This window comes from Frigidibacter sp. RF13, assembly GCF_026626305.1.
In the GTDB taxonomy this organism is placed as follows: domain Bacteria; phylum Pseudomonadota; class Alphaproteobacteria; order Rhodobacterales; family Rhodobacteraceae; genus TMP-24.
The window spans coordinates 168,165-223,262 of sequence record NZ_JAPNUE010000004.1 but is presented as its reverse complement, the minus strand read 5'-3'; the positions used below and the strand labels follow the sequence as shown (position 1 = coordinate 223,262).

Below are 55,098 nucleotides of genomic sequence, written 5' to 3'. Positions count from 1 at the left end.
AAGACCGACGCGGCGATGAAGAAACTCTTCCCCGATAACCAGCACCTCCACCGCTGGCTCGACATGGCGCGCGAGCGCATCGCCTTCCAGGGCTTGCCCGCCCGGATCTGCTGGATCGGTTTGGGCGACCGCCACCGAGCAGGACTGATGTTCAACGAGATGGTGGCCAAGGGAGAACTCAAAGCCCCTGTCGTCATCGGCCGCGACCATCTGGATTCAGGCTCGGTTGCCTCACCCAACCGCGAGACGGAAAGCATGAAGGACGGCTCCGACGCCGTGTCCGACTGGCCGCTCCTCAACGCCCTCGTGAACACCGCATCGGGTGCCACCTGGGTCTCGCTCCACCACGGCGGCGGGGTCGGCATGGGCTTCTCGCAGCATTCCGGCGTGGTCATTGTCGCCGACGGGACCCCGGAGGCAGCCAAGCGGCTCGAACGCGTGCTCTGGAACGATCCGGCCTCGGGCGTCTGGCGCCATGCGGATGCGGGCTATGATATCGCGGTCAGACATGCGCGCGACATGGGGCTGCGGCTGCCGACAATCCTCGGGAACTGAAGGGGCGCCTCCTCGTCGCATTTCATGCGCTCGTCGGTCGTTTGAAGGGGCGCCTCCTCGTCGCATTTCATGCGCTCGTCGGCGGGGCACGACGAGACGCGAAGCGCCCGAGGAGGCCCAGACCTACTTGTCGAAATCGGCCGACGAATGACGCTCGGGCAGCCGCATCTCGGCATCGCCCCAGTCGCGGTTCACCATCCGGCCGCGTTTCACCGCGGGGCGGGCGTCGATCGCCTCGGCCCAGCGCATCACATGTTTGTAGGACGCGGTGTCGAGGAAGACATTGGCGTCGCCATAGGCGCGGCCAAGCGCCAGATTGCCGTACCAGGGCCAGATCGCCATGTCGGCGATGGAATAATCCTCGCCCGCGATGAAGGGCCGCTCGGCCAGCTGGCGGTCCAGAACGTCATACTGGCGCTTCACTTCCATGGCATAGCGGTTGATCGGATATTCATACTTTTCAGGCGCATAGACGTAGAAATGCCCAAACCCGCCCCCAAGGAACGGCGCGCTGCCCATCTGCCAGAAGAGCCAGTTCATAACCTCGGTCCGCGACGGGCCGTCCTTCGGCAGGAAGGCACCGAACTTTTCTGCGAGATAGACGAGGATCGAGCCGCTTTCGAAGATGCGGACCGGTTTCTCGCCCGACCGGTCGAGAAGGGCCGGGATCTTCGAATTGGGGTTCACCTCGACGAAGCCCGAGCCAAACTGGTCGCCCTTGCCGATGTCGATGAGCCAGGCGTCGTACTCAGCGCCCTTGTGCCCGGCCTCCAGAAGCTCTTCGAGCATCACAGTCACCTTCACGCCATTGGGCGTGGCGAGCGAATAGAGCTGCAGCGTGTGATTGCCGACCGGCAGGTCACGGTCATGCGTCGGACCGGCGACGGGGCGGTTGGTCGAGGCGAACGTGCCGCCGGAGGGCTGGTCCCATGTCCAGACTTTGGGGGGCTGATAGGTCATGTTGGGGTCCTTGGCTCTTGGAGTGACCTTCAAGCTATGCCGTTCGGCCCTCTCTGCAACAGGCAGGGCCACACAGGCTGATGTGCAGCCCTGCTCAGACGTCCTGACGGCTGAGCCAGTCCATCACGGCGGGGCGCAGATTGTCGGCCCCGCTGGCCCGCGCGCTCTCCATCAACGCCTTCAGTTCGCCAAGATCGACGCGGCGGATCAGATGCTTCACAGGCCCGATAGAGGCAGGCCGCATCGACAGCATGCGGAAACCGATCGCCGCCAGACAAAGCGCCTCGACCGGGCGGCCGGCGTCCTCGCCGCAGAACGAAAGCGGCGTGCCCGCACGGTCGCAGCGCGCAACGATCTTTTCTAGGAAGGTCACGAAACTGGTGTTCAGCATATCATAGCGTTTGCGGACACGTTCATTCTCGCGGTCGGCGGCGAAGAAGAACTGCTTGAGATCGTTGCCGCCGATCGAGATGAAATCGGCCATCTCGAAGAAGGCGTCGGGCGCGAAGGCGAGCGACGGGGTTTCGAGCATCGCCCCCACCTCGAGGATCGAGGGCAGTTTGTGGCCAAGGCTGCGCTCGCTCTCGATCTCGTCGAGAAGCTTCTGCCGCGCCTCGGTGAATTCGGACATTTCGGCGACGAAGGGGAACATCACGGTCAGGGGCCGCCCCGCCGCCGCGCGGATCAGCGCCTGCAACTGCATGCGCATCACGCCGGGCTTGTCTAGCCCGACGCGGATCGCGCGCCAGCCCATCGCCGGGTTCGGTTCCTCGACCCGTTTCATATAGGGCAGGACCTTGTCGGACCCGATGTCGAGCGTGCGGAAGACCACGCGCTTGCCGTGGGCGGCCTCCATCACCCGGGCATAGAGCGCCGCAAGCTCGCCGCGCTTCGGCACATGGCTCCGGATCAGGAACTGCAGTTCGGTGCGGAAAAGCCCGACACCCTCGGCCCCCGATCCGGCGAGCGAGGGCAGATCGGCCATCAGGCCCGCGTTCATGTGAAGTGCTACGGTCGTGCCGGCCTTGTCGGTCGCAGGCTGGTCGCGGAGGCTCGCATAGCGGCTTTGCGCCGCCGCCTGCATGGCGATCTTCTCGCGGAAATGCCGGGCGACGGTTTCGTCGGGCCGCAGATGCACCATGCCCTGATCGCCATCGACAAGGATATGATCGCCGTTCAGCGCCTCGGTCGTGATCTTTTCGGCATGGATGACCAACGGGATCGCCAGCGCGCGGGCGACGACCGCCGCGTGACTGCCGACGGACCCTTCCTCCAGCACCACGCCCTTCAGCTTGCGGCCATAGTCCAGCAGTTCCGCCGGGCCGATGTTTCGCGCGACCAGGATCGGATTGTCGGGCATCTCGGCGCCGGTGTCCTGCCCCTGCCCGGTCAGGATGCGCAGAAGCCGGTTCGAGAGATCGTCGAGATCATGCAGCCGGTCGCGCAAGTAAGGGTCGGGCACGGTTTCGAGCCGCGCGCGCGCCTGGGACTGTTCCTTCTCGACCGCTGCCTCGGCTGAGAGGCCGCGCGCGATATCCTCCTCCATCCGCCGCATCCAGCCGCGGGAATTGGCAAACATCCGGTAGGCTTCCAGGATCTGCGCCTGCTCGGCATCGCCATTGTCGGAGGTGGTGATCATCGCATCGACCGAGAGGCGCAGATCGGCCACGGCCTTGTTCAGCCGCTCCATTTCCTTGACCGGATCGTCACCCACCGGGTTGATGATTACCACGCGCGGCTCGTGCAGCCAGACGCGACCCTCGGCGGCGCCTTCCTGCCCGGTGCCGCCCCGGAACATCACCGCATGCTTGTGCGGCGCCGCCAGCGCGTCTCCCTCACCGATGAAGGCGCCCAGTTCGCTCATTTCAGCGACCACCATGGCCACGACTTCAAGCGCGTAGATCTCGTCGTCGGAGAAGCTGCGCGCCTCTTTCGACTGCACGACCAGCACGCCGAGCTTCTCGCCCAGCCGCTGGATCGGCACGCCGAGGAAGGAGGAATAGATCTCCTCCCCTGTCTCGGGCATGTAGCGGAAGCCCTTTTCTGCGGGCGCATTCGCGGTATTCACCGGCGACGAGGACTTGGCCACGCGCCCGACCAGACCCTCGCCGAGCTTCATCCGGGTCTTGTGGACGGATTCGCGTTTCAGACCTTCGGTCGCGCAGAGTTCCAGCGTCTCATCGTCGCGGAAGAGATAGACCGAGCAGACCTCGGTCCCCATCGAGGAGGCGATCAGCCGCACGATCCGGTCCAGCCGTTCCTGACCGGCGCCGGGCTCTGCCAGCGTGTCGCGCAAGCGCCGGAGCAGCCTGCGACTGTCGCTTTCGGTGCGTTCGGTCATGATCTGTCCCGTGTGCCTCGCCCCTCTATAGGCGATGCGCTTTGCAAAAGGGAGTGGGAAGGCAGCCAATCTCGGGCGGTTTTTTGCGCGTTGCGCGCGGCGTTTGCGGCTTCTCGATCCGAATGCCCTCGCAGGGTCAGTCTGGAAATCGCGCCGCTTGCCCTTCCCGCGCGCCTGCCGGATTGCTACAGCTAGCCGGTCAGCGATGGAGGACCCGATGCGCCGCAAGCTAGCTGCCGGAAACTGGAAGATGAACGGCACCCGTGCGAGCCTTGAGGAGATCGGCCGCATTGCCGCCGACCACAGCACGGCGGCCTGCGAAATCCTGATCTGCCCGCCCGCAACGCTGATCGTCCCGGCGGTCGCGGCGGCGGGCGCGGGATCGGTCCGGATCGGCGGTCAGGATTGCCATGCGAAAGCGTCCGGCGCCCATACCGGCGACATCGCGGCGGGCCAGTTGGCGGATGCGGGCGCGAGCCATGTGATCCTCGGCCATTCCGAACGCCGCGCCGATCATGGCGAGAGTGATGCCGATGTGGCGGCCAAGACGCTCGCCGCCTGGGCGGCGGGGCTCGTCGCCGTGGTGTGCGTGGGCGAGACCGAAGCTGAACGCGACCGGGGCGAGACGCTTGTGGTGATCGGCCGCCAGCTGGCCGGGTCGGTGCCAGAGGGGGCGACCGCGACCAATCTCGTCCTCGCCTATGAACCGGTCTGGGCCATCGGCACCGGCCGGACGCCGACGCTTGACCAGATCGCCGAGGTCCATGATTTCCTCAGGGCGGAACTGACGGCACGTCTCGGCGATGCGGCAACCGGCATCCGGCTCCTCTACGGCGGGTCGGTCAAACCGTCGAACGCCGCCGAAATCTTCGCCGTCTCCAATGTCGACGGCGCGCTCGTCGGCGGGGCGAGCCTGAAGGCCGCCGATTTCGGCCAGATCATCGCAGCCCTTTCGGCGGCCTGACCCATGACACTGGTGCGGCTCAGCCCGGATCATCGGCAGGGTGTGCTCGGCGCCAACCTTCTGTGCATGGCCTCGATGTTCATCTGGGCGGCGGGGCTGCCGGCGGCCGACGTACTTATCCCGCTTCTGCCGCCACTTGCACTGGCCGCCGCGCGGATGGCGCTTGCGGCGGCCGTGCTGCTGCCGATCTGGCTGATCCTTGATCCGCGCGAGGCGCTGCAAGCCAACTGGCCGATGGGGATCGCGGTCGGCGGGCTTCTGGGCGTGGGCGCGGCCCTGCTCGTCGTCGGTCAGGGCATGACGAGCGCGGTGACGGTCGCCATCATCTCCACCACCATGCCCATCGTCGCCGCACTGATCGAGGCGGTGCTGGACCGCCGCCGACCCTCGGGCGCGCTTCTTGCAGGGATCGCGCTCAGCCTTGCGGGCGGCTACGTGGCGCTCGATCCGGCGGCGGGCGGGCCCGACTTCGGCCTCGGCGCGCTGATCATGCTCGCCTCGGTCATCACCTATGCGCTGGCTTCGCGGCTGACGGTCAGCGCCTTTCCCGTGCTGTCTCCATTGGGCCGCACCACGATCACCCTGACGACCGCCGCGCTTGTCACCGCACTCGCCGCTCTCCTTTTCGGGGCGGAGCGCGCGGATTGGACGCGGCTTGATGCCCATGCCTGGGGCGCGCTCGCGCTCTTCGCGGTCGGAGGGCTCGCGCTCAGCCAGCTTTTATGGATCCGCGCGCTCGGGCGGCTCGGGCTGGCGCAATCCTCGCTCCACCTCAATGCCACACCCTTCTATGTGATGCTCATCCTCTTCGCGCTTGGCGGCGGCTGGGCCTGGCGCGAGGCGGCGGGCGCGGCCCTCGTCGGCGCGGGGGTGCTTGTCGCGCAGAATATCCTGACCTTCCGGAAGACCTGACATGCAGACCCTTGCCCAATCCCCGACCGATCCCGGTTTCGTGCAGGACCCCTACCCGTTCTACGAACGCGCCCGCGCTACCGGGCCTCTGTTCGTCTGGGAGGACTACGGGATGATCTGCACCACCTCGGCCGCCGTCACCGGCGCGATCTTCCGCGACAGGCGCTTCGGGCGCGAAGTGCCGCCCGAGAAGCAACGCCCGATCCCCGAGCATCTGAAACCCTTCTACGCGGTCGAAGCCCATTCGATGCTGGAACTGGAGCCGCCGCGCCACACGCGGCTTCGTGGCCTTGTGCTCCGCGCCTTTACCTCGCGCCGGATCGCCGCGCTCGCGCCCGAGATCGCGGAGGTCACTCACGGGCTGATAGACCGGTTCCCGTCAGGCGAATTCGACCTACTGAAGGCTTTCGCCACCCACCTGCCCGTCATCATCATCTGCCGCCTTCTTGGCGTGCCGGAGGATCGGGGCGACGACCTGCTCGCCTGGTCGAACGCCATGGTCGGCATGTATCAGGCCCGCCGCACCCGCGAGACCGAAGAGGCGGCGGTGGCGGCGACCGAGGCCTTCGTCGCCTTCATGCGTTCTTACGTCGAGGAGCGGCGCCATGCCCCCGCCGACGATCTGATCACCAGCCTCATCGCCGCCGAGATGGAAGGCGAGAGACTGTCGACCGAAGAGTTGATCACCACATGCATCCTGCTTCTCAATGCAGGCCACGAAGCAACGGTCCATACGCTAGGAAACGGCGTCAAGGCCTTGCTGGAGAACGGTTTCGGGACAGAGGTGCTTGGCCCTGAGACAGTCGAGGGAACGGTCGAGGAGATCCTCCGCCACGACCCGCCGCTCCATATGTTCACCCGGCACGCCTATGAGGATGTCGAGATCGGCGGTCATCTCTTCCACCGCGGCGACGAGGTGGGCCTTCTCCTCGGCGCGGCCAACCGCGACCCCAATGTCTGGGACGACCCTCAGCGCTTCGACCCGTCCCGCCCGGTGAAGCCCAACCACGCTTTCGGCGCGGGTCTCCACTTCTGCGTCGGCGCCCCGCTTGCGCGCATGGAAATGCAGATCGCGCTTCCGCTCCTCTTCGAGCGCTGCCCGACCCTCCGCCTCACCGAGGCGCCGCGTTACGCCAATCTCTATCACTTCCACGGGCTCGAACGCCTGACCGTCCGCCGCTGACCTCTTTCGTTTGCAAATATCCCGGGAGGGTCCGGGAGGGCAGAGCCCTCCCGGCGGATCGGCCCCGCAGGGGCCGAAAGACCCGTTCACAAAGGCAATAACGTGGTCGACTTGATCTCTTCCATCGAAAGAAGCGCCGTGACGTTGTAGATCTTCACCTCGGAAATCAGCGCCTGATAGAATGTGTCATAGGCGCGGGCGTTCTTCACGCGGACCTTCAGGATATAGTCGATATCGCCGGCGAGGCGATGGGCCTCCAGAACTTCGGGCCGTTCCTTCAGGGTCTTCAGGAACTTCTTCTGCCATTCCGCCTCATGCTCCGATGTGCGGATCAGCACGAAGAAACAGGCCTCGAGCCCCAAAGCCTCGGGATCGAGGATCGCCGTCTGGCGGCCGATCACGCCCGCCTCCTTCATCTTGCGGATTCGGTTCCACACGGGTGTCTTCGACGAGCCGACCTTGCGAGCGATCTCGTCCAGTGACTGGCTCGCATCCTCCTGAAGTTCAGCAAGGATTTTCCGGTCGACCTCATCCAGACGGACTGACATTCGCTTTTCCTGCGCTTTCCGAAACACGGGTTCTTTCGGGGCGTTGATACGAAACGAACGTCCTTATCTGCAAGGGGTATCTGGCGGAAATGTGGGAAAATTTCCTATATTGGGCACAGAAATATCACAGTGGATTCCGCCATGGCCCGCGCCTTCACACCGAAAGTCGTCACAGCGAACGCCCTTCTCGAAGGCGATGTCATCTATCTGACCGCCGATGGCCGCTGGACCCGCGATCACCACGAGGCAGAGCTGATCGAGGACGAGGCGCATGCGCAGCTTCGCCTCCTCAAGGCCGAAGCGCAACGCCTGACCGTCGTCGGCGCCTATCTGGCGGATGCCAAGCCCGGCCCAAACGGGCCCGAGCCCGTGCATTTCCGCGAAATCTTCCGTACCCGCGGCCCGTCGAACTATGCGCACGGCAAGCAGGAGACCTCTCATGTATAACTATTCCGACTTCGATGAGAGCTTCGTCCGCACCCGTGCCGCGCAGTTCCGCGGTCAGGTGGAACGCCGCATCTCCGGCGCGCTGACCGAAGATGAATTCCGCCCGCTCCGTCTGATGAACGGGCTCTATCTGCAACTGCACGCCTATATGCTGCGCGTGGCTATTCCCTATGGCACGCTGTCGTCCGCGCAGATGCGCCAGCTCGCGCTGATCGCCGACCGCTGGGACAAGGGCTACGGCCATTTCACCACGCGGCAGAACATCCAGTACAACTGGCCGAAGCTGCCCGATGTACCCGACATGATCGACGCGCTGGCCGACGTGCAGATGCATGCGATCCAGACCTCCGGCAACACGATCCGCAATGTCACCGCCGACCATTTCGCCGGTGCGGCGGCGGACGAGATCGAAGACCCGCGCCCGATTGCCGAACTGATCCGCCAATGGTCGACCGACCATCCGGAATTCCAGTTCCTGCCGCGCAAGTTCAAGATCGGCGTCACCGGCAGCCCCAATGACCGCGCGGTGGTGAAGGCCCATGACATCGGGCTCCGCGCCGTGCGCGGCGGGTCGGGGCAGATCGGATATGAGGTGATCGTGGGCGGCGGCCTTGGCCGGACGCCGATGATCGGCCAGGTGATCCGCCCCTTCGTGAAAAAGGAAGACCTGCTGCCCTATCTCGAAGCCATCGTCTCGGTCTACAATCTCTGGGGCCGCCGCGACAACAAATACAAGGCGCGCATCAAGATCACCGTGTTCGAAAACGGCATGGAAGCCTTCCGCGATGCCGTCGAGGAACGGTTCCGCGCTATCCGGCCCGAATTCACCGGCATCGACCAGGTGCTTCTGAAGGAGATCGAGGCCGCCTTCGCACCCCCGGCCTTCCGCAATGCGCCGGAAGACGGCTTCGAGGCCGCCCGCGCCAAGGACCCGGTCTTCCGGTCCTGGACCGACACCAGCCTCGCCGCCCACCGGGCGCCGGGCTATGCGATCGTCACCGTCTCGCTGAAGGCCCATGGCGCCACCCCGGGCGATGCCTCATCGGCGCAGATGCGGCTTCTGGCCGACCTTGCCGAGAAGTACGGCCATGGCGAACTGCGCATCAGCCATGAACAGAACGTCGTGCTGCCGCATGTCCACAAGTCTGACCTGCCCGCCCTTCATGCGGCATTGAAGACCGAAGGGCTGGCCACCGCGAACATCGGCCTTGTCTCTGACATCATCGCCTGCCCCGGCATGGATTATTGCGCGCTCGCCACCGCCCGCTCGATCCCGGTCGCGCAGGAGATCGCCACCCATTTCAAGGCCATCGGCCTTGAGGAAGAAATCGGCCAGCTGAAGATCAAGATCTCCGGCTGCATCAATGCCTGCGGGCATCATCACGTCGGCCATATCGGCATCCTTGGCCTCGATCGGGCGGGGGTGGAAAACTACCAGATCACGCTTGGCGGCGATGCGACCGAAAAGGCCGAGATCGGCGACAAGGTCGGCCCCGGCTTTGCCTATGATCAGGTTGTCCCCGCGATCGAACGGCTTTTGCGCGCCTATCTCGATATCCGCGCCGACCGCGCCGAGACTTTCATCGAGACCTTCCGGCGCCTCGGGCCGGAGCCGTTCAAGGCCGCGCTCTATCCGGCCGAGGCGGAACGCGATGCCGCTTGATCTCAGCGATCTCGACGCGCGGGTTGCCTCGCTCAACGACCGCTATCGTCATCATTCGGCGACGGCGGTCTTGGAGCGTGCGCTGCATGACCCCGAGGTCGGGCAACTGGCGCTCGTCTCCTCCTTCGGGGCGGAATCGGTCGTGCTTCTGCATCTCGTCTCGGTGATCGCGCCGCAGACGCCGGTCCTTTTCATCGATACGCAGATGCTGTTCCCCGAAACCCTCGCCTATCAGCGGGAACTGGCAGACAAGCTGAACCTGACCGACATCCGCACCATCCGCGCCGACCGGCGGGACACGGATTTCGAAGATCCCGACGGCACGCTTCACCAGTTCTCGACTGATGCCTGCTGCCATATCCGCAAGGTAGTGCCGCTGGAACGCGCGCTCAGGGGCTTCGATGGCTGGATCACGGGGCGCAAGCGTTTTCAGGCCTCGACCCGCGCCGCGCTTGATTTCTTCGAAAACGAGGAAGGCAAGCGGCTGAAGGTCAATCCGCTTGCCCATTGGGGACGCGAGGATCTGCAGGATTATATCGTCAACAACCGCCTGCCCCGCCATCCGCTGGTCGCCAAAGGCTATCCGTCCATCGGCTGCGCCCCCTGCACCTCGCCGGTGGCCGAGGGCGAGGATCCGCGCGCGGGCCGCTGGCGCGGCCAGGGCAAGGTCGAATGCGGAATTCATATCGTCGACGGCAAGGTCGTGCGCGGGCCGCTGCCTGCTGCCGAGGCCGAGGCTGCTGCGCTGAAGGAGAATGTTGCATGAGTGTTATCGTGCGCGACGACGGCTTTCACGCCGAGGATTACGCGGGCGACCGCAGTGTCGAGATCGCCTCGGACACCCTGCCCGAGGCGCTGCCGGACCTGACGGGCGCCGATCTTGTCCGCGTGGCTTTTCCGGCCTTCTCGGACGGGCGCGGCTTCACGCTTGCCCGCCATATCCGCGCGGCGGGCTATTCCGGGAGGCTGCGTGCAGCAGGCCATGTGATTGCCGACCAATATGCGATGGCGCGGCGGTCGGGCTTCGACGAGGTCGAGATAAGTAACGATCTGGCCAGCCGCCAGCCTGCCGACCAGTGGCTCTACCGGGCCGACTGGCGCGCGCATGACTATCGCGCCCGCCTGCGCGCCTGAGCCGCCTTTCACCTGACCGCATTTCCGTGTACAAGCGGGGCGACGGCCCCGCGTTCGTTTCTGCACAAACAAATATCCGAGGCTCCCCCGTGAACGATCTCGCCGCAACCAGCACGTCCTCCCCCGCCGCGAAACACTTGCCCGACGCCCAGACCGTGACGTCGGTCAAGCATTGGACGGACCGGCTGTTTTCCTTCCGGGTGACGCGGCCCCAGTCGCTGCGCTTCCGCTCGGGCGAGTTCGTGATGATCGGGCTTCTGGGCGAGAACGGCAAACCGCTTCTCCGCGCCTATTCGATCGCTTCTCCCTCCTGGGACGAGGAGCTGGAATTCTATTCGATCAAGGTGCCGGACGGGCCCCTGACATCGAAGCTCCAGCACATCCAGCCGGGCGACGAGATCATCCTCAGGCCGAAACCGGTGGGGACGCTCGTCCATGATGCGCTGCTGCCGGGCAAGAGGCTGTGGTTCCTGGCCACCGGCACCGGCATCGCCCCCTTCGCGAGCCTCATGCGCGAGCCGGAGACCTATGAGAAATATGAAGAAATTTACATGCTTCATACCTGCCGGACGCTCGCGGAGCTGGAGTATGGACGGGAGCTGGTCGAAAGCCTGAAGGACGATCCGCTGATCGGCGAGATGATCGGCGACAAGCTGCGCTATTACCCCACGACCACGCGGGAAGAGAGCCCGCTGATGGGCCGGATCACCGACAATCTGGAAAGCGGCAGGATTTTCGACCATTACGGCATCGCGCCGATGAACCCGGCGACCGACCGCGCGATGGTCTGTGGGTCGCTGGCCTTCAACGTCGATGTGAAAGAAGTGCTCGAAGCCTTCGGACTGCGCGAAGGCGCAAATTCCGACCCGAAGGAATATGTGGTCGAGAAGGCTTTCGTCGGCGACGGGATCTGACCGCGACGCCGGGCCGGGCAAAATTTTTTCAGGAAAAAATTTGCCAAAATCCTTTGAAAGGATTTTGGCGCCAGAGGTCCGAAAAGAGAAAACCGCGCCGGTCACCCGGCGCGGTTTTGCATGTCTGACGGCGATTACTGACCGAGCGCGGCCTTGACCTGATCGACCGCGGCCTGCACCAGCGCCGGATTGGCACGGGCGGCTTCGACGGCGGCTTTCAGCGTTGCCTTGGTCGCATCGTCAAGCGACGAGCCATCGATCGAGGCGATCAGCGCATCGGCGTCGAAGGGCGCGGCCTCGGCGGCAGCGGCAGCGGCCGCAGCAGCCTCTTCGGCGGCCTTGGCGGCGGCCTCTTCGGCAGCCTTCGCGGCGGCAGCAGCCTCTTCGGCGGCCTTGGCGGCGGCTTCTTCCTCGGCCTTCTTGGCGGCGGCGGCAGCCTCTTCAGCGGCTTTCGCGGCGGCTGCCGCTTCTTCCGCAGCGCGCTGCTGACCAGTGTAGTACCAGTAGCCGCCACCGGCGAGGATGGCGATGATCAGCGCGATGATGACGTTTCTGTTCATGATAATCCTTCCCAAAGTCGCGCGCTTTTCTGTCTGTCCCGCGCGCTGCGGGCCCGCTATGACAGAAAATCGCCTGTTTGGAAAGGGAATTGCCCCGAAGCGCACCCTCGGAATCCGGGTTGAAAGCGGCGGCGCGCGCGTCTATTTTCCGCGCACTTTACCGGCAACAAAAGAAGGAACGCCGCCATAGCCCGCAGACCGCACAACGCCCCGCCGCAACGAGATACCGGCCCCCGCGTGAACGACCGTATCCGCGCCCCGGAAATCCGCCTCATCGGCGCGGATGGCGAGAATGTCGGGGTCGTGACCCCGTTCAAGGCGATGCAACTGGCCGAGGAGGCCGGGCTCGATCTTGTCGAGATTTCGCCCAATGCCGAGCCGCCGGTCTGCAAGATCATGGATTTCGGCAAGTACAAATACGAGACGCAGAAGCGCGAGGCCGAAGCGCGCAAGAAGCAGAAGATCATCGAGATCAAGGAAATCAAGTTCCGCCCCGGCACTGATACGCATGACTATGACGTCAAGATGCGCTCGGTGCAGAAGTTCCTCGGCGAAGGCGACAAGGTGAAGATCACGCTCCGCTTCCGCGGCCGCGAAATGGCGCACCAGGAACTGGGGCTTGAGCTTCTGAACCGCGTGGCGGCCGATGTGGCCGAGACCGGAAAGATCGAGCAGATGCCGAAGCTCGAAGGCCGCCAGATGGTGATGATGATCGCGCCGAAGTAAGACCTTTCGGCAGACGGACGCAAAGGGCCCCCTATCGGGGCCCTTTCTGTTTTCGCGCGCCAGCCACAGGGGCGCAAATCCCTTTCCAAATTGCGGGAAACATGGAACTCTGCGGCTGATCCTATCTCAGGTCCAGCCGTGCGCCCCGCTCTGTCCGACACGCTTCCCAGCTATAGTCTCGCGACCTTCCGGGCCGATCTTTTCGCCGGTCTCACGGTGGCGATGGTGGCGCTGCCGCTCAGCCTCGCGATTGCCATTGCCTCGGGGGCGACGCCTGCGGACGGGCTGATCACGGCGATCATCGCGGGCTTCCTCATATCGGCGCTCGGCGGCAGCCGGGTGCAGATCGGCGGGCCGACCGGCGCGTTCATCGTCGTGGTCTTTTCGGTCATAGCCGAACATGGCTATGGCGGGCTGGTGACGGCCACTTTCATGGCGGGCCTGATCCTTCTTTGCGCCGGTTATCTCAGGGCCGGAAACCTGATCCAATATATCCCCGAGCCGGTGGTCAACGGTTTCACTATTGGTATCGCGCTGATCATCGCCACCAGCCAGATCGCCGATTTCCTCGGGCTGAGCCTCGGCCATATGCCCGCCGACTTCCTGGAAAAGCTGCCGGTGCTCTGGGCGGCGCGCGGCGCGGTCAATCCCTGGGCGCTCGGCATCGGCCTTTCCACCCTCGGGCTGATCATCCTCCTCAGGCGCCTCTTCCCGCGCTGGCCTGGCCTGATCGTTGCGGTCGGCCTTACCTCGGCCCTTGTCTGGGCCTTCGCCCTGCCGGTCGAGACGCTGGAAGGCCGCTTCGGCGCCCTGCCGGACCGGCTGCCGATGCCGGGGCTGCCAGACCTGTCGCCCGGACGTCTGGTCGCGCTTTTCCCGTCGGCCCTGATCATCGCCTTCCTGGCGGGCGTGGAATCGCTTCTCTCCGCGATGGTCGCCGACCGGATGCTTCAAAGCCGCCATCGCCCGAACGCGGAACTCCTGGCGCAGGGCTGGGCGAACCTTGCCTCGTCTCTGGTGGCAGGGTTGCCCGCGACCGGCGCGATCGCACGGACGGCCACGAATGTCCGTGCGGGCGCCCAGACGCCGGTGGCCGGGATGATTCATGCAATTGTGCTGCTCGCCTGCCTTCTGGTCGCCGGGCCGCTCGTCGGTCACATGGCCCTGCCCGCGCTTGCCGCCCTTCTGATGCTGACCGCCTGGAACATGAGCGAGCCGCATCACTGGCCGCACTATCTGCGGCTCAGGACATCCGACAAGGTCTTGCTGGTCATGACCATGCTCCTCACCCTTCTCGTTGACCTCACGGTCGCGATCGGCGTCGGCGTGGCGCTTGGGCTTGCCATTCGCCTCAGACGGCGCAATGTGCCCCCCGCCGACTGGGAAGCGCCGGACCGCTGACCCCGGGGCCGAGACCGCCGGAGGGACGATGCTTTCCTATCAACATGCCTATCACGCCGGGAACATGGCCGATGTGCAGAAGCACGCGCTGCTTGCCGTGATGCTCGACTATCTGGGCAAGAAGGACAAACCTTTCAGCTATATCGAGACCCATGCCGGACGCGGCCTTTACGATCTGGGCAGCGCCGAGGCCGCGAAGACCGGCGAGGCGGCGGTGGGGATCGACTTGGCCGAGGCGAAGGGCTGGTTTCCGAAGGATCACCCCTATGCGCGCGTGCTGACGGCCGTGCGACGCGACCACGGGCCGCGCGCCTATCCCGGCTCGCCGCTGGTCGCCGCCCATCTCCTAAGGCCCGACGACCGGGCAACGGTCTGCGAACTGCACCCGCAGGAATATGAGGCGCTTCTGGCCGTGATGCTGCCCTGGCCGGTGGCTTGCCGGAAGGCCGACGGGATGGATATGGCGCTTGCCCTCACCCCGCCCGAGCCGCGCCGGGGGCTGATGCTGATCGACCCGTCCTGGGAGGTGAAGGCCGATTACGAGATGATCCCCAAACGCATCGCCGCGATCCACCGCAAATGGAACGTCGGCACCATCGCGCTCTGGTATCCGATCCTTACTGACGGGCGGCACAGGCCGATGACAGCGGCCCTCGCCGCCATGAACTTCCCAAAAGTCCTGCAGCACGAACTGCGCTTTCCCCCCGCCCGCGATGGGCACGGGATGGTGGGATCGGGCATGTTCATCGTCAACACACCTTTCGGGACAGAAGTCGAGGCAGCGCGGCTGGACCGGCTGGTTGGAAACCGTCGGTGATCCTTTCATTCATCTAAATGGTTGACTGAATGTGTTGCGAAGAGTAATTCCACCATATGGTTGAGCGAACAGACGATTCGCTGACGGAGATCCTGAAGGCGGCGTCCGACCCGACGCGGCGCGCGATCCTGACCTTTCTGGCGCAGGAAGGCGCGCTCAGGGTAACGGATATCGCCAGGCGCTTCGACATGAGCCTTAATGCCGTGTCCAAGCATATCAAGGTCCTGGAAGCCGCCGGTCTCGTTCACCGCCGCACCGTCTGGCGCGAGCATCTGATCGAGATCGACCTCGAACCGGTCCGGGAGATTGATCGCTGGTTCGCCCGGCTGCGCTCTGTCTGGTCGCTCACGCTCGATGCCCTGAACGAGGTTCTGACCGAGGAGGCACAAGATGAGCGACCTCAGACTGACCGTCAGCCGCACGATCGCGGCCCCGGCGAGAAAAGTGTATGACGCCTGGCTGAACGCCGAGACGCTCGCGCGGTTCATGCTGCCCGCCGAAGGCGTCACCGTCACCGACTGCACGACCGATCCAAGGGTGGGCGGGAGGTTTTCGATGATCATGCGGGTGGGCGAGCGCGATATTCCCCACGCGGGCACCTATCACGAGCTGACCCCGCACAGCCGCATCCGCTTCGGCTGGGAATCGCCCTTCTCCGCCGACGACAGCGAAGTGACGATCGACCTCGCGCCCGAGGCGACTGGAACGAAAGTGACGCTGACCCATGTGCGCTTCCCAAGCGACGAATCGCGCGACAATCACGAGGCGGGTTGGGGACGGATCCTCGACGTGCTCGGCAAGCTCGCAGCCTGAGGAGAGGACATGGAGACCGGCATCAACTGGCCTGCGGTTCTTCTGGGCACCGCCGCCGCCTTCGCACTTGGCATGGTCTGGTTCGGCCCGCTTTTCGGTCGGATCTGGGCGGCGGGCAGCCACAATATCTCGCCGCCCGCGCGCCCGCCCGTCGCCGCCATGCTGGCGCAGCTTGCGGGCACCTTCTTCCTTGCGTTTGTGGTGGGGCTGACGGCGGTCCGGAATGATCTCTGGACGGCCCTCGCCGCGATCCTCGCGGTAGGCGTCCTGCAGTTCGCGGGCAGACTCTTCAGCCAGAAAACCATGGGCGCCGCATTGGTCGACGGGACCTATCCGCTGGCAATGGGCGCGCTGATGATCGCGGCGCAAGGGATCTTGTGAGAAAGGCGCTGCGGGCACTTAGGCCCGCAGCGAAGGATTCAGACAGGCGGAAGGGAGGGAGCCTGTCCGGGACCGGGCGATCAACGGCTACCGCGAAGCGGTGAAGGGAGAGATCGCCCTGCCCCTTCAGTCTAGCCGATTCCCCGCGGCCACCTCTTGATCTATGTCAATCACGCCGGCGTATGCGCAATTGGAAGCAATTGTTACGGGCCGAACGGACATCGACATAGGCGACATCCGGATCGGCCAGCAGCACCTCGGCATAGGCGCTGACCTCGGCACGCGGCACGACCTTGCCGGTCCCGTAGAAGATCCTGTGGTTCGCGCGGTAGCCTTTGAGGAGATAGTCTTCCGACATGGTCAGCATCGGTGGCACGCCCTCCCCCTCCCAGGCCGGGCAATCGTCGGCACAAAGGAAAATCGGCCCGCATTCGGCATAAGGCTGCAGGTCAGGGAAGGGTCGGTGGGCGAGGATCAAGAATTCTCGGCCCGTCGGCACTTGGCTCAGGCAATGGCGGCAGGGCTCGCCCCGCCCTTCGGAGATGAAGCCGCGCTCGGCGGGCATGCCGTTGGCGTCAGGTCCACCGGCGCGGATCGCGCGGACTTGGGCGGTTGGGATCGGTTCGAAATGTAGGCTCATGGATGGCTCCTTTCACCGGACCACCCTGCCACCGGGACCGCACGCGGGCGACCCGAAGCTTGCGCATAAGAAGAGCGGCCCCCAAAGGGGCCGCCCGGCCGCGCCAAGAGGGATGATCAGCGCAGAAGCGAGGTGATCCGGCGGACGCTCGCACGGCGGTTGGCGCGTTCGTCGCCCTGGCTCTGGACCTTCAGGAAGGATTCGCCATAGCCCTGCACCACCATATTCTCCGGCGGGACGCCGAAATATTCCGTGAGCGCCAGCGCGACCGATTCCGCCCGGCGGTCGGACAGGGCGAGATTGTAGGCGGCACCGCCGACCGCATCGGTATGGCCCTCGATCAGGAACACTTCGGACGGGTCCTTGCGGATATAGGCCTGGATCAGCTTGCCCAAGCCCGCCAGCGCCTTGGCCTGATCGGGCCGGATCGCAGCGGAACCCGTTTCGAACGTGATCGTGTCAAGGTCGATGACCGGCACCAGCGAGCGCACTTCCCAGATGTTGCGGACCTGCGAGAGGCTGAAGCGGCGGCCCGCGTCGCTTTGGGTTGCCAGCGCCACGCGCAGGGCGTCTTCGTCGGCCGTCGTCACCTCGATGGGCGACGGGCGGCTCTTCGGCAGCGTGCTGACCACGACAGGCTCATAGGTCGCGAGATCGTCGATCAGTCGCGTCTCCGTGCCGTCTTCGGCGATATGGACGCGGCGCAGAACGCGCTGTTCGGCATCGCGGATCGTGACGATGCGCGTCCCGTCGGTCCGGGTCACGGTCGTACGGGTCGAGCCGTCACGGAAGGTTTCGGTGCGCACTTTCGCGCCCGGCTGGCGCAGAAGGGCGTCATCGTCCTTCAGCACCGAATACTGACCGTCACGGCTGACGATCACCCGGTCGCCCGAGTTCATCTCGACCTTGCGGTTGTTCGACAAGATCGCACCGACCACGAGCGCCCCGGCGCCAAGAAGCAGCAGCTTCTCGGTATCCGAGAGGCCCTTCTTGCGTTCCACCACCTGAGGCTGGGCGACATTTGCAGCCGCGGCAGCGCCGGCGACCTCATTCACCTTGTTGGCAAAATCCTCGGACGAGGAACGGGCGGTAGCCTCCGTTACCTCTTCTTCGGTGATCTGGGTGACGGACTCGGCCGGAACCTCGGCGGTGGCCGACGCGGCTGCTTCGCCGCCAGCGGCCTCGGTCAGGATCTGCGCCGCTTCGGCAACCGGGGCTTCACCGCTTTCCGCATCGGGTTGGACCGGCAACTCCGGCACGACCTCGGCAGAGGGAAGATTGCCCTCGGCCGCCAGTTCCTCGGCGATATCTGCGGTGGCCGAATTCACCACGGGCAGGTCTGCCGGCTCGGTCGGCGTCTCGGCGGCCTGCTCGGCCGTGCTGTCGGGTGCCGCCTCGGGTACGGGTTCGGCTGCCGCCTCTGGTGCGGGCTCGCCTTCCGCGCCGTTCAGCTCTTCGCTCAGCGCCTTCTCGAGATCGTCGGCGGTCGGCGCCTCTGCACCTTCGGGTGCGGCGGGCGCTTCGGCTTCGGGCGCGACAGGTTCCTCGGCCGATGGCACGTCCTGGGCTGGCGCGGCGGGCTGCTCGGCCGGCATCTCTGTCGCCGTCGGCGGCGCCTCTGCCGTAGGCTGTTCCTCCGCAGGTACGGGATCGACAACCGGCTCGGCCGGCGCGGGGTCTGTCGATGTGCCCTCGTCGATAGCGGGAGGCTCCTCGGTGGCGGGGCTCTCTGTCACCGCTTCCGGGGCCGGTTCGACGGTTTCGGGCGCAGGCTCTGCGGCCTCTGGGGCAGGTTCAACAGCCTCGGGCGCAGGTTCTGCGGCCTCGGGGGACGCTTCAGGTGCAGGCTCCGGAACCGGTTCGGCGGCGGGCTCGGGCGTGACATCGGGCGCCGCCTCGGGCGCCGGATCGACAGCCGCTTCCGGCATCGGTTCGCCGACGGGCGCCGGGATCGCCTCGACACCCTCGGCACAGGGCAATTCCGCGCCGTCGGCGCAGACCAGTGCGGCGATCTCCTGTACGCCTTCCGCACACGGAAGCGCGGCGCCGTCGGCGCAGATCATGGCGGCAATAGGCTCAACCCCGTCCGCACAAGGCAGCTGAGACCCGTCGGCACAGATCATCGCCGGGCTCATGTCCGGCGTACTTTCTTGCGCGAAGACGGCACCATTCGGCACCACGATCGAGAGGCTCGCAACCAGAGCCGTGGAGGACTTGAACATACGAAGCATGGATTTCCCCTTGGAACTGCATTCGACCCAACGTCGGAAGAGAACGCCCGTTAGGCAATAACGGTTCCGCTGAGGTCCCGTGCTGAGCGGCGAACCGCCGTCGCGCGGCCCAACCTTTCGGGCTCATGCGTCGTCGGCGTCCTCGGAGTCTGAAGACCGCGGGTGATAGGGGATCGGCGCCAGCGTCGGGTCGATTCCGTGCTTCTTCAAGAGCTGGCCGATGATCGAGCGCGGTTTCGGGATACCGTCGAATTTCTCGACCAGCCGCCGCCGCATCCGGCGGCCGTAGAAATGGATCGAATAGGTGTCCTGCGTCACATGATCAGCCATGGGAACGCCAGGACGGGTGAGGAGGATGCGGTCCTTGAAGCCGATCGGATAGAGCGCGACGCGCGGCAGCGCGTGGCGGATCTCGCCCGTCGCTTTCAGGAAATGGCTGAGTGCATGCGGCCCCCAGACGCCCCAGGGCTGATCGCCGACATGAACGGGGTTGCTCGCATCGCGCGCGGCCTCCAGTTCTTTGCGGTAGCTCTCGCCATACCAGACCGGGATTGCGAACTCGTCCCGCGTGAACTCCAGAAGCTGGCCCAGCGCCTCGCTGTCCGGCGGCAGGCCGAGCACGCCGCCATTCACGTCCTTGTCGCTCTCCCAAGCAAAGAAATGCCCGGTCGCGGTCGCGAACCGCTTCACGCAATAGGCATCCGTGTCGGCCCAGATTGTGCGGTCGACTTTCTTCAAGAGGTGATAGCGGAAGAGGTCGGAATGCAGCGCCGGGCTTGAGGTGCGGGCATGGCGCAGGAAATCGGTCTGCGGCAGGATCTCGTTCGCATCAGCATGTTCGATCCCTTCGGGCGCGTTGCCGATCGGTTCGTAGGAATAGAGCCTCAGATGGTGGCCGACATCGAGGAAGGATTTCAGGCAAAGCTGCTCAAGGTAGCTGAGATCGCCGCCGATCCAGAGCGCAGCGATCTGATAGTCCTGCCCCATCACTCGTCCCTTCCCGTTTCCACGAGCTATCTATCACTGGCCTTCGCCAGTTTGCCAAGATATGGGCATAGAGTTTATGTCAGAGAGAATTAGTAAGGATTGACAGGCTGCCGCACGGGACGTATCGAGACGATGAAATCCCGACTAAAGGAATCAACAATGCGCGCGACCGTTATTCTCCCCCTGCTCATCGCGACCGCCGCCGGTCAGGCAGCGGCCGAGGAGGTGAATGTCTATTCTCACCGCCAGCCCGAACTGGTGCAGCCCCTGTTCGACGCTTTCACCGCGGAAACCGGGATCGCGGTGAATGTCGCGACCATTGACAAGGGCATGGTCGAGCGTCTGGTGGCCGAGGGCGACCGCAGCCCGGCCGATCTGGTGATGACGGTCGATATCGCGCGGCTGCAGCAGGTGGTGGATGCGGGCGTCACGCAGGCGGTCACCTCCGACGTGCTGAACGCGAATATCCCGGCCGAATATCGCGACCCGGCGGGCCAGTGGTTCGGCCTCACCTCGCGCGCACGGATCGTCTATGCCTCGAAAGACCGGGTGCAGGATGGCGAGGTGACGACTTACGAAGATCTGGCCGACCCGAAATGGAAGGGCCGCATCTGTACACGCCCGGGCACCCATGATTACAACCTCGCCCTGATGGCGGCGATGATCGGCCATCACGACGAGGCCTATGCCAAGGAATGGGCGGCGGCGGTGCGCGCCAACCTCGCCCACAAGCCCGAAGGCAGCGACCGCGATCAGGTCAAATCGATCTGGGCGGGCGAATGCGACATCTCGCTCGGCAATACTTATTACATGGGCGCGATGCTCGCGGACCCCGAACAGACCGAATGGGCCAATTCGGTCAGGATCGTCTATCCGACCTTCGAAGGCGGCGGCACGCATGTGAATGTCTCGGGCGTGGCGATGACCAAGGCCGCGCCGAACAAGGACGCGGCGCTGAAGCTGATGGAGTTCCTGTCGTCCGATGAAGCGCAGAAGATCTATGCCGAGATCAACAATGAATTCCCGGTGAAGCCGGGCGTGGAGCAGTCGGAGTTGGTGAAAAGCTGGGGCGCGTTCACGCCTGACAGTCTGAACCTGTCGGAGATCGCCAAGCTGCGCCCCACCGCGCTGAAGCTGATGGAAGAAGTGGGTTTCGACGGCTGATCGCCCCCCCTTGAAACAAGAACGCCCGGCAGGACCTGCCGGGCGTTTTCATTTGTGTTGAGGTTATCCCCTATTCGGCGGCAAGCGCCGTTTGTGTGGCACCATGCACGATGGCGTGATGATCTTGTTGCAGCGAGGCGAGATCGGCGACATAGCGCCCGCGCAGATCCGAGAGCGCGAGCGCAGAGAAGCCGTAGTCCGGCACGATCTGCGGCTGGCGCGCATGGAAGGCGATCAGCCGGTCGCGCTGGCCGGGCTGCAGGCGGGTCCCCTGCGCAAGGCAGCGCTGGACCATCGCGACCGCGCTCGGGGTCACGCGCGGCTTGGCCTGCGGTTCCACCGGCTGGCGCAGCCTGAGGCCGGGCACCAGATCGGCGACGAACCGGGCGGGTGTCACGGGTGCTGTCTGCACCACCAGCTCCTTCACCTGCAGTTCCTCGACGAGGATAGAGCCCAGATCAGCCCAGCCGCCCCGGAAAGCGGCCAGCACACCGGCATAATCGGCGAAAGCGTCGATCCGGCGGTCGAGCGCGAGGCGCATCCAGGCGGCGTGGAACAGCACCTCATAGGGCTGCACCACCATCACCAGACGTTCGACCGGCTGGCCGAGCGCACGCGCCAGCGTCCGCGCCCGGATGCGGGCGGCACTGTGGAACCGGCCAAGCAGCAGTTCGGGCATCGGACCGGCGAGGTCGGGCATGGAGAGGACGAAGCCCTCTTCCCCCGCCTTGCGGTCGGGGGCAAGCCGCCGGGCGAGCCGCGCGGCCGCATCCGTGATCGCGGCCTCGTCGGCGGCCGGGCCCGGCATCAGGTCAGAAAGCCCGTCGACCTCGCCGCCGATCACGTCGAAACAGTGAAGCCCATAGCCTGCGCGCCGCAGCCCGGCGCGGTTGGCGGCCAGATAGACCACGAGGTCTTCGGCACCGGTGGTCGTCCCGCCCACATGCAGGAAGACCGGCTGGTCATGTTCGCCCATGTCTCAACCCTGTCCCCGAGAGTTAAGAAACCATTACCTGCGATTGTGGCGGCCTTTTGGCGCTCCTGCGGCACTGGACTTTCCCTCGGTCTTCTTGTCACTGTGCCGGTTGGAATTCGTCACGAAAAGGCAGGTATTCATGGCCCCGGCGCGGAAAATCATCATCGACACCGACCCCGGACAGGACGACGCGGTGGCGATTCTGCTGGCGCTCGCCTCGCCGGAACTGGAGGTTCTGGGGATCACGGCGGTCGCGGGCAACGTGCCCTTGGCCCTGACCCAGAAGAATGCCCGCGTCGTGTGCGAGTTGGCGGGGCGGACTGACATAAGGGTCTTCGCGGGTTGCGACCGGCCGCTGAAGCGCACGCTCGTCACCGCCGAACATGTGCATGGCAAGACCGGGCTCGACGGGATCGCGCTGCCCGATCCGACCATGCCGCTTGAGGCGGCGCACGCGGTCGAGTTCCTCATCGAGACCCTGCGCCGCGAACCCGCTGGCTCGGTCACGCTTTGCCCGCTCGGGCCCCTCACGAACATTGCCACCGCCTTCGAAAAGGCCCCCGATATCGTCGCGCGCGTGGCCGAGATCGTGCTGATGGGCGGCGGCTATTTCGAGGGCGGCAACATCACCCCCGCCGCCGAATTCAACATCTATGTCGACCCCGAGGCCGCCGATATCATCTTCCGCGCGGGCGTGCCCTTGGTCGTCATGCCGCTTGACGTGACGCACAAGGCGCTGACCTCTCGCGAGTGGGTCGAGGGGATGCGCGGCCTCGGCACCGAGGTCGGCCGCGCGGTGGCAAGCTGGACCGACTTTTTCGAGCGTTTCGACACGGCGAAATACGGCTCGCAGGGCGCGCCGCTGCATGATCCCTGCGTCATCGCCTATCTGATCGAACCGGACCTTTTCACCGGCCGCCATGTCCATGTGGCAATCGAGCTTGAGGGCACCCATACGCTCGGGATGACCGTGGCCGACTGGTGGCGGGTGACGAAGCACGAACCGAATGCGATGTTCATGGGCGGGATCGACCGCGACCGGTTCTTCGCGCTTCTGACCGAGCGGATCGGGCGGATCTGAGGCACAGGGTCGCGGCCTGGCGGGCAAGAGTTTTCGAAAACTCTTGCCAAAAATCTTCGAAGATTTTTGGCCCTACAGCTCGATCTGGCCGTCAGGATTCTCGATCTCGGCCGGGGTCTTGCGGCGGATGATGATATCGCCGTTCGGCAGGACCTCTGGCGGGTGGTAATTGCGGAAATCGTCGATCTTCAGGAGCAGGTCTTTGAGGGCAGGACCCATCTCGGCCAGCGCCTCATCAAGGCCCTTCTGCAGCTCTTCCATCTTCGGCTGCACGTCATCGAGCAGCGCGCGCAGGATGATCTTGATGCCCTCGTCAATCAGGCTCATGCCCTCCTCGGCTGAGGGATCGGCAGGAGCTGTCGTCTCGGCCGCGAGCGGCGCGGCGGACAGGCTGAGCAGCAGGGAGACCATCAAGATGCGCATGGGGCGAATATAGGACGCCGGACCGCGCCTGTTAAGGGCGGCCGGATCAGATCGGCAGATCGATGCTGACCGGGAAATGGTCGGACGCCATCAGAAGCGCCTCGCGCAGCTCCGGCACCTGATAGCAGTCCGGATCGTCGAACGGATGCCAGATGCGCCATGCAGGCTTCAGCGCGCGCAGGTCGGGCGAGACCATGATATAGTCGAGCAGCGCCGAGAAATAGCGCTTCTCCGTGTCCAGATAGAAGCGTGCCGTCATCGGCGTGACGCCGGTCTTCTTCGAATAGGCGATGCGGGCATGGGGATCGTAAAGCCGCGTTTCGCGCGGCTCGTCCCAGCCCAGCACAATCTCCACCCCCGACCGCCCGAAGAGCTTTTCATATTCGTCCAAACCGGGGCCGTCATTCAGGTCGCCCATCACCAGAAGGCTGTCGCCTGCCTTGAGATGCTCCATCACCCGCGACCTGAGCCAGATACATTCCGCCAGCTGCTTGCGGCGGTTGGCAATGGCGATCCTTTGCGCTTGCTCCGGAGTCGTCGCTCCATGCGGGGCCTTGGTCTTCAGATGCGCGCCGATAAGGCGAAGGCGCTTACCGTCGCGGGTCTCGGCCTGCACCTCAAGCGGCGGCTTGGAAAAGACCACGCGGTCGGCGGTGCCGTCCACGTCGAGGTCGATGAGATAGGACTGGTCGAAACGCGGCGTCTCGCCCTCGCCACCTCCCTTCGGATCATGGTGAACCGACAGCACATCGGGGTCATACAGCAGCGCGATTTCCTGCTGCGTGTCATTCTCGAAGCCCAGAAGCGCGCGCCTGCAGCGCAGATCGAAGCGCGCGGCGAACCGTTCGAGCATCGGCACCGTCTGGCGGCGACGGTTGTTGTCGGGCGCCTCGATGATCATCACCGCATCCGGGTCGATCGCAGTCAGCACGATGGCGATGCTCTCGATCTGCTGGCGGCGGGTGACCTTGTAGCGCGAGGACCAGTCCTCGTCCTCCAGAAGCCGCCCACGCGCGTCGAAGAGGTTGGTGAACCATTCGACGTTCCAGGTGACAATCCGCATCATCTAGCCTCAGGCCGGGACTTTGCGGTTGATCTCTTCCCAGGCGCGGTTCACGTCGCGCAGGCGGTCCTCGGCCAGGCGGACCGCCTCTTCCGGCAGGCCGCGGGCCGCCAGCAGGTCGGGATGGCTTTCCTTGACCGCCTGCCGCCAAGCAGAGCGCGCCGCCTCGACCGAGGCGCCGGGCTCCAGCCCCAGCACATCGAACGGATCGCGCGGCGCGCCCGGCACATGGCGGGCGTGCATGGTGCGGAAACAGCGGTCACCCACGCCGAAAATGTCGGCGACGGCCCTGAGAAACTGCTCCTCCGCATCATGAAACTCGCCGTTCGCCACGGCAATGTGAAAGAGACCGTCCATCAGGTCGATCAGCACCGGATCGCCCGGTCCGAACATGCCCGCGATGCGGCGGGCGTAAAGGTCGAACCCCGCCACGTCCTGCCGCGCGAGGTTGAAGACGCGCGCCGCATCGCGTTCGTCCTCAGGCGCGATCTCGAAGACCGAGCGAAAGGCGCGGACCTCGTCGCGCGTCACCTGCCCGTCCGCCTTTGCCATCTTGGCGCCAAGCGCGATCACCGCAATGGTGAAGGCCACCGACTTCTCAGGCGGCGTGCGCAGTTTCTCGAAGACGGCGGCCAGCCCCTCGCCCTGGGCAAGGGCCGCCAAAGCCTCGGTTATGCGGGTCCAGATCGACATGGGCGGGAGAATAGCGACTGAGGCCGGGAAGGCCAGACGGTCAAAGAAATTTCATCATCAGCACGAGGTCGAGCCAGCGGCCGAACTTACGCCCGGCCTCGGGGATCACGGCGACATTCCGGAAGCCCACTTTTTCATGGAATGCGATGCCTGCGGCATTCTCGCCCGAGACGCCGGCGAAGAGCGTGTGGCCGCCCGCCGCCCGGGCATGGTCTTCAAGAGTTTGCATCAGTGCCCGGCCTGCCCCCCGGCCCCAGGCGGCGGGATCAAGGATGATCGAATGTTCAAGCGCATGGGCATAGCCGTTCCCGGCACGGAACTGGGCATAGGTGGCAAAGCCGAGAAGCCTGCCCTCTTCGACCGCCACGAAGAATTCGTGGCCGCCAGCACGGCGGGAAGCGATGATCTCGGCCGCCTTCGCCTCGTCACGTTCCTCGGAATGGAAAATGATCGTCGTGTCGCGGATCACAGGGTTCCAGAGCGCCACGATGGCGGCAAGGTCGCCGTCCCCGGCCGGGCGGATGATCATTCGAGCCGTCTCCTGCCCCCGGGCGTATCGAACGTGGCGCGGAGGGCGGGCGCGCCGGGGACGATTTCTATCCGCGCGTCGGAGAGGCGCAAGAGGGGGCGGAGCCGGTCGGCCTCGGGGTGGGCCACTTCGAGGCGGGTGAGGCGGCAGCCGCTGTCGGCAAGCCGGTCTGGGGGTTTGAGGCCACCCTGCCAGGACAGAAGTGCGGGGAAGCAATCGTCGAACGGCAATCGGCCATCCTCCGGAACCGCCATGTTCCAGCGGAAATCACCGCGCGCGAGCGCCGTCGGCAGACCCGCCCCGGCAGGGGCGGCACTCAATGCAGCGTCAAGGTCGGGCACCCGGCAGATCCAGTTCGTCAGGCGCGCGCCGGCGGAAGGCTCGTTCAGCCGGAACCAGCGCGGCCAAGCCGGCTCCGGCGCCTCGGGGTCGATCGCGATGGCTTCGAGATAGTCCGAGGGGCCAAGGCCCACCAGCCGGTTATGCGTACCCATGTGGCTGTGGTGCCCGATGGGGCCCAGCGCCACACCGAGCGCCGCCGCCACGTGATCTGCCGCCTCCGTCAGCGTCGGTGCGGTCACAGCCAGATGATCAAGCTCCCACATAATTGGCTTTGCTACCTTTCCTTCCACCACACTTGATCCTAGAAGCGTGAAAAGCGTCCGCAAGGGGACTTTTCGCCACCCGCGCGGTTGATATCCCGGCATTCGGCCCCATGTCAGGCCGGACCAGCCCGAGGAAAGGAGCCCCATGAAGTCTGTCGCCGCGATCGCCCGCTTGTTCCGCCACGATGCCGCCCCCGGGGTTCTTCTGATGCTGGCGGCAGCCTTTGCGCTTTTCACCGCCAATTCGACGATGAGCGCCGGCTATTATGCGGGGCTGGAAAAGACTTTCGCGATCCTACTCGACGGCGAGGGCCTATCGAAACCGCTGATCCTGTGGATCAACGACGGGCTGATGGCAGTCTTCTTCTTCCTGATCGGGCTGGAACTGAAGCGCGAGATGCTGGAAGGCAAACTGAAGAACCCGCGCGACGTGATGATGCCGGGCGCTGCGGCGCTTGGCGGGATGGTCGTGCCCGCGCTCATCTTCCTGATCTTCAACTGGTCGGACCCGGTGACGCGCGGCGGCTGGGCGATCCCCGCCGCGACCGACATCGCCTTTGCCGTGGGCGTACTGGCGCTGGTCGGAAAACGCGCGCCCACGAGCCTGAAGATATTCCTCCTCACGCTCGCCATCCTCGACGATCTCGGCGCGATCCTGATCATCGCGCTTTTCTATACGAACGATCTACATCTCAATTACATCGCCCTCGCGCTTCTGCCGCTCGGCGGCCTGCTGGCGCTGAACCTGATGGGCGCGCACAGGATTGCACCGCTGATCCTTCTGGGCACGATACTTTGGGTGCTGGTGCTGAAATCTGGCGTCCACGCGACGCTCGCAGGTGTTGTAACCGCCTTCTTCATCCCCCTGAAGGACCGGTTCGGCAAATCGCCGCTCCATGCACTAGAACATGCGCTGACGCCTTATGTGAACTTCCTGATCGTGCCGATCTTTGCCTTCGCGAATGCGGGCGTGCTTTTGCAAGGGCTGACGATCAGCGATCTGTTCGCCCCGCTGCCGCTTGGCATCGCGGCGGGCCTGATCGTCGGCAAGCAGCTTGGCGTCTGCGGTACGGTCTGGCTGATGGTGCGTTTGGGTCTCGCGCGGCTGCCGCATGGCGCAAGCTGGCTGCATATGTACGGGATCGCCTGCCTTGCGGGCATCGGCTTCACCATGTCGCTTTTCATCGGGGGCTTAAGCTTCAGCGATATCGCCCATATGAACGCGGTCCGGATCGGCGTGCTGACCGCCTCGGCAATCTCGGCGGTGCTCGGCTATGCGGTACTGGTCATGGCGCGGCCGGTCGACATCGAGACAGCCGACGGGACACCGGCCGGGACAGAGGCCCGACCGGCAGAGGCATAGGGCTCAAGCCGCGCGCGCGGCGCGGATCAGAGACAGGATGTCGGTCGCGGCGGCCGGGATATTGGTGCCCGGCCCGAAGATCGCTTTCACGCCTGCCTTCTTCAGGTAATCGTAATCCTGCTGCGGGATCACGCCGCCGCAGATGACGATGATGTCGCCCGCGCCCTTTTCTTTCAGCGCCTCGATCAGCTGCGGCGCCAGCGTCTTGTGACCTGCCGCCTGCGACGAGACGCCTACCACATGCACGTCATTGTCGATCGCATCCTGCGCCGCTTCGTCCGGCGTCTGGAACAGCGGACCGACATCTACATCGAAGCCGATGTCGGCGAAGGCGGTGGCGATGACCTTCGCCCCCCGGTCGTGACCGTCCTGCCCCATCTTGACCACCAGCATGCGCGGGCGGCGCCCCTCTTCCTCGGCGAAGGCCTCGACCTCCTTCTGGATCTGGGCAAAGCCCTCGTCGCCCTCATAGGCAGAGCCATAGACGCCCGCGAGGGTCTTAACCTCGGCCCGGTGACGGCCGAACACCTTTTCCATCGCCATCGAAATCTCTCCCACGCTCGCCCGCGCCCGCGCCGCCGCGACCGCCGCTTCCAGAAGATTGCCGCCCTCGCGCGCGCGGCGTTCCAGTTCTGCCAGCGCCGCATCGCAGGCGCCCGCGTCGCGCGTCGCGCGGATGTTTGTCAGCCGCGCCACTTGCGCGTCGCGCACTGCCATATTGTCGACGTCGAGGATCTCGACCGGGTCCTCGCGCGTGGGCTTGTATTTGTTCACGCCCACCACGACCTCTTCGCCCCGGTCGATCATCGCCTGGCGCTTGGCGGCCGATTCCTCGATCCGCAACTTCGGCATGCCCGAGGCGACGGCCTTGGTCATGCCGCCCATCGCCTCGACCTCCTCGATCAGCGCCCAGGCCTTTTCGGCCAGTTCCGCCGTCAGGCTTTCGACGTAATAGGACCCCGCCAGCGGATCGACGACCTTAGTGACGCCGGTTTCTTCTTGCAGGATCAACTGCGTATTCCGCGCAATTCGCGCAGAGAACTCGGTCGGCAGCGCCATCGCCTCGTCAAGCGCGTTGGTGTGCAAGGACTGCGTGCCGCCCAAAACCGCGCTCATCGCCTCATAGGCGGTGCGGACGACGTTGTTGTAGGGGTCCTTTTCCTGCAAGGACACGCCCGAGGTCTGGCAATGGGTGCGGAGCATGAGGCTTGAGGGTTTCTTCGCGCCGAACTCGGTCATGATCCGGTGCCAGAGCATCCGCGCGGCCCTGAGTTTCGCCGCCTCCATGAAGAAGTTCATGCCGATGGCGAAGAAGAAGGACAGCCGCCCCGCGAAATCGTCCACATCCATGCCGCGCGCGATGGCGGTGCGGACATATTCGCGCCCGTCGGCGAGCGTATAGCCCAGCTCCTGCACGAGGTTCGCGCCCGCCTCCTGCATGTGGTAGCCCGAGATCGAGATCGAATTGAACTTCGGCATCTCTTTCGCCGTATACTCAATGATATCGGCGACGATCCTCATGCTTGGCTCGGGCGGATAGACGTAAGTATTCCGCACCATGAACTCTTTCAGGATGTCGTTCTGGATGGTGCCCGAGAGAAGCGCGCGGTCCACCCCCTGCTCCTCGCCTGCGACGATGAAGGAGGCCAGAACCGGAATGACAGCGCCGTTCATCGTCATCGAGACCGAGACCTGATCGAGCGGGATGCCGTCGAAGAGGATCTTCATATCCTCGACAGAATCGATGGCGACGCCCGCCTTGCCGACATCGCCCACCACGCGCGGATGGTCGCTGTCATAGCCCCGGTGGGTGGCAAGGTCGAAGGCGACCGACACGCCCTGCTGCCCGGCGGCGAGGTTCTTGCGATAGAAGGCGTTACTCTCCTCGGCGGTCGAGAAGCCCGCGTATTGCCGGATCGTCCAGGGACGCCCCGCATACATTGTGGCGCGCACCCCGCGCGTGAAGGGTGCCAGTCCGGGCAGAGTACCCATATGCGCCAACCCGTCGCTGTCCGCCCCTGTATAAAGCGGCTTGACCGCGATCCCTTCGAGCGTATCCCAGGTCAGATCTTCGGGCGTGCGGCCCTTCAGTTCCTTGGCCACAAGGCCGCGCCACTCATCCATCCGGTCAGCCATCTTCATCCTCTCATCGCAATTCCGGGGCCACCAGCACGTGGCGCGCCCGCAAAACATCAGTTCAGGTCAGTCAGGACCGCGCCTTCGGGCAATGTCGGGCGCAACTTGTCTATCGCTGCCCTGAGCTCCGGCTCGAAACCCGGATCAGTCGCATAGATCGTCACGAAGGCACCGCCTTCGAGACCTTGTTCGGGCTCCATTGTCAGGCGCACGACGGGGCGCCAGTCGTGACCGATCCCCCCGGCGATCCATTCGTCGTAGATCATCGCGTAGCGCACGCCATGTTCGCGAACGAGGGCACCGGCCCACTCGGTTGAAGGCACACTACCCTTGCCCGGCAACCGCGCCAGCCTTGCCTCGCGCGAGGCAAGACCCCAGAGGTCGAGCACAAGGACATCGCGCTTCCACGAGACTTTGCCGATGTCGTTCACCGCCACCGCCTCGCCGGGCAGAAGATCGGTCAGCCGCGCCATCTGTTCCTGCTCCAGAAGAACGGAGCGCGGGTTCCAGCTGTAGAAGACGGCATTGTACCAGCCATAGCCCAGTGCCCAGATCAGCATCGCGACCTTGAACACCTGCTTGAGGCGATCGGAAAGGTGCGGAAGAGCAATCACCAGAACCGTTCCGATCATCACCATCGCGTAATGTTCGTAGCGGTTGAACCAGAAGGCATTTCCGGCCAGCACCTGGGCAAGTACCGCCATAGTGACAATGCCCAGAATCAGACGCAGGTTCCGGTTCGACCAGACGGTCGGCGTGACGAGCGTCAAAAGAAGCATAGCCACAGCTGAAAAGAAGATACCTGCGCCGGACCCGCCTGCAACCTTGAGGATGTTCAGGAGCGGGCTTAACGAGCGCGTCTCGTCGCCCATCTTGGCCAGGACCGAGCTTGGCAGCGGGTCAAGCCCCTGCCCTAGCAGAAAGAGGCCGAAGAGGGCCGGACCTGCCAGAATAGCAGCGCCAAGCGCCACGCCCGATGCAATCCGGCCTCGCCAGACCAGAGTTGCAGCGGCCAGAAGCGACAGGGCCAACCCTTCGTAGCGCAGAAGCGGTGCGAGTATTGCCGACAGGATCAGTGCGTATCCGATGGTGCCGGTCGTCAGGAAGCGCCAGAGCGCCTGCACAAGCACCGCCACCGCAAGGGCGTGAAGTGTATGCTCCATTCCGAGAGCCGCGACGAACGGCATCGCCAATGCAATCGGGCCAACCGCGGCGCAAAAGAGTGCAAGCCCGTTTGGCAAGCGCGCATCGCGGACGATACGGCCCCACGTGAGGGCAAGCAGGGCGAGCGCGCCGATGTTCCATAGAAGCGGCAGGAAGCGCTGGAATTCGCTGCCCACGAAGGGCAGAAGCAGGACCGGATAGATGATCGATGAAGCCGCCGAGGCAGGCTCGCCCGGGTTGATCCCATAGGTGCCGTTAGCAATGCCTTCCGCCATGGCGAGATGGATGTAGGGGTCATCGAGCGGATATTCGAAAGTTCCTGCCCGCAGGAAAGCCAGCACCTGCCAGGCAAGAAAGCCCGCCATCGCCGAAAGCACGGCCAGAAGAGGCAACCGCGTGGCAGTCGGTGCGGCAGGGGTAGTGGCCATCATTCGAATTCCATGATCACGTCGTCGACCTTGAGGCTTGCACCCGGGGCGGCGTTGATCTTCCTGACCACGCCCTTACGTTCGGCCTTGAGGATGTTTTCCATCTTCATCGCCTCGACGGTCGCCAGCGCCTGGCCTTCCTGCACTTCCTGCCCCTCTTCGACGCTGATCTTCACGATCAGGCCGGGCATCGGGCAGAGCAGGAATTTCGACGTGTCGGGCGGCAGTTTTTGCGGCATCAGTTTCGCCAGTTCCGCCTGACGCGGCGTGCGGACATGGACCTTGAGGTCCGCGCCCCGGTTGCGGATGCGGAAGCCGCCGGGGATCTTGGCTACCTTCAGCACGATCTCGGCTCCATCGACCTGCAACCGGGCGAGCGGCTGGCCGGGCAGCCAGTCCGACGTCACCCGGAGGCTGGACCCGTCAGCCTTGAAGGTGACGGTCGAGCCCTGCCGGTCGGCGGCGATCAGGACCGGGAAATCCTGCCCCTGAAGCGTTACCACCCAGTCGTCGCCGACATGGCGTTCGTGATTTCCAAGGGTGCCGGTGATGCGGGTGCGGCGTATTTCGGCCACGCGGTTCATCGCGGCTGTCGCCGCCGCGATCCGCTTCAGCCGGTCCTCGCCCAGTTCTACGCCGGCAAAGCCCTCAGGATATTCCTCGGCGATGAAGGCGGTGGTGATGTCACCCTTCACGAAGCGCGGATGGTCCATCACCGCCTGGCAGAAGGGCAGGTTGTGTCCGATCCCCTCGACCTCGAACCGGTCAAGCGCAAGGCGCATCCCCTCGATCGCGGCCAGCCTGTCCGGCCCCCAGGTGCACAGCTTGGCGATCATCGGGTCGTAATACATGCTGATCTCGCCGCCTTCATAGACGCCGGTGTCGTTGCGGACGACACCGGTCGCTGTTGCCGCCTCTTCCGGCGGGCGGTAGCGGGTCAGGCGACCGATCGAGGGCAGGAAGTTGCGGTAGGGGTCTTCGGCATAGAGGCGGCTTTCCATCGCCCAGCCGTTGATCTTGAGGTCCTTCTGGGCAAAGGGCAGCTTCTCTCCTGCGGCCACGCGGATCATCTGTTCAACGAGATCGACGCCGGTGATCAGTTCCGTCACCGGATGTTCGACCTGCAAACGTGTATTCATTTCAAGGAAGTAGAAGTTGCGGTTGCCGTCGACGATGAACTCGACCGTGCCCGCGCTGGTGTAGCCCACGGCCTTTGCAAGCGCACAGGCCTGTTCGCCCATCGCCTTGCGTGTGGCCTCGTCCAGGAAGGGCGAAGGCGCCTCTTCGATGACCTTCTGGTTCCGGCGCTGGATCGAACACTCGCGCTCGTGCAGGTAGACGCAGTTGCCATGCTTGTCGGCCAGCACCTGGATTTCGATATGGCGGGGTTGGGTGACGAACTTCTCGATGAAGATGCGGTCGTCGCCAAAGCTCGCCGCCGCCTCGTTCTTCGAGGACTGGAAGCCCTCGGCCGCCTCCTGATCGTTCCAGGCGATGCGCATTCCCTTGCCGCCGCCACCGGCGGAAGCCTTGATCATTACCGGATAGCCGATCTCGCGGGAAATCTTCACCGCCTCATCTGCATCGGCAATCAGACCCATGTAACCCGGTACGGTCGAGACGCCCGCTTCCTTGGCCAGCTTCTTCGAGGTGATCTTGTCGCCCATCGCTTCGATCGCTGGCGACGGCGGGCCGATAAATACGACTCCTTCCTTTTCGAGCGCGGCGGCGAAATCCATCCGCTCAGACAGGAAACCGTAACCCGGATGCACCGCCTCGGCCCCGGTCGCGCGGATCGCGGCCATGATCTTGTCGATCACGATATAGGATTGGGCGGCGGGCGGCGGGCCGATATGGACGGCCTCGTCCGCCATCTGCACATGCAGCGCGTTGCGGTCGGCGTCGGAATAGACCGCCACCGTCTTGATCCCCATCTTCCGGGCCGACTTGATGACGCGGCAGGCGATCTCGCCCCGGTTGGCAATCAGGATCTTCTTGAACATCTCGGCCCTTCCCCTCAGCCCGCGAAATGGAAAAGGCCACCGGAGCGGATGCTCCGATGGCCTGACATCAGTTTGGCGCGGCGCGCGGGCGCCGCGATCAGGTGATTACTGGCAAAGGCCGGTCGCGCCGGCGCCCGCACCGAGCGCACCACCAACGAGGGCGCTTTCGGCGAGGTTGTTATCAGTGATCGCGCCAAGCGCCGCACCTGCGGCCGCGCCGGTGAGCGCGCAATTGGCGTTGATGCCGCCGCCCTGGCCCTGCACGCAGGCCGACAGGCCGACAACGGCGACAAGACCGGCGATGAGTGTGAATTTCGACATTTTGCTCTGCCTCCAGACAAGGTTGTTATGGCGCAGAACCTACAGAACACAGGCCGCCGGTAAAAGGACAAAGCTTGCACGGAACTTACGTCGGCTGAGATTTGCCGATCTTTCGGCAAACGAAGCGACCTGATCCGATACGGATCAGGTCGCCCAGAAGGGGAAGGGTAACGGTTTTGACAAACACAGATCCCGCGGGTGCAACGGAACGGGATCTGAGGTTGACGATGCGGCACATCCGGCAATGACGCAAACCCAAACTGCGGCCCTGCCCCGCGTTCGGCAGCATCCTGCCAGTGACCGTCTGGGTTGCGCGGAAACATGCCTATTCCTCCGCTCCGAAGGCTTCGGGGAAGGCGGCGCGTGCGCGGTTCACATCAATTTGCAGCAGCGCTTCGTAACTTTCGGGGTCGAACGGTTCCTCCGCCGGAACGACCTCGCGACCGAAAAGCCAGGAGAGGCGCCCCGCGTCGAGATTGCCGCGCTCGAACGGCTCTTCGCCGAACGCTTCCCAAAGCGCTGCCATGAAGCCCGCATCGGCGCGCTTGTCGGCGGGCGCCCGGTCACGGAACCGTTCGCGCGCGATAAGGCGTGTCACCCCCTTAGGGTTGGCGCGGCGGATGGTGAACTGGAAATCGGTGCCGGGCAGACGGCCGGGAAAACCGCGGTGCTTCAGCATGGGCGGACCCTCCTTGCAGGGGTCTCGCGCCGGCGGGCCGGGACCGGGCCATCGGCCCGGACCCGGCAGGAGACAGTCAGTAAATTAGTTGTACTTGCCGGTGTAGACGGGCTCTTGCGAGACCGGCTGTTCGACATAGGTGGTCTCTTCCTTCTTGGCGCAAGCAGCGGCCAGAGCGACGAGCATCGCCGCGAAGAGGACTTTCTTGGACATGGTATTCTCCTGCTCTCAACGGCGGTTTCGCCCGACCGGGCGCCCGCCAATTTCAGTTTTTTGTTCGGTGTCAGAACATTCCGACCCGCGTGCAGGATAGCAGAGGCATGACTCCCCGCACAATGGTTCAATCCGAAGTTGCCGGGTTGTGGCTGAATTGCACCAAGGGCGCGCCGATCACCGGCAGAATTCCATTTCCGTTGCGGAGACGTGGTCATCAGAACCCCTCCCAGATACAGCTGCCGTCTTCAGGCCGGAAAGCCTCAAAGAACTGTGTGGCCTCGGGGGCCGGCTCGCCGAAAGGCACAGGCCTATCCGCCAGGCTGACGACGATTTGTGCGGGCTGCGGTCCGGTCGAGGGGATCGCCCCCAGCGCGAAGGTGTTGCACAGATATTCCATGTCCAGAAGCGCCGTATCGGCATCGATCGTCCCGCCATCGCGCGCAATCGCGGGCGCGATGAAACGAAAGCGGTAGGTTAGCCCCTCCGGTCCCTGCGCATTCTGGATCGTCTCGAAATAGGTCACGGTCTGTCCTGAGGGAACGGGGATGGGGACGTCTTCGGCCAGCGCCGCCAGCGGCATCACGAGCAGGGTAAGTGAGGCGGCGAACAGTTTCACGGGCGGGCCTAGAGCGGGATATTGTCGTGTTTCTTCCAGGGGTTCGTCAGTTTCTTGCCCCTGAGGCTCGCGAAGGCGCGGGCCACACGGCGACGGGTGGAATGGGGCATGATCACCTCGTCGATGAAGCCCTTTTCGGCAGCGACGAACGGATTGGCGAAACGGTCTTCATAGTCCTTCGTGCGGGTCGCGATCTTCTCTTTGTCGGCAAGCTCCGAACGATAGAGGATCTCGACCGCGCCCTTCGCGCCCATGACGGCGATCTCGGCGGTGGGCCAGGCATAGTTGAAATCGCCGCGCAGATGCTTCGACGCCATCACGTCATAGGCGCCACCATAGGCCTTGCGGGTGATCACCGTAACTTTCGGCACCGTCGCCTCGCCATAGGCGAAGAGCAGTTTCGCCCCATGCTTGATGACGCCGCCATACTCCTGTGAGGTGCCCGGCAGGAAGCCCGGCACATCGACAAGCGTCAGGATCGGAATTTCGAACGCATCGCAGAAGCGCACGAAGCGTGCGGCCTTGCGGCTTGAATCGATATCAAGGCAACCGGCCAGCACCATCGGTTGGTTGGCGACGACCCCTACGGTCTGGCCTTCTATGCGCAGGAAGCCGCAGATGATGTTCGCCGCGTAATCCTTTTGAATCTCAAAGAAATCCCCCTCGTCCGCGACCTTCTGTATCAGCTCCTTCATGTCGTAGGGCTGGTTCGGGTTGTCGGGCACCAGCGTATCGAGGCTTGCCTCGACACGGGCCGGATCGTCAAAGAAGGGCCGGGTCGGCGCCTTCTCGCGGTTGTTGAGCGGCAGGAAGTCGAACAGCCTGCGGATTTCGGCGAGCGCCTCGACGTCGTTTTCGAACGCGCCGTCGGCGACAGAAGATTTCTTCGTATGTGTTGATGCCCCGCCCAGCTCCTCGGCGGTGACGATCTCGTTCGTCACCGTCTTCACCACGTCGGGGCCGGTTACGAACATGTAGGACGTGTCCTTCACCATGAAGATGAAGTCGGTCATGGCGGGGGAATAGACCGCGCCGCCCGCACAGGGCCCCATGATGACAGATATCTGCGGCACCACGCCCGAGGCCATGATGTTGCGCTGGAAGACCTCAGCATAACCGGCAAGCGATGCCACGCCCTCCTGGATGCGCGCGCCGCCGGAATCGTTCAGCCCGATCACTGGCGCGCCGTTCGTCATCGCCATGTCCATGATCTTGCAGATTTTCTGGGCATGGGTTTCGCTGAGCGAACCGCCGAAGACGGTGAAATCCTGAGAGAAGACATAGACCATGCGGCCGTTGATCGTGCCCCAGCCCGTCACCACCCCGTCGCCCGAGGGGCGGTCCTGCTCCATGCCGAAATCGGTGCAGCGATGGGCGACGAACATGTCGAATTCCTCGAACGACCCTTCGTCGAGTAGAAGCTCGATCCGCTCCCGCGCCGTCAGCTTGCCGCGCGCATGCTGGGCATCGATCCGACGCTGCCCGCCGCCCTGACGGGCGACCGACCGGCGCGCCTCGAGCTGTTCAAGGATGTCTTTCATCTCCGCCTCCCTCGCGCGATTGATCCTCTATAGGGCCGCGCACCGGCGGCGCAAAGCGGACTCTGGTAAATTTGCAAATTGTTGGCAGTTACGAGGCTGCAAATTGCAAACTCAAGCCACTTGCTAAAGCCCAAACGTCGTGGTTCCGATGATCGGCCAGCAGCGCGAGTTCATCATGCCTTCGCTCCCCGTTCCAGTCCTGACCATCGGCCTTCTTCTTGCCTCGAATATCTTCATGACCTTTGCCTGGTACGGGCATCTGAAGTTCAAGGCGGCCCCCCTTTACCTTGTGATCCTCGCAAGCTGGGGGATCGCGCTTTTCGAATATGTGCTGCAAGTGCCCGCGAACCGCTATGGCCACGGCCATTTCAGCGCCGCGCAGCTGAAGACCATCCAGGAGGTGATCACGCTCTCGGTCTTCGCCGTCTTTTCCTGGGCCTATCTCGGCGAACGGATCGGCTGGCAGCAGGGCGTCGGCTTCGCCTTCATCGCGCTTGGCGCCTGGTTCGTTTTTCAGGGGCGGGGGTGAGGACATGGACAATTCCGGCCGCGGCCCGTAGCACGGGACAATGAGCCGCCCTCCCCTTCGCTTCCTGGATCGCAAGACCGCGCCGCACACCGTCACTCTGGTGATACTCGCCGGTCTTTCGACGCTCGCCATGAACATCTTCCTGCCATCGCTGCCTGGCATGGCGCGCTGGTTCGGGGTCGATTACGCGACGATCCAGCTGGCGGTGCCGCTCTACCTCGCCGGCAGCGCCGCCCTGCAGGTGATTGTCGGCCCCCTGTCCGACCGGTTCGGGCGGCGGCCGGTGATCCTCGCAGCGCTTCTTCTCTTCATCGCCGCGACGCTTGTGGGGCTTTTCGCACCCAACGTGCATTGGTTTCTTGCCGCGCGGATCGTGCAGGCGGTGGTCGCGACCGGCATGGCGCTGTCGCGTGCCGTGATCCGTGACATGGTCCCGACCGAGGAAGCCGCCTCGATGATCGGCTATGTCACCATGGCCATGTCCGTCGTGCCGATGATCGGCCCGGCACTTGGCGGCGCGCTTGACGAAAGCTTCGGCTGGCAGGCGAGCTTCGTGCTGCTGATCGCGGCGGGTATCCTGACCACCCTCCTTGTCTGGCTTGACCTCGGCGAGACTGCCCAGCCTTCGGGCCGGGGCTTCGCCGCGCAGTTCCGCGACTACCCCGCGCTTCTCGCCTCGCCGCGCTTCTGGGGCTATGCGGCGGTTGCAAGCCTCGCCTCGGGCGCCTTCTTCGCCTATCTCGGCGGCGCGCCCTTCGTGGGCGAAAAGGTCTTCGGCCTCACGCCCGCCGCGATCGGCTATTATTTCGCCGCCCCCGCCATCGGCTATGCGCTTGGCAATTTCATCGCCGGGCGCTTCTCGCGGCGCTATGGCATCGACCGGATGATCCTCGCGGGCACGTTGCTCGCCACCGGTACCTTGATCGTCGGGGCGCTTCTGGCGCGCGCCTTTCCGCCCCATCCGATGCTCTTCTTCCCCTTCACCGGCCTCATGGCGATGGGCAACGGCATGACGCTGCCCAATGCCAATGCCGGCATGCTGTCGGTGCGGCCGCATCTGGCGGGCTCCGCCTCCGGTCTCGGCGGCGCCCTGATGATCGGTGGCGGCGCGCTTCTGGCGGCGATCACCGGGCATCTTCTGAACGAGACCACAGGCCATGCGATGCTCTTGGAGGTGATGGCGGCCAGTTCGGCGCTGTCGATCCTTGCCATCCTTCTGGTCATCCGCCGGGCACGCCGCGTCCGGCGCTGACGGCGCTGATCTGGGCCGATCCAACTTTCTTCGCGAAGAAAATTGGCGCCCGGCTTGCGGCGTCGCTTTGCAAATTCTACTGTTGCAGTTAGCAAAGCGAGGGCGCCATGGCCACACAGAAGCTCTATGCAGGCGTAAAGTTGCGCGAGACGCGCGCGCGGATGGGCCTGACGCAAAAGGCCTTCGCCGAGAAGCTCGGCGTGTCGCTGCCCTATTTGAACCAGATGGAGAACAACCACCGACCGCTCTCTGCGTCGGTCGTGCTGGCGCTTGCGGCCGACTTCGGCATGGACGTGACGGAGCTTGCGACCGGCGACGCGGAACGCATCGTATCGGACATGAAGGAGGCGCTGGCCGATCCAGTCTTCGCCGACACGATGCCGCCGCTCGCAGACCTGCGGCTCGCCGCCTCGAACGCCCCGGCCTTCGCCCGCGCTTTTCTGGAGCTGCACCGGGCCTACCGGCAAAGCCACGAACGGCTTGCCTCGCTCGACGAGGCGCTCGGGCGCGATGATGCCGGCCCGCGCTCCTCACCCTGGGAAGAGGTGCGCGATTTCTTCCATTACTGCGACAATTACATCGACGCGGTCGACCGCGCGGCCGAACGGTTCGCCGCCCCCGATGGCAAGGTTCAGGATGTGGTGTCGCGCGCGAGCAGCCTTCTGCGCGAAAAGGGGCTTCGGATCACCATTGCCGATGCCGCCGAAATCCGCGCCCGTGATGGTGGCGATCTGACCATTTCCAGCCGCACCGCGCCGCCCACGCAACGGTTCCAGATCCTGCACCAACTCGCACTCGTCACCCAGAACGAACTTCTGGAAGCGACGCTCGACCTCGCGCGCTTTCAGTCCGACACCGCCCGCGCTATCGCCAAGATCGGGCTTGCGAACTACTTCGCCGGGGCCGCCCTGATGCCCTACCGCGCCTTTCATGCGGCGGCGCAGGAGGTGCGTCATGATCTCGAACGGCTGGCCGACCGGTTCGGCGCCTCGATCGAGCAGGTAGCGCACCGGCTTTCCACCCTGCAGCGCCCGGGGCTCAAGGGTATCCCTTTCTTCTTCGTCCGCGTCGATCAGGCGGGCACGATTACCAAACGCCATTCGGCCACGCGCCTGCAGTTCGCCCGTTTCGGCGGCGCCTGCCCCTTGTGGAACGTCTACCGCGCCTTCGAAACGCCGGGCCGCTTCATCCGCCAGCTGGCAGAAACTCCCGACGGCGTGCGCTATCTGTGCCTCGCCCGCGACGTGTCAAAGCCGGGCGGTTCGTTCAACGCCCCCGTCCGCCGCTATGCGATTGCGCTTGGCTGCGAAGTCAGCCACGCCAAGGGCCTCGTCTATGCCGACGACCTCGACCTGACGAACGCCCGAGCCTACGAACCGATCGGCATCTCCTGCCGCATCTGCGAACGGCAGAACTGCCACCAGCGCTCAGTGCCACCCCTGGAACGCAAGCTGAAGATCGATCCCGACCGGCGCGGGCTGCTGCCCTATGACGTTTCGTAACGATCAGGCCGAGGCGAGACGCCGCGCGATTTCGTCCTTCAGATGGCTGCGCCGCTTGCGCAGGTCGACCTCGGCGAGTTCTTCCATCGGCTCGACATTTGTCTCTGCCCGGTGAACCTGGCGATTGACCTCGTGATATTCGTCCGAGAGCCGCGCGAAATGGGCATCGCTGGTTTTCAGGCGGTGGATCTTCTCGGCATCTTGCGGAAATTCCTCGGCAAGCTCGTGCGGTGTGTGCGACATCTGTCTTCCTCTTGCTGTCCGACCCGATTCTAGCCCTTTCCGGACCGCCGCGCCTTGAGCCTGGTCAAACCGGCGACAGGGGTGACGCAATCGGCGCAAGTTCCGCCGGTCGGCTTCTTGCGCAACGCCCGTGTTGCGACCATGGTGCGCGCGATTCCACGACTGGGCGACGGAAGCAGGCGGCCAATGATCTTTGTCGAAAACGGACCGGGGGGAGAGGCCGCGCTCTTCGACGGCGCGACGGCCCTGATCCGGGCCGATGCCCCGAGCGAGGTTGACGCGGCACTCACCGCGCTTGACCGCGCCCAGCGTAACGGGCTCTGGGCGGCAGGATTTGCCTCTTATGAGCTTGGCTATGCGCTTGAACCCCGCCTCGCGCCCCTGATGCCCGAGAGCCGCCGCCTGCCGCTTCTGCAGTTCGGCCTTTATGAGCGCCCCGGCGATCCCGCGCCCTTCCTGGCACGTTCGGCGCAGGAGGCGCCCACGGCGAATCTAGACACCCTGCAGCCCATGTGGACCGCGCCGGAACATGCGGAGGCCTTGCACCGCATCCTCGACTATATCGCGGCGGGCGACATCTATCAGGCCAACCTGACGATGGCAGTCGAGGCGCGCTGGTCGGGCACGCCCGCGGGGCTTTACGGCGCGCTGCGGGCCCGTCAGCCGGTCGCCCATGGTGCCTTCCTCGAAATGGAGTGCGTGCCGCCAATCCTGTCGCGCTCGCCCGAACTCTTCTTCGCGACCGGCGCAGATGGCCGAATCGAGACCCGGCCGATGAAGGGCACCGCGCCGCGCGCCTCGAACCCCGCCCATGATGCCGCGCTCAGGATGGACTTGCAGGCGAGTATCAAGAATCGCGCGGAAAACCTTATGATCGTTGATCTTTTGCGCAACGATATCTCCCGCGTCTGCCGTGCGGGCAGCGTAAAGGTGCCGCAGCTATTCGCCATCGAAAGCTATGCGACCGTTCATCAAATGGTCAGCCATGTCACCGGCGAATTGCTGCCCGGAACGACCCCCAGTGCAATCTTCCGCGCGCTTTTCCCCTGTGGCTCGATCACCGGCGCGCCGAAGATCCGGGCGATGGAGATCATACACGAACTAGAGGCCGGCCCGCGCGGCATCTATTGCGGCTCTATAGGCTGGATCGCGCCGGATGGGTCTTCAAGCTTCAATGTATCGATCCGGACGCTTATGCTCGACGGTGACCGGGCACGGTTCGGGGTCGGCGGCGGGATCGTGGCGGATTCAACCGCCGCCAGCGAATATGAGGAGGCTTTGTGGAAGGCACGCTTCGCGATCCTGCGCTGAGGCTGATAGAGACCTTCCGCTGGGACGGTGCAGCCTTAGTCCGGCTGGAAGCGCATCTGGCCCGCGCCCGCGCTTCGGCCATGGCTCTCGGCTTTTCCTGGAAAACGGACGAGGTTGACCATGCGCTCGCCACCGTCAGCGGTCCCTCGCCGCAGCGCGTCCGACTGACCATCGGCCGCAACGGGGATGCAGACTTGACCGCTGCCCCGCTGCCGCCCGCTGCGAGCAAGTGGCGGATCGCGATCCATGCCGAGCCGATTGACGAACGACACCCGGCACGGGGTCACAAGACCACAGACCGCGCGCTCTATGACCAAGCCCGCGCAGCCCTGCCCGAGGGCGTGGATGAATATCTCTTTCTGAACCGTCGGGGCGAGCTGGCGGAAGGCACGATCACCAACCTCTTCGCCGATCTCGGTGACGGTCTGGTGACCCCGCCTCTCGCTTCCGGCTGCCTTCCGGGCGTGTTGCGCGCGGAACTTTTGGCCTCGGGTCAGGCGCGAGAGGCGGCGCTGACGCCAGACATGCTGAAGAGCGCGCGGCTCTGGGTCGGCAATTCGCTGCGCGGGCTTATCCCCGGATCTCTCTGAGCGCGTCAAGCCGGGTTTCAAGCCGCCGGAAGTGCTCCTCTAGCTGGCGCTGGCGCATGTCGTCGAGCTTTTCATGCAGGCTCAGGATTTCCAACTCGGCCTTCAGGTTGACCTCGTAATCGTGCCCCGCCACCTCGCGGTCCTTGGCGGCCTGACGATTCTGGCTCATCATGATAACCGGCGCCTGGATGGCGGCGATCATCGACAGGATCAGGTTGAGAAACACGAACGGATAGGGGTCGGCAGGTGCCGTCATCAGCCAGACGTTCGAGGCGACCCAGCCAAGGATCAGCGCGGCGAAGAGGAAGATGAAGGTCCAGGAACCGCCGAAGGCCGCCACCCTGTCGGCGACGCGCTGGCCGAGCGTCAGATCGCTGCGGAAGGTCTCATTGATGTTGCGCGAGATTGCGGCACGCGCCGCGATGCGCCTCAGGACCCGCTGTTCGCGCTCCGGCAGATCGTCATAGCCTGCGCTAAGCAACTTTGCCGCCAACTCACGTACGCGCTCGTCCATGTTGCGCTCCATAATGCAGGCCGGGGGCTCTGCCCCCGGACCCCCGAGGTATTTGCGCCAAGATGATATATGGCACTTCAATGAGGCACAAATATCCTCAGGGACCAGCCCCCGCGCTACCTCTGGGCAGAGGCCCAGCGCCCGTTCAGCCAGGGCGCGGAATTGGCGGGCGCCAGCATGCCCTTGCCAAGAATATGGTCGGCAGCCTTTTCGCCCGTCATGATCGATGGGGCGTTCAGGTTACCGTTCGTCACGCGCGGGAAGATCGAACTGTCGGCAACCCGCAGGCCTTCGACCCCGATCACCCGGCATTCGGCGTCGACAACCGCCATCGGGTCGTCACGCCGGCCCATGCGGGCGGTGCCGCAGGGGTGGTATGCGCTTTCGGCGTGTTCACGGATGAAGCTGTCTATCTCTTCATCCGACTGGTATTTTGCGCCCGGCTGAATTTCGTGTTTCACGAAGGGCTCGAACGCCGCCTGCCCGAAGATCTCGCGCGTCAACCGCACGCATTTGCGGAAATCGGCCCAATCATCGGGATGCGACATGTAGTTGAAGAAGATGCGCGGGCTTTCGCGCGGATCAGCAGACTTCAGCGTCACCGCTCCACGCGATTTCGACCGCATCGGGCCGACATGGGCCTGGAAACCATGACCCTCCGCCGCAACCTTGCCGTCATAGCGCACGGCGATTGGCAGGAAGTGATACTGGATGTCGGGATAATCGACACCCTTGTCCGACCGGATGAAGGCGCAGCTTTCGAACTGGTTCGAGGCGCCAAGCCCCTTGCCGGTGAAGAGCCACTGCGCCCCGATCACCGCCTTGCCCCAGAGGTTCCAGTATTTGTAGAGCGTGATCGGCTGTTTCGAGGCGAATTGCATATAGATTTCAAGGTGATCCTGCAGATTCGCCCCGACACCCGGCCGGTCGGCGACCACATCGATTCCGTGCTCTTTGAGATGCGCGGCACCGCCGATGCCCGACAGCATCAGGAGTTTCGGCGTGTTGATCGAGGAAGCGGCGAGAATGACCTCGACGCCCGCGCGGATCACCTCGACCTGCCCGCCGCGTTCGACCTCGACACCGACGGCGCGGCCATTCTCGATCACCACCTTGCGGGCGAAGGCGCGGATCAACTCGCAATTGGAGCGCTTCAGCGCCGGTTTCAGGTAGGCGTTTGCCGCCGACCAGCGCCGGCCCTTGTAGATCGTCGCCTCCATTGGCCCAAAGCCTTCCTGCTTCTCGCCGTTATAGTCGCCCGTCACCTCGTAGCCTGCCTGCTGCCCGGCCTCGACGAAGGCATGGAACAGCGGGTTGGACCGCGGGCCGCGCGTTACGTGCAGCGGCCCGTTCGTCCCGCGAAACTCATTCGGGGCGCCGCCGTGCCAGGTCTCCATCCGCCGGAAGTAGGGCAGCACGTCGGCATAGGACCAGCCTTGCGCGCCCTGGTCGGCCCAATGGTCGAAATCCTTCGCGTGCCCCCGCACGAAGACCATGCCGTTGATCGAGGACGACCCGCCCACCACCTTGCCGCGCGGCGTCGCAAGCGTGCGGCCGCCGAGGTGCGGCTCCGGCTCGGTCCGGAAACCCCAGTCGTACATCGACATGTTCATTGGATAGGAGAGTGCCGCCGGCATCTGGATGAAGGGCCCAGCATCGGTGCCACCATGTTCGATGACGATCACGCGCTTGCCCGCTTCCGACAGCCGGTAGGCCATCGCGCAGCCTGCCGACCCCGCCCCCACGATCACATAGTCGGCCGTCATCTTGCTCTTCCATCTTCCGGGGCCGCGCGGGTGAGCGCGACGAACGTTTCAAAGGCGATATTGCCGCCAGAGGCGACGAGAAGGACTGTCTTGCCCTTTGCAGGCAACTGACCTGCGAGAAGCGCAGCGATGGATGCGGCACCAGACGGTTCCAGCACCAGCTTCGCCTGTTCGAAGGCTGCGATCATCGCCCTGCTGACGGAAGCGTCATCAACAGCGCAGCCCTTTACGCCTGCGGATTGCGCAGCGGCGAAGGGGGATGCGCCGGGCGCGGTCGCCTGCAGGGCATCGCAGATGCTGCGCGCGCCCGGCGCCACCCGGCCGACCGCAGCCGCCGTCAGCGACCGGCCCATGCCGTCAAATCCCTCCGGCTCCACCGTCCAGATGTCGGCCCCGGGGCAGGCACCGCGCACCGCAAGCGCAATGCCCGCGATCAGCCCGCCGCCACCCGTCGGCGCCGCCACGAGGTCGGGCGCCGTGCATACCTCTGCCATCTGTTCCAGCGCCTCGACGGCAACCCCCGCCTGTCCGGCGACCACAGCCGGGTCGTCGAACGGGTGAAGCAGCGTCAGGCCCTGTTCCCCGGCCAGTTGCCGGGCAAGCGCGGAGGCCACTTCCTCGCGCGGGCGATCGCCGTGGTGCGACAGGACCACGCGCGCGCCAAACCCTTCGGTCGCGCGGCGCTTCACCTCTGGCGCATCCTCCGGCATCACGATGGTGACCGGCACGCCCGCGGCCCGGCCCGCGGCTGCAAGGCCTTGCGCGAAATTGCCCGAGGAAAAGGCGATAACGCCCTGCTTTCGCTCGATTTCACTTAGCTGGGCCAGGCGCCAGGTCGCGCCACGGATCTTGAAGGATCCGGCTTTCTGCAGGCTTTCCGCCTTCACGAACACCCGCGCCGCGCCAGATGCCTCGGCAAATGCCGGGACCTCGATCAGCGGGGTTCTGATCGTGGTCTGCCGGGTCAGCGCATAGGCGCGGGCGATGTCGGCGGGGGTCGGGATCATTACCAGGGCGCCTCGACCGAGCCAAGGTTCACGTAGACCGACTTCACCTGCGTGTAATGCTCGACGGCGGCCTTGGAATTCTCGCGCCCGACACCCGACAGCTTTGCGCCGCCGAACGGCCCCTCGACCGGCGTCAGATTATAGGCGTTGATCCAGCAGGAGCCTGCCTGAAGCTCTGCCACCACCCGGTGGCCACGCGCGAGATCGGCGGTGAACACCCCGGCGGCGAGGCCGAATTCGGTGGCGTTTGCCCGTGCGATCACCTCTTCCTCGGTCTCGAAATCGAGAACCGCCATGACGGGCCCAAAAATCTCCTCCCGCGCGATGGTCATCCCGTCGGTCACATCGGCGAAGACCGTCGGCGCGACGAAAGCGCCATTACCCGGCCCGGCGCGGTGACCGCCGGTTAGAAGACGCGCGCCTTCGGCCTGGCCCGCCGCGACATAGCCCAGAACTTTCTCAAGCTGCGCAGCAGAGACAAGCGGCCCCATCTGCGTTTCCGGGTCGCGCGGATCGCCAAGGCGGATCGCTTCGGTCCGTTCCTTCAGCCGCTTCAGGAACCGATCCTTGATGCCTTTCTGCACGAAGACGCGGGTACCGTTCGAACAGACCTGCCCCGAGGAATAGAAGTTCCCCAGCATTGCGCCGCCCACCGCATTCTCGACGTCGGCGTCATCGAAGACGATCAAGGGCGACTTACCGCCCAGCTCCATCGTCACATGGCGGATACCCTCGGCCGCCATTTGATAGACCTTGCGACCGGTAGGCACCGAGCCAGTGAGCGATACCTTCGCCACGCGCGGGTCGGTCACAAGCGCGGCGCCCACAGTCCCCCTGCCCTGCACCACATTGAACAGCCCGGGCGGCAGGCCCGCCTCGATGAAGATCTCGGCGATCTTCAACGCGCAAAGCGGCGTCACTTCGGACGGTTTGAAGATCATCGCATTGCCCAGCGCCAGTGCGGGTGCCGCTTTCCAGCAGGCGATCTGGGTCGGGTAGTTCCAGGCGCCGATCCCCACGCAGACGCCCAGGGGTTCGCGAATCGTATAAAGGAAATCGCGGCCCAGGGGCACGGTTTCACCGGTGACGGTCGGGGCCAGCCCCGCGAAATACTCCAGCGCGTCGGCGCCTGACGTTGCATCGGCCACCGTGGTTTCCTGAATCGGTTTGCCGGTGTCGAGCGTTTCCAGTTCTGACAGCGCCTGATTGCGGTCGCGGATGATCCCGGCCGCGTGGCTGAGAATGCGCGCGCGTTCGACGGGCTTCATCCTGCCCCAGGCCTTCTGCGCGCGTTCAGCCGAGGCGAGTGCCTTTTCGACTACGGCAGGCGTCGCCTCATGCACGCGGGCGATCACCTCTCCCGTCGCCGGGAAGGTCACATCAATCGCGGCGCCCGCCGCGTCTTCAAGGTAGGCGCCGTCGACGAAGTGGCTTGCCCGAGGTTGTGCGATCATTCTGTCCGGTCCAGTTCCAAGGTGAGATATTGGAGCGCCATTGCGGCCGCCGCCGCGCCATCGGGCGTCGCCTGCTGTTTCAGCGCCTCGCGGATATAGACCCCATCGATCATCGCAGCGGTCCCCCGCGCCACCTCTTCGGCTCGGTCGCCGACGATCTGCCTGAGGTCATAGACAAGGTTCGTATGCAGCCGCGCCTGATAGACCCGGAGCAGCCGCTTGGCTTCCGGCACGGTCTGGGCGAGGACGTAGAAATTCAGCCAGGCGCCGATCACCTCGCGCCGGAAGTTCACGGCCGTGAAGCTCGCCTTTAGAATCGCCGTCAGTCGCGCCCGCGGACCCTCGGCCATGGCGAGCGCCCCCCGGACCTCGGCGCCATAAAGGCTGAGGATATGGCGCATCGCGGCAAGGAATATCTGTTCCTTCGAGCCGAAATAGTGGTGCGCCAGCGCCGAGGACATGCCCGCGCGCTTGGCGATCTGGCTGACCGTGACGTCGAGCGACCCGGTGCGGCCGATCTCGAGGATCGTGGCCTTCACCAGCGCCGCCTTGCGAATCGGCTCCATTCCAACTTTCGGCATGATCTGCCCTTTCGGTACGAGGGGATGCGAGTACAAGAGCGGTTATTGACTCGTCAATCAAGAAAAAACTGGCAGGCCGAGTCAACCGGCTTTGCACCCTTCCGATCTTCCGCTAGCCTGAGCACCGACACAACTCTGTCACAGGGGCTGTCACGGCGGCTGTCACAGGGCTGTCGCAGGGGGCGACTTGCACGGCGCAAGAAAATGCGCTCGCGCGAGAATCCTCTTGCTTACGTAAGGGACGATGATGTTAATTGACTCATCAATCAAGAATACTAGGGAGGCTGCCATGAAACTTCGTTCCATTCTGCTTGCGTCCGCAGCGCTGGCATTCGCGTCGCAGGCGTCGGCGGAAGGCTGCGACAAGGTCGTGTTCTCGGATGTCGGCTGGACCGACATCACCGCTACGACCGCCGTCACAACAACGATTCTCGAAGCGCTCGGCTACGAGACCGAGACCAAGGTTCTGTCGGTGCCGGTGACCTATACCGGCCTTGCCGAAGGCGATATCGACGTATTCCTTGGCAACTGGATGCCGACGATGGAGGCAGACATCGCCCCCTACCGCGATGCGGGCACGGTCGAAACCGTGCGCGTTAATCTCGTCGGCGCGAAATACACGCTTGCCACCAACGAGGCTGGCGCGGCGCTGGGGATCGACGATTTCTCGAAGATCGCGGCCAACAAGGATGCGCTGGAAGGCCAGATTTACGGGATCGAGCCGGGCAATGACGGCAACCGCCTGATCATCGACATGATCGCGGCGAACACGTTCGACCTCGACGGGTTCGAAGTGATCGAAAGCTCGGAACAGGGCATGCTGGCCGAAGTGGCCAAGCACAACGGCGACGGCAAACCGATCGTTTTCCTCGGCTGGGAACCCCATCCGATGAACGCCAACTTCAAGATGACCTATTTGTCGGGCGGCGACGACATCTTCGGGCCGAACTTCGGCGGGGCGGAAGTGGCAACGAACGTGCGCGCGGGCTATGTGGCCGAATGCCCCAACCAGGGCAAGCTTCTGCAGAACCTCGAATTCACGCTGGCCATGGAAAACGAGATCATGGGCGCGATCCTCAATGACGGCGCCGATCCGATGGATGCCGCCAAGGCCTGGCTCGGCGCCAATGCCGATGTGCTTGGCCCCTGGCTCGACGGCGTGACGACCAAGGACGGCGGCGATGCGATGGCAGCGGTGACGGCGGCGCTGCAATAAGTGGCCTCGGCCCCTGATCAATCAGATGCCCGGCGGCAGCGAAGCTTCGCTGCCGCCTTTCAAACGCCAACAAAGCGAAGGGGAGCGCGATGGACTGGCTCGAACAGCTGTGGCTGGCCGACTACAAACTTCCGGTCGGCAAGATATCGAAGACGGCATTCGACTGGCTGAAGGAGAATTTCAGCTGGTTCTTCGATTTCCTCGCGGACACGATGGAACTGCTGATCAAGGGCATCCTCTGGTGCCTTGAAACGCCGCATCCGCTGATCATCGTGGCGCTCGCTGTCGCGCTCACCTGGTATCTGCAGCGCAACTGGAAGATCTGCCTGTTCGTCCTCTTCGGTTTCCTCTTCATCCTCAATCAGGGCTACTGGGACGAAACCGCCGAGAGCCTCACGCTGATCCTCGCCTCCTGCGTCGTCTGCATGGGACTTGGCGTGCCGATCGGCATTGCTGCCGCCCACCGGCCGAGGCTCTATACGGCGATGCAGCCGATCCTCGACCTGATGCAGACGCTGCCGACCTTCGTCTATCTGATCCCCGCGATCGTCTTCTTCGGCCTCGGCATGGTGCCGGGCCTGATCGCGACCGTGATCTTCGTGCTGCCCGCCCCGATCCGCCTGACCCATCTCGGCGTCTCGAACACACCCGCCGCGCTCACCGAGGCGCTGACCGCCTTCGGGGCCACCAAGCGCCAGGTTTTGTGGAAGGCCGAACTGCCCTACGCTTTCCCGCAGATCATGGCCGGGCTGAACCAGACCATCATGCTCTCGCTCTCGATGGTCGTGATTGCCGCGCTCGTCGGCGCAAACGGCCTTGGCGTGCCGGTTGTCCGCGCGCTCAATTCCGTCAATACCGCGCTCGGCTTTGAATCGGGCTTTGTGATCGTGGTCGTGGCCATCGTGCTCGACCGGATGCTGCGCAAGGGGAATGCGTGATGGCCAAGGACCTGCAAACACCCGAGATCGCGGTCGAATTCAACAAGGTCAACATCGTCTTCGGCAATGAGCCCGGTAAGGCCCTGCCCCTGATGGACAAGGGCATGAGCCGGTCGGAGATACAGAAAGCGACCGGCCAGATCCTTGGCGTTCACGATTGTTCGCTGACCGTGGCGCGCGGCGAGATTCTCGTGCTGATGGGCCTTTCCGGCTCAGGCAAGTCGACGCTCCTGCGCGCGGTCAACGGGTTGAACCCGGTCTGTCGGGGCGCAGTGACCGTCCATGACGGCGACTGGAGCTGCGAGGTCGGTGGCGCCAACCGTGAGGACCTGCTGAAAGTCCGGCGCGAATGCGTGGCAATGGTCTTCCAGCAGTTCGGCCTGTTGCCGTGGCGAACGGTTCGGGAAAACGTCGGCCTGGGGCTGGAGCTTGCAGGCCAGACGCCTTCCCAGATGCGGGAACGGGTCGACCAGCAACTTGCCCTCGTCGGCCTTTCCGAACGGGCCGACGCTAAGGTGGGCGAACTTTCCGGCGGCATGCAGCAGCGCGTGGGCCTCGCCCGCGCCTTCGTCACCGATGCGCCGATCCTCTTGATGGACGAGCCTTTCTCCGCCCTCGATCCGCTGATCCGCACCCGTCTGCAAGACGAGCTTCTGGAGTTGCAGGCGAAACTCCACCGCACGATCATCTTCGTCAGCCACGATCTGGACGAGGCCTTCAAGATCGGCAACCGGATCGCGCTGATGGAGGGAGGGCGGATCGTGCAATGCGGCACCGCGCGCGAGATCATCGCCAATCCGGTCTCGGACTATGTGGCGGATTTCGTCAATCACATGAACCCGCTCTCGGTGCTGACCGCACGCGACGCGATCGAACCCACGCCGAACAGCACGCCCACGACCGGACAGTGCGACATCGACACGCCGATCAAGGATGTGATGGCGCGGCTGAAGGACGAAACGCGCGCGCTTGAGGTGACAGATCACGGCAAGGTCGTGGGCCAGGTGTCGCGCAAGACGGTAATCGCCCGGCTCCTCGACCCGCGCGGTTGAGAGTCAGACCCTTTCGGCACCGGCGGGCGGGGTCACGCCCGCCCGTGCAATTTGCGCCTCGCGCCAGCTCATGTAGCTGATCGCGCCGATGATGATCGCCCCGCCGAGAAGCACATACGGGTCAACCCGCTCGCCGAAAGCGAAGAAACCCAGAAGCGTCGCCCAAACGAGTTGAAGGAATATCACCGGCTGCGTGACACTGACCGGCGCCACGGCGAAGGCGCGGGCCATGAAATAATGGCCGAGCGTCGCGAACAAGGCCACGACCGCCAGCGCGGCCAACTGAGCGAGTGTCGGCGTGACCCAGGCCCAAAGAGCAAAGGGCGCAAGGCCAAGCGCGACCGACACTGACAGAAGCGCCACCAGCGCCCCGGCGGGCAAAACCGCCGAAAGCCGCTTGGCGACAATGTAGGACAGGCCGAAGAAAGTGGCGGCCCCCACCTGCGCCAGGTGGCCGGGCGCAAGCTCGCGCAGCCCCGGCCTGAGCACGATCAGCGCCCCGACGAGTGCGACGGCTATCGCCATGATCCGCCGCGCGGCGATCGGCTCGCCCAGCAGCAGCGCCGCCCCCGCCGTCACCACGATCGGGCTCAGATAACCGATCGCCGTCACATCGGCGATCGGAATGCGCGCCATGGCATAGAACCACAGGATGACAGCCACCGTATGCAGGCCACCGCGCAGGGCGATCATCCTCAGCGCCCCCTTGGGCAATCCCGCCCGCAGGACGCGCCAGAGCGGTACCGCCAGAAAAACCAGCCCGTAGAGAAAACGGATGAAGGCGCTTTCCGCCGAAGGCAGTGCCGTACCCAGATGATGGACGGTGCCGTTGACCGCAACAAAGCTCAGCCCGCTCAGCACCATCCAGAGGATACCCGCCAGAGGCGCCTGTCTTTCCGCTATCGTCATCCGACCACCCTGCTCGTCCGGCCGAGCCAGACCAGATCAGGCGCGGGAACACAAGCTCAGCCGAAGGCGATCCCCCAGGCGAGCGACCACATCAGCGCCCCCACGAAAAGATCGAGCACCACCCAGGCGCGCGGGCGCGCGAAGACCGGCGCCAGAAGCCGCGCCCCGTAACCGAGCGAGAAGAAAAAGGCGAAGGACGAGGCCGCCGCGCCGAGGCCGAAGGCCAGCGTCCGACCGGGATATTGCGCGGCGATGGAGCCGATCAGCACCACCGTATCGAGATAGACATGCGGATTGAGCCAGGTGACCGCCGCGATCATTGCCAGCACACGGCCCAGCGGCGGCGGCGCGCCTTCGGCCGCGCGCAAGGCTTCCCCGCCCCGGAACGCTGCCCAGAAGGACCGCGCGCCGTACCACAGAAGAAAGGCAACCCCGCTCCAGCGCAACGCAGGCGCGAGCCATGGCAGCCGTGCCGAGGCGAAGGAAAAGCCCGAAACGCCCGCCGCTATCAGAGCGGCGTCCGAAGCGGCGCAAAACAGGCAAACCGCGAACACATGTTCGCGCCTCAGGCCCTGCCGCAGAACCATGGCATTCTGCGCCCCGATGGCGAGGATTAGGCCAAGCCCCAGCCGGAACCCGGCGAAAGCCGCCTCAATCATGGCTCAAGGCCACGAGCGCGGCCATCGCGTCGTCGCGCCTGTCCCATTGCAGGAAAAGATGGTCGTGAAAGAGGCCCGCCACGACATTGGCGCTGATGCCCTCACGCGCGAGCGCGGAGGCAAAGGCAGCCGTCAGGCCGACAGCCGAAAGGTCGGAATGGACGCTCAGCGATATCCGCGCCCAGCCGGCTTCATGGCGGATATCATGCCGGACCAGATCGGCAACCGGCGCGACGATGGTCAGCCCTTCCTCCTCCGCCACCGTTGCAAAGGGCACCAGTCCCGCTGGCAACGGCGTGTCGGGTGCGAGCTGCCCATAGCCATATTCCTCTGCATGCAGCACCGGGCGCATCCCGCTCAACAGCCGCTCCAGGGATGTTTCGCATTTCATCCTTCGCCCCTCTCTTGCTTGATGCCCGACGGAATAGGGCCAGGATAAGCTCAGTACTACTTAATTTAAATAACATCTGTTAAGCAGCTCTAATGATTGATCCCGACCAACTCGCCACCCTCGCCGCGATCCTGCGCACCGGCTCTTTTGAAGGCGCGGCACGGGCGCTGAATGTGACGCCCTCGGCGATCTCGCAGCGCCTGCGCGCGCTCGAAGAAAGGCTTGGCACGATCCTGGTGCTGCGCACCCAGCCCGCGCAGGCAACCGAGGCGGGCCAAAGGCTCGCCCGCCATGCCGACGATCTGGCGCTTCTCGAAAACACGCTGATGCGCGACCTCGGTCTCGGCGGCGACCGCACCAGACCAACCGTGCGGATCGCCGTCAATGCCGACAGCCTCGCCACCTGGGTCCTGCCCGCGCTGGCGGCGACACCCGATCTGCTCTTCGATCTGGTGATCGACGATCAGGACCATTCGGCGGAACTTCTCAGGCGCGGCGAGGTTGCCGCCGCGCTCACCGCTGCCTCCAACCCGGTGCAGGGCGCCACCGCGCATGCAATCGGCGCGCTCGCCTACCGCGCCACCTGCGCCCCGGCTTTCCGCGACTGCTGGTTTCCGGGCGGAATAACCGCCGACACGCTCTCCCGCGCCCCCGCGCTCACCTTCAACAGCAAAGACCGGCTACAGGCCGACTGGGCACAGGCGCTCACCGGCAGGCCGGTCACCCTCCCCACACATCACATCGCCTCGAGCCACGCCTTTGTCGAAGCCGCTCTCCTCGGCCTCGGCTGGGGCATGAACCCCGAACATCTGATCGCAGACCACCTCGCCCGCGGAGCCCTCGTCGATCTTGCCCCGGACCACCCGCTTCTGACGCCTCTCCACTGGCAGGTGAGCCGCCTGCATGCGACGCTCCTCGCGCCGCTTACAGCAGCCGTCCGCCGGGCCGCCAAAGCCGCCCTAACCCCGGCCTGAGCCGCCGAAAATCCTCGTCCCACGTTCTGTCCCGAAATACTCCGGGGGAGCGCGAGGGGGCAGCGCCCCCTCGCACGGGTCGGCCGGGCGAAGCCCGGACGACATCTCAAAGCGCTGCGGCGACCTCGTCGGGCACGTCGAAATTATGGGTCACGGTCTGGACGTCATCGTCCTCTTCCAGAAGATCGATCAGCTTCATCAGCTTCTCGGCCGTCTCCAGATCGACCTCGGTCCGTGACTGCGGCTTCCAGACGAGCTTGGCCTCCTCGCTCTCGCCCAGCGCCTTTTCCAGCACCTCGGTCACGTCGCTGAGCGCATCGGCGTCGCAATAGATCCAGTGGCCCTCTTCATCGCTCTCGACGTCATTGGCGCCTGCATCGAGCGCCGCCATCATCACCGTATCGGCATCGCCCGCCTCGGGTTTGAAGCTGACTTCCCCCACACGGTCGAAGGAATGGGAAACCGAGCCGGTCTGGCCAAGGTTGCCACCGCATTTGGTGAAATAGGACCGCACGTTCGAGGCGGTTCGGTTGAGGTTATCCGTCATCGCCTCGACGATGATCGCGATCCCGTTCACGCCATAGCCCTCATAGCGGATCTCGGTGTAATCTGCCGCATCGCCGCCCATGGACTTCTTGATCGCCCGCTCGATCACGTCCTTCGGCATCGACTGGGCTTTCGCCGCCTTCACCGCCAGCCTCAGGCGCGGGTTCTTCTCTGGGTCAGGGTCGCCCATCTTGGCGGAGACGGTGATCTCCTTTGCCAGTTTCGAGAACATCTTCGAGCGCGCCGCATCCTGCTTGCCCTTGCGATGCTGGATATTGGCCCATTTGGAATGGCCTGCCATGACCTTCTCCGACAGATAGCTGGTTTGGCGCCTCTATAGGCAGGCGCCCTGCAACCCGCAACCCCGGGGCAGTCAGTGCCTGTCGTCGCGCCCGAGCGACGGCGGCGTGCGGAACCGGGTCACCCGGCCACGCCCATCGGTGATCGTCACCACCGCATAGGGCGAGACGGCGGCACCGAGCAGAG

The 55,098-nt window shown here is 64.7% G+C and carries 59 protein-coding genes (2 of these 59 running past the window's edge); 27 read left to right on the top strand and 32 right to left on the bottom strand.

Translation table 11 applies throughout. From position 1 onward, the window contains the following. Positions 1–555: the final stretch of a urocanate hydratase gene (gene hutU / locus OU426_RS10995; protein ID WP_267634031.1), read on the top strand. It extends 1,134 nt beyond the left edge of the window; the window shows 555 of its 1,689 coding nt (coding positions 1,135–1,689); its start codon lies beyond the left edge, outside the window; it ends in the stop codon at positions 553–555. A gap of 123 nt (positions 556–678) precedes the next feature. Here the strand turns inward: hutU and yghU are convergent, their stop codons facing one another. Together yghU and ptsP are read right to left on the bottom strand one after the other, a co-directional pair. Further along, a complete protein-coding gene (gene yghU / locus OU426_RS10990; protein WP_267634030.1) occupies positions 679–1,515 on the bottom strand; it encodes a glutathione-dependent disulfide-bond oxidoreductase in 837 nt (278 codons plus the stop codon). A gap of 94 nt (positions 1,516–1,609) precedes the next feature. Next, positions 1,610–3,856 (bottom strand): phosphoenolpyruvate--protein phosphotransferase, encoded by a 2,247-nt coding sequence (gene ptsP, locus OU426_RS10985; protein ID WP_267634029.1) that lies wholly within the window; start codon positions 3,854–3,856, stop codon positions 1,610–1,612. A gap of 217 nt (positions 3,857–4,073) precedes the next feature. Between ptsP and tpiA the strand changes: the two genes are divergently transcribed. The 3 genes from tpiA to OU426_RS10970 are packed head-to-tail and all read left to right on the top strand — an operon-like array spanning position 4,074 to position 6,915. After that, a complete protein-coding gene (gene tpiA / locus OU426_RS10980; protein WP_267634028.1) occupies positions 4,074–4,820 on the top strand; it encodes a triose-phosphate isomerase in 747 nt (248 codons plus the stop codon). Between the two features lie 3 nt (positions 4,821–4,823). Further along, complete coding sequence (locus OU426_RS10975) at positions 4,824–5,732, top strand: EamA family transporter (protein ID WP_267634027.1); 909 nt, start codon at positions 4,824–4,826, stop codon at positions 5,730–5,732. 1 nt (position 5,733) lies between these two features. Then, a complete protein-coding gene (locus tag OU426_RS10970; protein ID WP_267634026.1) occupies positions 5,734–6,915 on the top strand; it encodes a cytochrome P450 in 1,182 nt (393 codons plus the stop codon). 86 nt (positions 6,916–7,001) lie between these two features. Here OU426_RS10970 and OU426_RS10965 read toward each other — a convergent pair whose 3' ends face one another. Continuing rightward, the gene (locus OU426_RS10965; protein WP_267634025.1) at positions 7,002–7,463 is read right to left on the bottom strand and encodes an Lrp/AsnC family transcriptional regulator; all 462 of its coding nucleotides are present in this window, start codon (positions 7,461–7,463) and stop codon (positions 7,002–7,004) included. A 141-nt stretch (positions 7,464–7,604) separates the two neighbouring features. Here OU426_RS10965 and OU426_RS10960 point away from each other — a divergent pair, with 141 nt between their 5' ends. The 5 genes from OU426_RS10960 to OU426_RS10940 all read left to right on the top strand — a co-directional run bounded on the left by OU426_RS10960 (position 7,605) and on the right by OU426_RS10940 (position 11,621). After that, a complete protein-coding gene (locus tag OU426_RS10960) occupies positions 7,605–7,910 on the top strand; it encodes a DUF2849 domain-containing protein (protein ID WP_267634024.1) in 306 nt (101 codons plus the stop codon). Next, on the top strand, positions 7,903–9,573 hold the full coding sequence (locus OU426_RS10955; RefSeq protein WP_267634023.1) for a nitrite/sulfite reductase: 1,671 nt from the start codon (positions 7,903–7,905) through the stop codon (positions 9,571–9,573). Before OU426_RS10960 ends, OU426_RS10955 begins: the two co-directional genes overlap by 8 nt. Next, entirely contained in the window at positions 9,563–10,339 is a 777-nt protein-coding gene (locus tag OU426_RS10950) for a phosphoadenylyl-sulfate reductase (protein ID WP_267634022.1), read from the top strand. The genes OU426_RS10955 and OU426_RS10950 overlap by 11 nt, the downstream gene beginning before the upstream one ends. Beyond that, on the top strand, positions 10,336–10,707 hold the full coding sequence (locus OU426_RS10945; protein ID WP_267634021.1) for a DUF934 domain-containing protein: 372 nt from the start codon (positions 10,336–10,338) through the stop codon (positions 10,705–10,707). Before OU426_RS10950 ends, OU426_RS10945 begins: the two co-directional genes overlap by 4 nt. 89 nt (positions 10,708–10,796) lie before the next feature. Next, on the top strand, positions 10,797–11,621 hold the full coding sequence (locus OU426_RS10940) for a ferredoxin--NADP reductase (RefSeq protein ID WP_324289811.1): 825 nt from the start codon (positions 10,797–10,799) through the stop codon (positions 11,619–11,621). A 134-nt stretch (positions 11,622–11,755) separates the two neighbouring features. Here OU426_RS10940 and OU426_RS10935 read toward each other — a convergent pair whose 3' ends face one another. Next, a complete protein-coding gene (locus OU426_RS10935) occupies positions 11,756–12,181 on the bottom strand; it encodes a hypothetical protein (protein WP_267634020.1) in 426 nt (141 codons plus the stop codon). A gap of 237 nt (positions 12,182–12,418) precedes the next feature. Here OU426_RS10935 and infC point away from each other — a divergent pair, with 237 nt between their 5' ends. The 6 genes from infC to OU426_RS10905 all read left to right on the top strand — a co-directional run bounded on the left by infC (position 12,419) and on the right by OU426_RS10905 (position 16,319). Continuing rightward, positions 12,419–12,907, top strand: coding sequence for a translation initiation factor IF-3 (gene infC, locus OU426_RS10930; RefSeq protein ID WP_267634019.1), 489 nt, complete (start codon positions 12,419–12,421; stop codon positions 12,905–12,907). A gap of 138 nt (positions 12,908–13,045) precedes the next feature. Then, positions 13,046–14,308, top strand: a complete 1,263-nt coding sequence (locus tag OU426_RS10925; protein ID WP_267634018.1) for a SulP family inorganic anion transporter — start codon at positions 13,046–13,048, stop codon at positions 14,306–14,308. 28 nt (positions 14,309–14,336) lie between these two features. After that, positions 14,337–15,125: a 23S rRNA (adenine(2030)-N(6))-methyltransferase RlmJ gene (locus OU426_RS10920; RefSeq protein ID WP_267634017.1), complete on the top strand. Its 789-nt coding sequence runs from the start codon at positions 14,337–14,339 to the stop codon at positions 15,123–15,125. Between the two features lie 56 nt (positions 15,126–15,181). Beyond that, complete coding sequence (locus tag OU426_RS10915) at positions 15,182–15,577, top strand: ArsR/SmtB family transcription factor (RefSeq protein ID WP_267634016.1); 396 nt, start codon at positions 15,182–15,184, stop codon at positions 15,575–15,577. Next, positions 15,516–15,938, top strand: coding sequence for an SRPBCC family protein (locus OU426_RS10910; protein ID WP_267634015.1), 423 nt, complete (start codon positions 15,516–15,518; stop codon positions 15,936–15,938). Before OU426_RS10915 ends, OU426_RS10910 begins: the two co-directional genes overlap by 62 nt. A 9-nt stretch (positions 15,939–15,947) precedes the next feature. Then, positions 15,948–16,319: a DUF1761 domain-containing protein gene (locus OU426_RS10905; RefSeq protein WP_267634014.1), complete on the top strand. Its 372-nt coding sequence runs from the start codon at positions 15,948–15,950 to the stop codon at positions 16,317–16,319. Positions 16,320–16,485: 166 nt separating this feature from the next. Here the strand turns inward: OU426_RS10905 and OU426_RS10900 are convergent, their stop codons facing one another. The 3 genes from OU426_RS10900 to OU426_RS10890 form a co-directional block, all read right to left on the bottom strand. Continuing rightward, complete coding sequence (locus OU426_RS10900; RefSeq protein ID WP_267634013.1) at positions 16,486–16,959, bottom strand: DUF1203 domain-containing protein; 474 nt, start codon at positions 16,957–16,959, stop codon at positions 16,486–16,488. Positions 16,960–17,075: 116 nt separating this feature from the next. Then, positions 17,076–19,190, bottom strand: a complete 2,115-nt coding sequence (locus OU426_RS10895) for an OmpA family protein (RefSeq protein ID WP_267634012.1) — start codon at positions 19,188–19,190, stop codon at positions 17,076–17,078. Between the two features lie 123 nt (positions 19,191–19,313). Beyond that, complete coding sequence (locus OU426_RS10890) at positions 19,314–20,177, bottom strand: glycosyltransferase family 32 protein (protein ID WP_267634011.1); 864 nt, start codon at positions 20,175–20,177, stop codon at positions 19,314–19,316. Between the two features lie 159 nt (positions 20,178–20,336). Here OU426_RS10890 and OU426_RS10885 point away from each other — a divergent pair, with 159 nt between their 5' ends. After that, the gene (locus OU426_RS10885; protein WP_267634010.1) at positions 20,337–21,341 is read left to right on the top strand and encodes a Fe(3+) ABC transporter substrate-binding protein; all 1,005 of its coding nucleotides are present in this window, start codon (positions 20,337–20,339) and stop codon (positions 21,339–21,341) included. A 70-nt stretch (positions 21,342–21,411) separates the two neighbouring features. Here OU426_RS10885 and OU426_RS10880 read toward each other — a convergent pair whose 3' ends face one another. After that, entirely contained in the window at positions 21,412–22,317 is a 906-nt protein-coding gene (locus tag OU426_RS10880) for a hypothetical protein (protein WP_267634009.1), read from the bottom strand. Between the two features lie 139 nt (positions 22,318–22,456). Between OU426_RS10880 and OU426_RS10875 the strand changes: the two genes are divergently transcribed. Beyond that, entirely contained in the window at positions 22,457–23,398 is a 942-nt protein-coding gene (locus OU426_RS10875; RefSeq protein WP_267634008.1) for a nucleoside hydrolase, read from the top strand. Positions 23,399–23,470: 72 nt separating this feature from the next. Here OU426_RS10875 and OU426_RS10870 read toward each other — a convergent pair whose 3' ends face one another. Genes OU426_RS10870 through OU426_RS10850 form a run of 5 tightly spaced genes read right to left on the bottom strand, consistent with a single transcriptional unit; the run spans position 23,471 to position 26,711 of the window. Next, complete coding sequence (locus OU426_RS10870; RefSeq protein ID WP_267634007.1) at positions 23,471–23,809, bottom strand: hypothetical protein; 339 nt, start codon at positions 23,807–23,809, stop codon at positions 23,471–23,473. Between the two features lie 58 nt (positions 23,810–23,867). Beyond that, entirely contained in the window at positions 23,868–24,884 is a 1,017-nt protein-coding gene (locus tag OU426_RS10865; protein ID WP_420712592.1) for an endonuclease/exonuclease/phosphatase family protein, read from the bottom strand. Between the two features lie 9 nt (positions 24,885–24,893). Continuing rightward, positions 24,894–25,577 carry a molecular chaperone DjiA gene (locus OU426_RS10860; RefSeq protein ID WP_267634005.1) on the bottom strand — a complete coding sequence of 228 codons (684 nt, stop codon included), beginning with the start codon at positions 25,575–25,577 and terminating at the stop codon, positions 24,894–24,896. Positions 25,578–25,617: 40 nt separating this feature from the next. Then, positions 25,618–26,103 (bottom strand): GNAT family N-acetyltransferase, encoded by a 486-nt coding sequence (locus OU426_RS10855; RefSeq protein WP_420712591.1) that lies wholly within the window; start codon positions 26,101–26,103, stop codon positions 25,618–25,620. Continuing rightward, positions 26,103–26,711: a VOC family protein gene (locus OU426_RS10850; protein WP_267634003.1), complete on the bottom strand. Its 609-nt coding sequence runs from the start codon at positions 26,709–26,711 to the stop codon at positions 26,103–26,105. Before OU426_RS10850 ends, OU426_RS10855 begins: the two co-directional genes overlap by 1 nt. 145 nt (positions 26,712–26,856) lie before the next feature. Between OU426_RS10850 and nhaA the strand changes: the two genes are divergently transcribed. Continuing rightward, entirely contained in the window at positions 26,857–28,074 is a 1,218-nt protein-coding gene (gene nhaA / locus OU426_RS10845) for a Na+/H+ antiporter NhaA (protein WP_267634002.1), read from the top strand. 3 nt (positions 28,075–28,077) lie between these two features. On the opposite strand, the gene scpA is transcribed toward nhaA, so the two are convergent. From scpA to OU426_RS10805, 8 genes are all read right to left on the bottom strand, one after another. Further along, positions 28,078–30,210 (bottom strand): methylmalonyl-CoA mutase, encoded by a 2,133-nt coding sequence (gene scpA / locus OU426_RS10840; RefSeq protein ID WP_267634001.1) that lies wholly within the window; start codon positions 30,208–30,210, stop codon positions 28,078–28,080. Between the two features lie 56 nt (positions 30,211–30,266). Continuing rightward, the gene (locus OU426_RS10835) at positions 30,267–31,805 is read right to left on the bottom strand and encodes a DUF8728 domain-containing protein (protein WP_267634000.1); all 1,539 of its coding nucleotides are present in this window, start codon (positions 31,803–31,805) and stop codon (positions 30,267–30,269) included. Continuing rightward, complete coding sequence (locus OU426_RS10830; protein ID WP_267633999.1) at positions 31,802–33,805, bottom strand: acetyl-CoA carboxylase biotin carboxylase subunit; 2,004 nt, start codon at positions 33,803–33,805, stop codon at positions 31,802–31,804. Before OU426_RS10830 ends, OU426_RS10835 begins: the two co-directional genes overlap by 4 nt. A 105-nt stretch (positions 33,806–33,910) precedes the next feature. Then, complete coding sequence (locus OU426_RS10825; protein ID WP_267633998.1) at positions 33,911–34,126, bottom strand: hypothetical protein; 216 nt, start codon at positions 34,124–34,126, stop codon at positions 33,911–33,913. A 325-nt stretch (positions 34,127–34,451) separates the two neighbouring features. After that, positions 34,452–34,805: a hypothetical protein gene (locus tag OU426_RS10820; protein ID WP_267633997.1), complete on the bottom strand. Its 354-nt coding sequence runs from the start codon at positions 34,803–34,805 to the stop codon at positions 34,452–34,454. An 84-nt stretch (positions 34,806–34,889) separates the two neighbouring features. Next, positions 34,890–35,018, bottom strand: a complete 129-nt coding sequence (locus OU426_RS10815) for a hypothetical protein (RefSeq protein WP_267633996.1) — start codon at positions 35,016–35,018, stop codon at positions 34,890–34,892. Between the two features lie 217 nt (positions 35,019–35,235). Then, positions 35,236–35,637 carry a DUF6497 family protein gene (locus OU426_RS10810; RefSeq protein WP_267633995.1) on the bottom strand — a complete coding sequence of 134 codons (402 nt, stop codon included), beginning with the start codon at positions 35,635–35,637 and terminating at the stop codon, positions 35,236–35,238. Between the two features lie 8 nt (positions 35,638–35,645). Next, complete coding sequence (locus OU426_RS10805) at positions 35,646–37,178, bottom strand: acyl-CoA carboxylase subunit beta (protein ID WP_267633994.1); 1,533 nt, start codon at positions 37,176–37,178, stop codon at positions 35,646–35,648. A 175-nt stretch (positions 37,179–37,353) separates the two neighbouring features. On the opposite strand from OU426_RS10805, the gene OU426_RS10800 reads away from it, so the two are divergent. The 3 genes from OU426_RS10800 (at position 37,354) to OU426_RS10790 (ending at position 40,461) form a co-directional block, all read left to right on the top strand. Further along, on the top strand, positions 37,354–37,707 hold the full coding sequence (locus tag OU426_RS10800) for a DMT family protein (protein ID WP_267633993.1): 354 nt from the start codon (positions 37,354–37,356) through the stop codon (positions 37,705–37,707). Positions 37,708–37,747: 40 nt separating this feature from the next. Further along, positions 37,748–38,959, top strand: coding sequence for a multidrug effflux MFS transporter (locus tag OU426_RS10795; protein ID WP_267633992.1), 1,212 nt, complete (start codon positions 37,748–37,750; stop codon positions 38,957–38,959). A 107-nt stretch (positions 38,960–39,066) separates the two neighbouring features. Further along, on the top strand, positions 39,067–40,461 hold the full coding sequence (locus OU426_RS10790; RefSeq protein ID WP_267633991.1) for a helix-turn-helix domain-containing protein: 1,395 nt from the start codon (positions 39,067–39,069) through the stop codon (positions 40,459–40,461). A 3-nt stretch (positions 40,462–40,464) separates the two neighbouring features. Here the strand turns inward: OU426_RS10790 and OU426_RS10785 are convergent, their stop codons facing one another. After that, complete coding sequence (locus tag OU426_RS10785; RefSeq protein ID WP_267633990.1) at positions 40,465–40,704, bottom strand: HP1242/YdcH family protein; 240 nt, start codon at positions 40,702–40,704, stop codon at positions 40,465–40,467. Positions 40,705–40,890: 186 nt separating this feature from the next. Between OU426_RS10785 and OU426_RS10780 the strand changes: the two genes are divergently transcribed. Together OU426_RS10780 and OU426_RS10775 are read left to right on the top strand one after the other, a co-directional pair. Further along, on the top strand, positions 40,891–42,015 hold the full coding sequence (locus OU426_RS10780) for an aminodeoxychorismate synthase component I (RefSeq protein WP_267633989.1): 1,125 nt from the start codon (positions 40,891–40,893) through the stop codon (positions 42,013–42,015). Beyond that, a complete protein-coding gene (locus tag OU426_RS10775; RefSeq protein WP_267633988.1) occupies positions 41,985–42,605 on the top strand; it encodes an aminotransferase class IV family protein in 621 nt (206 codons plus the stop codon). Before OU426_RS10780 ends, OU426_RS10775 begins: the two co-directional genes overlap by 31 nt. Here the strand turns inward: OU426_RS10775 and OU426_RS10770 are convergent. From OU426_RS10770 to betI, 5 genes are all read right to left on the bottom strand, one after another. Then, complete coding sequence (locus tag OU426_RS10770; RefSeq protein WP_267633987.1) at positions 42,586–43,119, bottom strand: DUF1003 domain-containing protein; 534 nt, start codon at positions 43,117–43,119, stop codon at positions 42,586–42,588. The two genes, OU426_RS10775 and OU426_RS10770, sit on opposite strands and share 20 nt — an antisense overlap. Positions 43,120–43,235: 116 nt before the next feature. Next, complete coding sequence (gene betA / locus OU426_RS10765) at positions 43,236–44,885, bottom strand: choline dehydrogenase (RefSeq protein ID WP_267633986.1); 1,650 nt, start codon at positions 44,883–44,885, stop codon at positions 43,236–43,238. Next, a complete protein-coding gene (locus tag OU426_RS10760; protein WP_267633985.1) occupies positions 44,882–45,892 on the bottom strand; it encodes a pyridoxal-phosphate dependent enzyme in 1,011 nt (336 codons plus the stop codon). Before OU426_RS10760 ends, betA begins: the two co-directional genes overlap by 4 nt. Next, a complete protein-coding gene (gene betB / locus OU426_RS10755) occupies positions 45,892–47,346 on the bottom strand; it encodes a betaine-aldehyde dehydrogenase (RefSeq protein ID WP_267633984.1) in 1,455 nt (484 codons plus the stop codon). The genes OU426_RS10760 and betB overlap by 1 nt, the downstream gene beginning before the upstream one ends. Then, positions 47,343–47,927 carry a choline-binding transcriptional repressor BetI gene (betI, locus tag OU426_RS10750; RefSeq protein WP_267633983.1) on the bottom strand — a complete coding sequence of 195 codons (585 nt, stop codon included), beginning with the start codon at positions 47,925–47,927 and terminating at the stop codon, positions 47,343–47,345. Before betI ends, betB begins: the two co-directional genes overlap by 4 nt. A gap of 289 nt (positions 47,928–48,216) precedes the next feature. Between betI and choX the strand changes: the two genes are divergently transcribed. The 3 genes from choX to choV all read left to right on the top strand — a co-directional run bounded on the left by choX (position 48,217) and on the right by choV (position 51,133). Next, positions 48,217–49,143 (top strand): choline ABC transporter substrate-binding protein, encoded by a 927-nt coding sequence (choX, locus tag OU426_RS10745; RefSeq protein WP_267633982.1) that lies wholly within the window; start codon positions 48,217–48,219, stop codon positions 49,141–49,143. Positions 49,144–49,232: 89 nt separating this feature from the next. Further along, positions 49,233–50,081, top strand: coding sequence for a choline ABC transporter permease subunit (gene choW / locus OU426_RS10740; RefSeq protein WP_267633981.1), 849 nt, complete (start codon positions 49,233–49,235; stop codon positions 50,079–50,081). Beyond that, positions 50,081–51,133, top strand: a complete 1,053-nt coding sequence (choV, locus tag OU426_RS10735) for a choline ABC transporter ATP-binding protein (RefSeq protein ID WP_267633980.1) — start codon at positions 50,081–50,083, stop codon at positions 51,131–51,133. The genes choW and choV overlap by 1 nt, the downstream gene beginning before the upstream one ends. 3 nt (positions 51,134–51,136) lie before the next feature. On the opposite strand, the gene OU426_RS10730 is transcribed toward choV, so the two are convergent. The 3 genes from OU426_RS10730 to OU426_RS10720 are packed head-to-tail and all read right to left on the bottom strand — an operon-like array spanning position 51,137 to position 53,092. Continuing rightward, entirely contained in the window at positions 51,137–52,042 is a 906-nt protein-coding gene (locus tag OU426_RS10730) for a DMT family transporter (RefSeq protein ID WP_267633979.1), read from the bottom strand. A gap of 56 nt (positions 52,043–52,098) precedes the next feature. After that, positions 52,099–52,701 carry a LysE/ArgO family amino acid transporter gene (locus OU426_RS10725; RefSeq protein ID WP_267633978.1) on the bottom strand — a complete coding sequence of 201 codons (603 nt, stop codon included), beginning with the start codon at positions 52,699–52,701 and terminating at the stop codon, positions 52,099–52,101. After that, a complete protein-coding gene (locus tag OU426_RS10720) occupies positions 52,694–53,092 on the bottom strand; it encodes an ACT domain-containing protein (RefSeq protein ID WP_267633977.1) in 399 nt (132 codons plus the stop codon). The genes OU426_RS10725 and OU426_RS10720 overlap by 8 nt, the downstream gene beginning before the upstream one ends. Before the next feature lie 92 nt (positions 53,093–53,184). On the opposite strand from OU426_RS10720, the gene OU426_RS10715 reads away from it, so the two are divergent. Beyond that, positions 53,185–54,066, top strand: coding sequence for a LysR family transcriptional regulator ArgP (locus OU426_RS10715; RefSeq protein ID WP_267633976.1), 882 nt, complete (start codon positions 53,185–53,187; stop codon positions 54,064–54,066). A 106-nt stretch (positions 54,067–54,172) separates the two neighbouring features. Here the strand turns inward: OU426_RS10715 and OU426_RS10710 are convergent, their stop codons facing one another. After that, positions 54,173–54,913, bottom strand: a complete 741-nt coding sequence (locus tag OU426_RS10710) for a YebC/PmpR family DNA-binding transcriptional regulator (protein WP_267633975.1) — start codon at positions 54,911–54,913, stop codon at positions 54,173–54,175. A gap of 72 nt (positions 54,914–54,985) precedes the next feature. Further along, positions 54,986–55,098: the 3' end of a hypothetical protein gene (locus tag OU426_RS10705; protein WP_267633974.1), read on the bottom strand. The gene runs 226 nt beyond the window's last position; only the last 113 of its 339 coding nucleotides appear in the window; the start codon falls outside the window, past its right edge; it ends in the stop codon at positions 54,986–54,988.

Bases quoted from the DNA above. Each gene is read 5' to 3' on its own strand.
- OU426_RS10950 (WP_267634022.1), top strand. From the start codon at position 9,563: ATGCCGCTTGATCTCAGCGATCTCGACGCGCGGGTTGCCTCGCTCAAC.
- choW (WP_267633981.1), top strand. From the start codon at position 49,233: ATGGACTGGCTCGAACAGCTGTGGCTGGCCGACTACAAACTTCCGGTC.
- OU426_RS10875 (WP_267634008.1), top strand. From the start codon at position 22,457: ATGGCCCCGGCGCGGAAAATCATCATCGACACCGACCCCGGACAGGAC.
- OU426_RS10825 (WP_267633998.1), bottom strand. From the start codon at position 34,126: ATGTCGAAATTCACACTCATCGCCGGTCTTGTCGCCGTTGTCGGCCTG.
- OU426_RS10945 (WP_267634021.1), top strand. From the start codon at position 10,336: ATGAGTGTTATCGTGCGCGACGACGGCTTTCACGCCGAGGATTACGCG.
- OU426_RS10955 (WP_267634023.1), top strand. From the start codon at position 7,903: ATGTATAACTATTCCGACTTCGATGAGAGCTTCGTCCGCACCCGTGCC.
- OU426_RS10920 (WP_267634017.1), top strand. From the start codon at position 14,337: ATGCTTTCCTATCAACATGCCTATCACGCCGGGAACATGGCCGATGTG.
- scpA (WP_267634001.1), bottom strand. From the start codon at position 30,210: ATGGCTGACCGGATGGATGAGTGGCGCGGCCTTGTGGCCAAGGAACTG.
- OU426_RS10910 (WP_267634015.1), top strand. From the start codon at position 15,516: ATGAGCGACCTCAGACTGACCGTCAGCCGCACGATCGCGGCCCCGGCG.
- OU426_RS10975 (WP_267634027.1), top strand. From the start codon at position 4,824: ATGACACTGGTGCGGCTCAGCCCGGATCATCGGCAGGGTGTGCTCGGC.
- OU426_RS10770 (WP_267633987.1), bottom strand. From the start codon at position 43,119: ATGGACGAGCGCGTACGTGAGTTGGCGGCAAAGTTGCTTAGCGCAGGC.
- OU426_RS10880 (WP_267634009.1), bottom strand. From the start codon at position 22,317: ATGGGCGAACATGACCAGCCGGTCTTCCTGCATGTGGGCGGGACGACC.
- OU426_RS10895 (WP_267634012.1), bottom strand. From the start codon at position 19,190: ATGCTTCGTATGTTCAAGTCCTCCACGGCTCTGGTTGCGAGCCTCTCG.
- tpiA (WP_267634028.1), top strand. From the start codon at position 4,074: ATGCGCCGCAAGCTAGCTGCCGGAAACTGGAAGATGAACGGCACCCGT.
- OU426_RS10860 (WP_267634005.1), bottom strand. From the start codon at position 25,577: ATGTCGATCTGGACCCGCATAACCGAGGCTTTGGCGGCCCTTGCCCAG.
- OU426_RS10805 (WP_267633994.1), bottom strand. From the start codon at position 37,178: ATGAAAGACATCCTTGAACAGCTCGAGGCGCGCCGGTCGGTCGCCCGT.
- OU426_RS10905 (WP_267634014.1), top strand. From the start codon at position 15,948: ATGGAGACCGGCATCAACTGGCCTGCGGTTCTTCTGGGCACCGCCGCC.
- OU426_RS10815 (WP_267633996.1), bottom strand. From the start codon at position 35,018: ATGTCCAAGAAAGTCCTCTTCGCGGCGATGCTCGTCGCTCTGGCCGCT.
- choV (WP_267633980.1), top strand. From the start codon at position 50,081: ATGGCCAAGGACCTGCAAACACCCGAGATCGCGGTCGAATTCAACAAG.
- OU426_RS10820 (WP_267633997.1), bottom strand. From the start codon at position 34,805: ATGCTGAAGCACCGCGGTTTTCCCGGCCGTCTGCCCGGCACCGATTTC.
- OU426_RS10720 (WP_267633977.1), bottom strand. From the start codon at position 53,092: ATGAAATGCGAAACATCCCTGGAGCGGCTGTTGAGCGGGATGCGCCCG.
- OU426_RS10800 (WP_267633993.1), top strand. From the start codon at position 37,354: ATGCCTTCGCTCCCCGTTCCAGTCCTGACCATCGGCCTTCTTCTTGCC.
- OU426_RS10885 (WP_267634010.1), top strand. From the start codon at position 20,337: ATGCGCGCGACCGTTATTCTCCCCCTGCTCATCGCGACCGCCGCCGGT.
- OU426_RS10915 (WP_267634016.1), top strand. From the start codon at position 15,182: ATGGTTGAGCGAACAGACGATTCGCTGACGGAGATCCTGAAGGCGGCG.
- OU426_RS10790 (WP_267633991.1), top strand. From the start codon at position 39,067: ATGGCCACACAGAAGCTCTATGCAGGCGTAAAGTTGCGCGAGACGCGC.
- OU426_RS10865 (WP_420712592.1), bottom strand. From the start codon at position 24,884: ATGCGGATTGTCACCTGGAACGTCGAATGGTTCACCAACCTCTTCGAC.
- OU426_RS10965 (WP_267634025.1), bottom strand. From the start codon at position 7,463: ATGTCAGTCCGTCTGGATGAGGTCGACCGGAAAATCCTTGCTGAACTT.
- yghU (WP_267634030.1), bottom strand. From the start codon at position 1,515: ATGACCTATCAGCCCCCCAAAGTCTGGACATGGGACCAGCCCTCCGGC.
- OU426_RS10870 (WP_267634007.1), bottom strand. From the start codon at position 23,809: ATGGTCTCCCTGCTGCTCAGCCTGTCCGCCGCGCCGCTCGCGGCCGAG.
- OU426_RS10900 (WP_267634013.1), bottom strand. From the start codon at position 16,959: ATGAGCCTACATTTCGAACCGATCCCAACCGCCCAAGTCCGCGCGATC.
- OU426_RS10710 (WP_267633975.1), bottom strand. From the start codon at position 54,913: ATGGCAGGCCATTCCAAATGGGCCAATATCCAGCATCGCAAGGGCAAG.
- OU426_RS10725 (WP_267633978.1), bottom strand. From the start codon at position 52,701: ATGATTGAGGCGGCTTTCGCCGGGTTCCGGCTGGGGCTTGGCCTAATC.
- OU426_RS10730 (WP_267633979.1), bottom strand. From the start codon at position 52,042: ATGACGATAGCGGAAAGACAGGCGCCTCTGGCGGGTATCCTCTGGATG.
- OU426_RS10760 (WP_267633985.1), bottom strand. From the start codon at position 45,892: ATGATCCCGACCCCCGCCGACATCGCCCGCGCCTATGCGCTGACCCGG.
- betI (WP_267633983.1), bottom strand. From the start codon at position 47,927: ATGCCGAAAGTTGGAATGGAGCCGATTCGCAAGGCGGCGCTGGTGAAG.
- OU426_RS10785 (WP_267633990.1), bottom strand. From the start codon at position 40,704: ATGTCGCACACACCGCACGAGCTTGCCGAGGAATTTCCGCAAGATGCC.
- OU426_RS10960 (WP_267634024.1), top strand. From the start codon at position 7,605: ATGGCCCGCGCCTTCACACCGAAAGTCGTCACAGCGAACGCCCTTCTC.
- betB (WP_267633984.1), bottom strand. From the start codon at position 47,346: ATGATCGCACAACCTCGGGCAAGCCACTTCGTCGACGGCGCCTACCTT.
- OU426_RS10835 (WP_267634000.1), bottom strand. From the start codon at position 31,805: ATGATGGCCACTACCCCTGCCGCACCGACTGCCACGCGGTTGCCTCTT.
- choX (WP_267633982.1), top strand. From the start codon at position 48,217: ATGAAACTTCGTTCCATTCTGCTTGCGTCCGCAGCGCTGGCATTCGCG.
- OU426_RS10780 (WP_267633989.1), top strand. From the start codon at position 40,891: ATGATCTTTGTCGAAAACGGACCGGGGGGAGAGGCCGCGCTCTTCGAC.
- betA (WP_267633986.1), bottom strand. From the start codon at position 44,885: ATGACGGCCGACTATGTGATCGTGGGGGCGGGGTCGGCAGGCTGCGCG.
- OU426_RS10970 (WP_267634026.1), top strand. From the start codon at position 5,734: ATGCAGACCCTTGCCCAATCCCCGACCGATCCCGGTTTCGTGCAGGAC.
- OU426_RS10830 (WP_267633999.1), bottom strand. From the start codon at position 33,805: ATGTTCAAGAAGATCCTGATTGCCAACCGGGGCGAGATCGCCTGCCGC.
- OU426_RS10715 (WP_267633976.1), top strand. From the start codon at position 53,185: ATGATTGATCCCGACCAACTCGCCACCCTCGCCGCGATCCTGCGCACC.
- ptsP (WP_267634029.1), bottom strand. From the start codon at position 3,856: ATGACCGAACGCACCGAAAGCGACAGTCGCAGGCTGCTCCGGCGCTTG.
- OU426_RS10890 (WP_267634011.1), bottom strand. From the start codon at position 20,177: ATGGGGCAGGACTATCAGATCGCTGCGCTCTGGATCGGCGGCGATCTC.
- OU426_RS10935 (WP_267634020.1), bottom strand. From the start codon at position 12,181: ATGAACAGAAACGTCATCATCGCGCTGATCATCGCCATCCTCGCCGGT.
- OU426_RS10850 (WP_267634003.1), bottom strand. From the start codon at position 26,711: ATGTGGGAGCTTGATCATCTGGCTGTGACCGCACCGACGCTGACGGAG.
- OU426_RS10795 (WP_267633992.1), top strand. From the start codon at position 37,748: ATGAGCCGCCCTCCCCTTCGCTTCCTGGATCGCAAGACCGCGCCGCAC.
- nhaA (WP_267634002.1), top strand. From the start codon at position 26,857: ATGAAGTCTGTCGCCGCGATCGCCCGCTTGTTCCGCCACGATGCCGCC.